The sequence below is a fragment of the Streptomyces sp. NPDC102283 genome, assembly GCF_044766265.1.
In the GTDB taxonomy this organism is placed as follows: Bacteria; Actinomycetota; Actinomycetes; order Streptomycetales; family Streptomycetaceae; genus Streptomyces.
The window spans coordinates 674709-730649 of record NZ_JBIWLQ010000001.1 but is presented as its reverse complement, the minus strand read 5'-3'; the positions used below and the strand labels follow the sequence as shown (position 1 = coordinate 730649).

54 protein-coding genes (1 of these 54 cut by a window edge) are annotated in these 55941 nt (G+C 71.7%); 18 read left to right on the top strand and 36 right to left on the bottom strand.

The window, feature by feature from the left end; translation table 11 throughout:
- Window positions 1–110: 110 nt before the first annotated feature.
- The 14 genes from ACIRJT_RS03575 to ACIRJT_RS03510 all read right to left on the bottom strand — a co-directional run bounded on the left by ACIRJT_RS03575 (window position 111) and on the right by ACIRJT_RS03510 (window position 12574).
- Window positions 111–758, bottom strand: a complete 648-nt coding sequence (locus ACIRJT_RS03575; RefSeq protein ID WP_403903895.1) for an OmpA family protein — start codon at window positions 756–758, stop codon at window positions 111–113.
- An 8-nt stretch (window positions 759–766) separates the two neighbouring features.
- Window positions 767–1384, bottom strand: a complete 618-nt coding sequence (locus ACIRJT_RS03570) for a hypothetical protein (protein ID WP_403903892.1) — start codon at window positions 1382–1384, stop codon at window positions 767–769.
- 34 nt (window positions 1385–1418) lie between these two features.
- Entirely contained in the window at window positions 1419–2036 is a 618-nt protein-coding gene (locus tag ACIRJT_RS03565) for a pilus assembly protein TadG-related protein (RefSeq protein ID WP_403903890.1), read from the bottom strand.
- A complete protein-coding gene (locus tag ACIRJT_RS03560; RefSeq protein ID WP_403903887.1) occupies window positions 2036–2266 on the bottom strand; it encodes a hypothetical protein in 231 nt (76 codons plus the stop codon). Before ACIRJT_RS03560 ends, ACIRJT_RS03565 begins: the two co-directional genes overlap by 1 nt.
- 204 nt (window positions 2267–2470) lie before the next feature.
- Window positions 2471–3505: a response regulator gene (locus ACIRJT_RS03555; protein WP_403903885.1), complete on the bottom strand. Its 1035-nt coding sequence runs from the start codon at window positions 3503–3505 to the stop codon at window positions 2471–2473.
- Window positions 3506–3531: 26 nt separating this feature from the next.
- Window positions 3532–4950, bottom strand: a complete 1419-nt coding sequence (locus tag ACIRJT_RS03550; RefSeq protein WP_403903883.1) for a sensor histidine kinase — start codon at window positions 4948–4950, stop codon at window positions 3532–3534.
- A gap of 170 nt (window positions 4951–5120) precedes the next feature.
- Entirely contained in the window at window positions 5121–6008 is an 888-nt protein-coding gene (locus tag ACIRJT_RS03545; RefSeq protein WP_403903881.1) for a DUF5936 domain-containing protein, read from the bottom strand.
- A gap of 21 nt (window positions 6009–6029) precedes the next feature.
- Window positions 6030–6974, bottom strand: a complete 945-nt coding sequence (locus ACIRJT_RS03540; RefSeq protein ID WP_403903879.1) for a type II secretion system F family protein — start codon at window positions 6972–6974, stop codon at window positions 6030–6032.
- 10 nt (window positions 6975–6984) lie between these two features.
- On the bottom strand, window positions 6985–8322 hold the full coding sequence (locus ACIRJT_RS03535; protein ID WP_003966653.1) for a CpaF family protein: 1338 nt from the start codon (window positions 8320–8322) through the stop codon (window positions 6985–6987).
- A 152-nt stretch (window positions 8323–8474) separates the two neighbouring features.
- Window positions 8475–8885, bottom strand: coding sequence for a TadE/TadG family type IV pilus assembly protein (locus ACIRJT_RS03530; protein ID WP_403903875.1), 411 nt, complete (start codon window positions 8883–8885; stop codon window positions 8475–8477).
- Window positions 8885–9355 carry a TadE family protein gene (locus tag ACIRJT_RS03525; protein WP_403903873.1) on the bottom strand — a complete coding sequence of 157 codons (471 nt, stop codon included), beginning with the start codon at window positions 9353–9355 and terminating at the stop codon, window positions 8885–8887. The genes ACIRJT_RS03530 and ACIRJT_RS03525 overlap by 1 nt, the downstream gene beginning before the upstream one ends.
- Before the next feature lie 3 nt (window positions 9356–9358).
- Entirely contained in the window at window positions 9359–10672 is a 1314-nt protein-coding gene (locus tag ACIRJT_RS03520) for a CpaE family protein (protein WP_403903871.1), read from the bottom strand.
- Between the two features lie 7 nt (window positions 10673–10679).
- Window positions 10680–11387 carry a Flp pilus assembly protein CpaB gene (gene cpaB, locus ACIRJT_RS03515; protein WP_403903868.1) on the bottom strand — a complete coding sequence of 236 codons (708 nt, stop codon included), beginning with the start codon at window positions 11385–11387 and terminating at the stop codon, window positions 10680–10682.
- A 320-nt stretch (window positions 11388–11707) separates the two neighbouring features.
- Window positions 11708–12574, bottom strand: coding sequence for a hypothetical protein (locus tag ACIRJT_RS03510; protein WP_403903866.1), 867 nt, complete (start codon window positions 12572–12574; stop codon window positions 11708–11710).
- 840 nt (window positions 12575–13414) lie between these two features.
- Here ACIRJT_RS03510 and ACIRJT_RS03505 point away from each other — a divergent pair.
- A complete protein-coding gene (locus ACIRJT_RS03505) occupies window positions 13415–15136 on the top strand; it encodes a chitinase (protein ID WP_403903863.1) in 1722 nt (573 codons plus the stop codon).
- Between the two features lie 108 nt (window positions 15137–15244).
- Here the strand turns inward: ACIRJT_RS03505 and ACIRJT_RS03500 are convergent, their stop codons facing one another.
- The 5 genes from ACIRJT_RS03500 to ACIRJT_RS03480 all read right to left on the bottom strand — a co-directional run bounded on the left by ACIRJT_RS03500 (window position 15245) and on the right by ACIRJT_RS03480 (window position 20727).
- On the bottom strand, window positions 15245–16555 hold the full coding sequence (locus ACIRJT_RS03500) for an Nramp family divalent metal transporter (protein WP_403903860.1): 1311 nt from the start codon (window positions 16553–16555) through the stop codon (window positions 15245–15247).
- 96 nt (window positions 16556–16651) lie between these two features.
- The gene (locus ACIRJT_RS03495) at window positions 16652–18127 is read right to left on the bottom strand and encodes a GntP family permease (RefSeq protein WP_403904459.1); all 1476 of its coding nucleotides are present in this window, start codon (window positions 18125–18127) and stop codon (window positions 16652–16654) included.
- A 261-nt stretch (window positions 18128–18388) separates the two neighbouring features.
- Window positions 18389–18799, bottom strand: a complete 411-nt coding sequence (locus ACIRJT_RS03490) for a RidA family protein (RefSeq protein ID WP_403903857.1) — start codon at window positions 18797–18799, stop codon at window positions 18389–18391.
- A 6-nt stretch (window positions 18800–18805) separates the two neighbouring features.
- Window positions 18806–19564 (bottom strand): IclR family transcriptional regulator, encoded by a 759-nt coding sequence (locus ACIRJT_RS03485; RefSeq protein ID WP_371625586.1) that lies wholly within the window; start codon window positions 19562–19564, stop codon window positions 18806–18808.
- Window positions 19561–20727 carry a sugar kinase gene (locus tag ACIRJT_RS03480; RefSeq protein WP_403903854.1) on the bottom strand — a complete coding sequence of 389 codons (1167 nt, stop codon included), beginning with the start codon at window positions 20725–20727 and terminating at the stop codon, window positions 19561–19563. The genes ACIRJT_RS03485 and ACIRJT_RS03480 overlap by 4 nt, the downstream gene beginning before the upstream one ends.
- 133 nt (window positions 20728–20860) lie before the next feature.
- Between ACIRJT_RS03480 and ACIRJT_RS03475 the strand changes: the two genes are divergently transcribed.
- Together ACIRJT_RS03475 and ACIRJT_RS03470 are read left to right on the top strand one after the other, a co-directional pair.
- On the top strand, window positions 20861–22198 hold the full coding sequence (locus tag ACIRJT_RS03475; RefSeq protein ID WP_403903851.1) for an alanine racemase: 1338 nt from the start codon (window positions 20861–20863) through the stop codon (window positions 22196–22198).
- A 38-nt stretch (window positions 22199–22236) separates the two neighbouring features.
- On the top strand, window positions 22237–23868 hold the full coding sequence (locus tag ACIRJT_RS03470) for an amidohydrolase family protein (RefSeq protein WP_403903849.1): 1632 nt from the start codon (window positions 22237–22239) through the stop codon (window positions 23866–23868).
- Window positions 23869–23875: 7 nt separating this feature from the next.
- On the opposite strand, the gene ACIRJT_RS03465 is transcribed toward ACIRJT_RS03470, so the two are convergent.
- A complete protein-coding gene (locus ACIRJT_RS03465; protein ID WP_403903846.1) occupies window positions 23876–24724 on the bottom strand; it encodes a siderophore-interacting protein in 849 nt (282 codons plus the stop codon).
- Window positions 24725–24809: 85 nt separating this feature from the next.
- On the opposite strand from ACIRJT_RS03465, the gene ACIRJT_RS03460 reads away from it, so the two are divergent.
- Window positions 24810–25649 (top strand): TetR/AcrR family transcriptional regulator, encoded by an 840-nt coding sequence (locus tag ACIRJT_RS03460; protein WP_403903843.1) that lies wholly within the window; start codon window positions 24810–24812, stop codon window positions 25647–25649.
- A gap of 58 nt (window positions 25650–25707) precedes the next feature.
- Here ACIRJT_RS03460 and ACIRJT_RS03455 read toward each other — a convergent pair whose 3' ends face one another.
- From ACIRJT_RS03455 to ACIRJT_RS03445, 3 genes are all read right to left on the bottom strand, one after another.
- A complete protein-coding gene (locus ACIRJT_RS03455) occupies window positions 25708–26568 on the bottom strand; it encodes a serine protease (protein ID WP_403903841.1) in 861 nt (286 codons plus the stop codon).
- 139 nt (window positions 26569–26707) lie between these two features.
- Complete coding sequence (locus tag ACIRJT_RS03450) at window positions 26708–27148, bottom strand: winged helix-turn-helix transcriptional regulator (RefSeq protein WP_403903839.1); 441 nt, start codon at window positions 27146–27148, stop codon at window positions 26708–26710.
- 165 nt (window positions 27149–27313) lie between these two features.
- Window positions 27314–27643, bottom strand: coding sequence for a hypothetical protein (locus tag ACIRJT_RS03445; protein ID WP_403903837.1), 330 nt, complete (start codon window positions 27641–27643; stop codon window positions 27314–27316).
- A gap of 161 nt (window positions 27644–27804) precedes the next feature.
- Here ACIRJT_RS03445 and ACIRJT_RS03440 point away from each other — a divergent pair, with 161 nt between their 5' ends.
- The 7 genes from ACIRJT_RS03440 to ACIRJT_RS03410 all read left to right on the top strand — a co-directional run bounded on the left by ACIRJT_RS03440 (window position 27805) and on the right by ACIRJT_RS03410 (window position 35718).
- A complete protein-coding gene (locus ACIRJT_RS03440; protein WP_403903835.1) occupies window positions 27805–28617 on the top strand; it encodes an arylamine N-acetyltransferase in 813 nt (270 codons plus the stop codon).
- A 236-nt stretch (window positions 28618–28853) separates the two neighbouring features.
- Entirely contained in the window at window positions 28854–30065 is a 1212-nt protein-coding gene (locus ACIRJT_RS03435; RefSeq protein WP_403903832.1) for a pyridoxal phosphate-dependent aminotransferase, read from the top strand.
- Window positions 30066–30167: 102 nt separating this feature from the next.
- Complete coding sequence (locus ACIRJT_RS03430) at window positions 30168–30566, top strand: hypothetical protein (RefSeq protein ID WP_403903829.1); 399 nt, start codon at window positions 30168–30170, stop codon at window positions 30564–30566.
- Window positions 30567–30686: 120 nt separating this feature from the next.
- Window positions 30687–31814, top strand: a complete 1128-nt coding sequence (locus tag ACIRJT_RS03425; RefSeq protein WP_403903827.1) for a hypothetical protein — start codon at window positions 30687–30689, stop codon at window positions 31812–31814.
- Window positions 31815–31923: 109 nt separating this feature from the next.
- Window positions 31924–33180, top strand: a complete 1257-nt coding sequence (locus ACIRJT_RS03420; protein WP_403903824.1) for a toxic anion resistance protein — start codon at window positions 31924–31926, stop codon at window positions 33178–33180.
- Between the two features lie 233 nt (window positions 33181–33413).
- Window positions 33414–35045: a substrate-binding domain-containing protein gene (locus ACIRJT_RS03415; RefSeq protein ID WP_403903822.1), complete on the top strand. Its 1632-nt coding sequence runs from the start codon at window positions 33414–33416 to the stop codon at window positions 35043–35045.
- Window positions 35032–35718, top strand: a complete 687-nt coding sequence (locus ACIRJT_RS03410; RefSeq protein WP_403903819.1) for a hypothetical protein — start codon at window positions 35032–35034, stop codon at window positions 35716–35718. The genes ACIRJT_RS03415 and ACIRJT_RS03410 overlap by 14 nt, the downstream gene beginning before the upstream one ends.
- Window positions 35719–35875: 157 nt before the next feature.
- On the opposite strand, the gene ACIRJT_RS03405 is transcribed toward ACIRJT_RS03410, so the two are convergent.
- Complete coding sequence (locus ACIRJT_RS03405; RefSeq protein ID WP_403903816.1) at window positions 35876–37726, bottom strand: phosphoenolpyruvate carboxykinase (GTP); 1851 nt, start codon at window positions 37724–37726, stop codon at window positions 35876–35878.
- Window positions 37727–37949: 223 nt separating this feature from the next.
- Here ACIRJT_RS03405 and ACIRJT_RS03400 point away from each other — a divergent pair, with 223 nt between their 5' ends.
- The gene (locus tag ACIRJT_RS03400; RefSeq protein ID WP_403903813.1) at window positions 37950–38642 is read left to right on the top strand and encodes a hemolysin III family protein; all 693 of its coding nucleotides are present in this window, start codon (window positions 37950–37952) and stop codon (window positions 38640–38642) included.
- Between the two features lie 68 nt (window positions 38643–38710).
- Here the strand turns inward: ACIRJT_RS03400 and ACIRJT_RS03395 are convergent, their stop codons facing one another.
- The gene (locus ACIRJT_RS03395) at window positions 38711–40732 is read right to left on the bottom strand and encodes a thioredoxin domain-containing protein (RefSeq protein ID WP_403903810.1); all 2022 of its coding nucleotides are present in this window, start codon (window positions 40730–40732) and stop codon (window positions 38711–38713) included.
- A 181-nt stretch (window positions 40733–40913) separates the two neighbouring features.
- Here ACIRJT_RS03395 and ACIRJT_RS03390 point away from each other — a divergent pair, with 181 nt between their 5' ends.
- Window positions 40914–41480 (top strand): Uma2 family endonuclease, encoded by a 567-nt coding sequence (locus ACIRJT_RS03390; protein WP_403903808.1) that lies wholly within the window; start codon window positions 40914–40916, stop codon window positions 41478–41480.
- 202 nt (window positions 41481–41682) lie between these two features.
- Here the strand turns inward: ACIRJT_RS03390 and ACIRJT_RS03385 are convergent, their stop codons facing one another.
- Window positions 41683–42084, bottom strand: coding sequence for a DUF4357 domain-containing protein (locus ACIRJT_RS03385; RefSeq protein WP_355883854.1), 402 nt, complete (start codon window positions 42082–42084; stop codon window positions 41683–41685).
- A 139-nt stretch (window positions 42085–42223) separates the two neighbouring features.
- Window positions 42224–42511, bottom strand: a complete 288-nt coding sequence (locus ACIRJT_RS03380) for a hypothetical protein (RefSeq protein WP_403903805.1) — start codon at window positions 42509–42511, stop codon at window positions 42224–42226.
- 178 nt (window positions 42512–42689) lie between these two features.
- Here ACIRJT_RS03380 and ACIRJT_RS03375 point away from each other — a divergent pair, with 178 nt between their 5' ends.
- Both ACIRJT_RS03375 and ACIRJT_RS03370 read left to right on the top strand, forming a co-directional pair.
- Window positions 42690–43880, top strand: a complete 1191-nt coding sequence (locus ACIRJT_RS03375; RefSeq protein ID WP_403903803.1) for a DUF4190 domain-containing protein — start codon at window positions 42690–42692, stop codon at window positions 43878–43880.
- A gap of 168 nt (window positions 43881–44048) precedes the next feature.
- Window positions 44049–47270 carry a tetratricopeptide repeat protein gene (locus tag ACIRJT_RS03370; RefSeq protein WP_403903800.1) on the top strand — a complete coding sequence of 1074 codons (3222 nt, stop codon included), beginning with the start codon at window positions 44049–44051 and terminating at the stop codon, window positions 47268–47270.
- Between the two features lie 280 nt (window positions 47271–47550).
- Here the strand turns inward: ACIRJT_RS03370 and ACIRJT_RS03365 are convergent, their stop codons facing one another.
- The gene (locus ACIRJT_RS03365; RefSeq protein WP_050360173.1) at window positions 47551–47790 is read right to left on the bottom strand and encodes a hypothetical protein; all 240 of its coding nucleotides are present in this window, start codon (window positions 47788–47790) and stop codon (window positions 47551–47553) included.
- A gap of 1 nt (window position 47791) precedes the next feature.
- Window positions 47792–48673: a mycothiol conjugate amidase Mca gene (gene mca, locus ACIRJT_RS03360; protein WP_403903798.1), complete on the bottom strand. Its 882-nt coding sequence runs from the start codon at window positions 48671–48673 to the stop codon at window positions 47792–47794.
- 227 nt (window positions 48674–48900) lie between these two features.
- Between mca and ACIRJT_RS03355 the strand changes: the two genes are divergently transcribed.
- Window positions 48901–49317, top strand: coding sequence for a DUF4307 domain-containing protein (locus tag ACIRJT_RS03355; protein ID WP_371625568.1), 417 nt, complete (start codon window positions 48901–48903; stop codon window positions 49315–49317).
- Window positions 49318–49511: 194 nt separating this feature from the next.
- The gene (gene greA, locus ACIRJT_RS03350) at window positions 49512–50009 is read left to right on the top strand and encodes a transcription elongation factor GreA (RefSeq protein WP_403903794.1); all 498 of its coding nucleotides are present in this window, start codon (window positions 49512–49514) and stop codon (window positions 50007–50009) included.
- Window positions 50010–50202: 193 nt separating this feature from the next.
- On the opposite strand, the gene ACIRJT_RS03345 is transcribed toward greA, so the two are convergent.
- The 4 genes from ACIRJT_RS03345 to ilvA form a co-directional block, all read right to left on the bottom strand.
- Window positions 50203–51018, bottom strand: a complete 816-nt coding sequence (locus ACIRJT_RS03345; protein WP_403903792.1) for a DUF899 family protein — start codon at window positions 51016–51018, stop codon at window positions 50203–50205.
- A 37-nt stretch (window positions 51019–51055) separates the two neighbouring features.
- On the bottom strand, window positions 51056–51922 hold the full coding sequence (locus tag ACIRJT_RS03340; RefSeq protein WP_403903790.1) for an ABC transporter permease: 867 nt from the start codon (window positions 51920–51922) through the stop codon (window positions 51056–51058).
- Window positions 51919–52941, bottom strand: coding sequence for an ATP-binding cassette domain-containing protein (locus ACIRJT_RS03335; protein ID WP_403903787.1), 1023 nt, complete (start codon window positions 52939–52941; stop codon window positions 51919–51921). Before ACIRJT_RS03335 ends, ACIRJT_RS03340 begins: the two co-directional genes overlap by 4 nt.
- Before the next feature lie 142 nt (window positions 52942–53083).
- The gene (gene ilvA / locus ACIRJT_RS03330) at window positions 53084–54313 is read right to left on the bottom strand and encodes a threonine ammonia-lyase (protein WP_403903784.1); all 1230 of its coding nucleotides are present in this window, start codon (window positions 54311–54313) and stop codon (window positions 53084–53086) included.
- 171 nt (window positions 54314–54484) lie between these two features.
- On the opposite strand from ilvA, the gene ACIRJT_RS03325 reads away from it, so the two are divergent.
- Window positions 54485–55015: a MarR family winged helix-turn-helix transcriptional regulator gene (locus tag ACIRJT_RS03325; RefSeq protein WP_403903781.1), complete on the top strand. Its 531-nt coding sequence runs from the start codon at window positions 54485–54487 to the stop codon at window positions 55013–55015.
- Window positions 55016–55045: 30 nt separating this feature from the next.
- Here ACIRJT_RS03325 and ACIRJT_RS03320 read toward each other — a convergent pair whose 3' ends face one another.
- The 3 genes in view from ACIRJT_RS03320 to ACIRJT_RS03310 are tightly spaced (at most 48 nt apart) and all read right to left on the bottom strand, a layout consistent with a single transcriptional unit that may run on beyond the window.
- Window positions 55046–55312 carry a DUF4235 domain-containing protein gene (locus tag ACIRJT_RS03320; RefSeq protein WP_403903778.1) on the bottom strand — a complete coding sequence of 89 codons (267 nt, stop codon included), beginning with the start codon at window positions 55310–55312 and terminating at the stop codon, window positions 55046–55048.
- Entirely contained in the window at window positions 55309–55797 is a 489-nt protein-coding gene (locus tag ACIRJT_RS03315; protein ID WP_403903775.1) for a DUF3618 domain-containing protein, read from the bottom strand. The genes ACIRJT_RS03320 and ACIRJT_RS03315 overlap by 4 nt, the downstream gene beginning before the upstream one ends.
- A 48-nt stretch (window positions 55798–55845) precedes the next feature.
- Window positions 55846–55941, bottom strand: the 3' portion of a protein-coding gene (locus tag ACIRJT_RS03310) for a hypothetical protein (RefSeq protein WP_403903772.1). 84 nt of this gene lie beyond the right edge of the window; the window shows 96 of its 180 coding nt (coding positions 85–180); its start codon lies beyond the right edge, outside the window — the gene reads right to left on this strand; the stop codon is at window positions 55846–55848.

Genomic DNA, 55941 nt, shown 5'->3' with positions numbered 1-55941 from the left:
GCACACACGCTCGCACCCGCCATCAGTGAGAGAGCGATGGCGGGTGCGGATGCGGATGCGCTGACGCGTGAGTCTCGTGAGCGCGTCACGTGTGCCTGGGGAGGGAGGGTTCAGGACCCCTCTCCGCGCGGGAAGGAGACCTCCACGCGGCGGTTCTTCTTGCGGCCCTCTTCGTTGCTGTTGCTGGCGATCGGGTACTGCTCGCCGTAGCCCCGGATCTCGTACGTGATCGTCGCGCCGAGCTCCTTCGACAGGACCCCGTGCACGGCGTCGGCGCGCTTCTTGGACAGCACGTCGCCGTGGGCCGAGGAGCCGAGGTTGTCGGTGAAGCCGAAGACGCGGACCTTGGTCGCGTTCTGCTTCTCGATCTCGTCGGCGATCGCGGCGATACGGGCGTTGGCGGCCGAGCTGAGCTTCGCGCTGTCCTTGCCGAAGAGGACTTCGGCCTGGAGCGCGAACTTGATGTCGGCGTTGCTGTCCTCGCGGCGTTCCTCACCGCCGAGGTCCTCCACGACCTGGACGATGTCGAGGACCCGGCCGGGGGCGAGGGTGCCGCCCTCCGGCATCTTCAGGTCCGGGTCGTTCGGGTCGACGGGAACGGGCGGCTCCGACGTCGCCTCCGTACCGGGCGGAACGCTCGGCCCGTCGTCGGCGTACGAGGGTGAGGCTCCGAGCAGCGTGGTACCGGCGATCAGCACGGCGACCGCGACGGCCTGGCCCATGTGGCGGGGCGCCCGGGGGCGCTTGGTGGTCTTCATGGCCGCACTCACCCAGAAATCTTCAGCGAGGTGGTGGCGAAGGTCGGGAGAGTGAAGTCGACTTCGGTCGTGCCCTGCGGCGGAGCGGGGAACTGCATGAAGATCGGCGCGGACTTGCCTGGAGCGAGGGACGAGATCGCCGTGGTGCAGAGGCAGCGGGAGTCCGTGTCCCGGAGCACGTAGTAGCGCTTCTTTCCTACCTTGTCCACGAGCGTTGCTCCGGCGACGGAGTTGGGGTTCTTGTTCACGATGTTCACCTCGGACCCGGACCACGCCGTGGTGATCCGCGCCTGGTCCCCCTCATTGGTGACCTCGCCTTGAACGGTAAGGAAACCTCCCGAGTCACGCTTGACCTCGTTGATCACCAGCACAAGCCCGCCCATTCCCCGTGCCTCCGCGAGCTTCACGTCCGGGTCCAGGTTCTCCCCCGCAGCCGTGTCCTCCTGCTGCGTCTCGCCCTTGTCCTCCGCGGAGGGACTGACCGGGGCGGACGGCGCGCTGGAGCCCTCGTTGCCGGGCTCCTCGCCTCCGTCGTCGCCACAGCCGGCGAGAGCGAGGGCCAAGGCAGCCGTCATGGAGACAGCCGCCATCGCCCTTCTGGTCGTCGTGGTCCGCCGCATGCTCATGGTCCGATTCCTCTACTCGTCGTTCGCTTCGCTGTCACTGGTCGACCAACCGCACGTCGAAGAGGGTCCTGCTCACGCTCTCCCACAGGCCGGGCCGCTCGATGTCGGCCGTCGCGATCGTGACGACATCACCGCTCAGGCACGTGAAGATGAACGCCTCCGGGTAGCCGTTACTGTCGGCGTCGATGACCTTCGGATTGGGGCAGCGGAACTCGATGAGCGCGGTGGCCTTGGCCTTGGCGACTTTGTCCTCCGAGCCGGGGAGCACCGGCGAGTCCACCGGATCACGGCCCTCGACCGCGACCGTGATCAGGTCCCGCAGATAGCCGGACGTAGGTGTGCAGGAGTTCGTGTCGGCTTCGTTGGCGTTGGCCAGCCGTTGCGCCTCGGCACAGGGCGGGGCGAAAGGCGCGATGAGGAAGGCATCCAGCGCGTTGGCGCGCAGCGAGTTGAGGAATCCGAGCCCGAAGTTGGCGCGTGCCTTCTGCGCGGCGGCCAGCGCGGCGGCGTCCGCCGCGCCCTGGGAATCATTGCGCAAGGCCGAGGCCTTGCCGACGGCGAAGAAGGCCAACGCGAGGAAGAGCAGGCCCGCCACCATCATGATGTAGATGGGGAAGGCCTGCCCTGCGTCGCCGCGTGGACGTGTACGCATCAGCCAGAGGTGATGGCAGTCACCAGTCCGGTGATGCGCTCCGAGATGTTTCCGCCGATCCCGGCTGCCGCGATCGCACCGATGATCGCCACGACCACCAGAATGATGCCCAGGTACTCGAACGCCGTCTGTCCCCGGTCCTTCGCCGCGTAGCGCTTCTGGATGCTGCTGACGGCGGTGTCGGCCCAGCCGTTGACGCGGACGGCGGTCTTCAGGGTGATGTTCGACATGGTGTTCCCCTCCGGGTTCGGCCGACCGGTTACCGGCCGACTCGCACATTCCTGCGGTGCCGCCCCCAGTACCGGCTTCCTCCCGGCCGGTGCCGTTGGCGACGTGAGAAACATAAGGGAGAACCACTGCTGCCGCAGAGGGCCCGTGGGCCCATTCCCGGGCCCAAAAGGCTTCCCCGGTATTCCCGTTGCGCGATCGCTCGGTCATGGCTGCCGCCCGGGGTTCCGGGGCGCGGTGCCGAGCCAGTGGGCGATCGCCTCGCTGCGGCTGGCACTGTGGAGCTTCGTGAAGATGCGGTTGATGTGGTTCTTGACCGTCTTCTCACTGATGAAGCAGGTGGCGGCGATCTGCTGATTACTCATTCCGGACGCAATCAGGTCCATGACCTCCACCTCCCGCGAACTCAGCTTGTACTGCTGCCTGTTGGGGGTGAGAACCGACCCCCCGGATAGAGAAGACTGTCCCACAGAAGGTTGCAGTTGCGAAAGACTTTCCGAAGTTTCGCGGGGGCGTGGCGGTACGTGCACAGGTACGGGCGCTGTAGTCAGCGCCGATCCGAGTCCTTCGGGCAGGGGGCCTCGGGGCGGGGCCGACCCCAGGCGCATGTGGGCCAGCAGGGCGTCGGCCGCCGTGGCGGTGAAGTTGGCGCGGCCGTCCTTCGTGTCGCGCACCGCCCGGACCAGTTGGTCCGCCGTGAACTCCCCGTGCACCAGGTAGCCGCCCGCGCCCAGGCGCAGCGCCTCGTGGACGATCTCGCTCTCGCGGCTGTACGTCAGCATCAGCACGGGCGCGATGCCGACCAGGTGCGGCAGGGCCGAGATGCCGTCCACGCCGGGCATCCGGACGTCGAGCAGGACCACGTCGGGGCGGTGCTGGAGCGTCTCCTCGTAGGCCTCGCGGCCGTCCGCCGCCTCCGCCACGACCTGGATGTCGGCCCGGCCCGAGAGCAGGACGCCCAGACCCGCCCGGACCACCGGGTTGTCGTCCGCGACCACCACCCGGAGCCGGGCCGGTTCGGGAGCCGCGGGGGCCGGTGGGAAGGGGGACGCGGTGGGCCCTCCGAACGCGGGGGGCGGCGCCGGTACGGCTGCGTGCTGGATCGCAGTGTGCTGGTGTCCGGGCCGGCCGGCGGGACCGGGGGCCTGGGCGAGCGGGATGTGCGTCGACGTGTGCTGGGGGGCGTGGTGGTGAGCCGGCGCCCCGTTGCGGTTCGGCGCGGGGGAGACATCGTCCGGCATGCTGCGACCTCCTCTCAGGGTCGGGGTCATGGGTGGGGGGTCGTGACGTTCTCGGGCGCGAGCGACGGCGAGAGCGGTGGTGAGAGCGGCAGTGAGGTCTGCGACGCGGCGGTGGGCGGGGAGGGCGACGGGGTGCGCTCCCCGGCTCCCGGGCTCGTCAGCGCCGCCAGGGGGAGCTCCACCCGCACCTCCGTGCCCTTCTCCGCGTTCCCCCGGCCGATCCGGATGCGGGCCCCGATGGAGGCGGCCCGCTCGACCATGCCGACGAGGCCGAAGTGGCCGGCCCGGCGGAGGGTGTCGAGCGTCGTTCCGGCGGGCAGGCCGCACCCGTCGTCGTACACGCTGAGGCGGAGCATGTCGCCCTGCACGCCCGCGAGGACGATCAGGTAGGAGGGACCGGCGTGGCGGTGGGCGTTCTCCAGGGCCTCGGAGGCGACGGCGAGGAGGTGTCGGGCGACCGCCTGCGGCACGGGCGGCACCGGTGTCCCATCGGCGAGGCGGCGGAAGGTGGCTGTGACCGGGTGGTGGTCGGTGAAGTCCTGTGCGTGGGAGGCCAGTTCCGCGAGCAGGTCGACTCCGCCTTCCAGGCCCTGTTCCCGGCGCAGGTCGGTGAGCAGTTCCCGGGATTCGGCGGCGGCCCGGCGGGCGGCGCGGGCGACCAATTCCGCCTGGAGTTTCACGGTGGGCGGGTCCATGCGGTCGGCCGAGCCCGCCAGTCCGTCGGCGGCCAGCGCCAGGCCGTGCAGGGTCTTGGCGACCGAGTCGTGCATCTCCCGGGCCAGGCGGGTGCGCTCGCCCTCCACCGCCTCGTTCACCGCCAGCCGCGCCCGGGTCTCGGTGAGCGCCTGGGTGGCCGTCCCGAAGCGCAGGAGGAGGTTGCGCAGGGTGACCCCGACCGCTCCGGCGATCACGCAGAAGCCGGGCAGGAGCAGGGCCGGCGCCCCGCCCGGCTCCAGCTTCGGGACGCTCGCGTACACGCCGAAGACGATGACCACCTGGAGCGCCGCGAAGACCGCGGCGCCGCGCCAGCCCTGGATCAGGCCCGCCAGCAGCGGGGTGCAGACGGTGACGTACGCGAGGGTCGACTCGGGGGTCGCCGTGATCAGCAGCAGCGCGCCGAAGAACACGTCGACGGCCAGGAGCCAGGGATGGCGCAGGAGCACCGGGCCGAACCGCTCCCAGTCCCGGAACAGCAGGTACGAGCCCATGAAGGTGACGAGGACCGCCGAGCCGACGAACCAGGTGGGCAGGCCTGGGGCGGTGCGGTCGATGGCGTACGGGGTCGCTATCGCGATCATTGCCAGCCGGAAGCCGAAGACCTGGCGGCACATCGCCTGGAGGGCGTTGACCTGGATGGCGAACGCCGGGCGGGCCGGGGTGCCGGTGTGGGCGCGGGTCAGCTCCGCCGTCAGTCCGGGCTGGGCTCCGCCGAGCTGGAATGCCATGTGCCTGTCACCTCCGTCTCGTTCCCCGTAACGCTCGCGCTCCGTAACGCTCGTGCTCCGTAACGCTCCTGCTCCGTATGGCCGGCCGATCGCTTCAGCAGGCGTTCCGGAACGTAGGAGTTCCGTCCCCATCCGGCCCGTCGTTCATGTCATCCCGCCCGCCGTTCATGTCATCCGCCCGTGAGGGACGTGAGGTCGACGTCGGCTCCGTACACGAATCCGACGGTGAGGAGGAGCAGCGTGCCCGGGAGGAGGAACGTGGTCACCGCGAACGTGGCCTTCGGGATCGCCCTCGCCGCCTTGCGGCGGGCGTTCTGGGCGTCGGTGCGGCGCATGTCGTTGGCGATCTGGATGAGCGTCTCGACGATCGGAGCGCCCAGCTCCTCGCCCTGCTGGAGCGTCGTGACGAACATGGCGACCTGTTCGGAGTCGTTGCGTCTGCGCAGTTCCTCGAAGGCCTGGCGGCGGCTGACGCCCATGTCCATCTGCCGGAGTGTGATGCGCAGTTCGTCCGACCAGGGGCCTTCGTACTTCTCCGCGACCCGGTCCAGCGCCTGCCGGAAGCCGAGTCCGGCCGAGACGACGACGGCCAGGACGTCCAGGAAGTCGGGCAGGGTCCGCTCGATGTGTTCGCGGCGCACCCGGATCGCCGACCAGATCCCGGCCTCCACCCAGAACAGGCCGAAGGCGACCATCAGGAGGGCCAGGAAAAGCTGGCCGCGCAGGAGCATCGAGAACGCGCCGAGGACGCCCAGCGCGCCGTAGACCGCGCGGCGGGCCGCGTAGCGGTCGAGGGTGAGGCCACCGGGGTTGCCCGCCAGGTCGATCTGGCGGCGCTTCTTGCTGACGGCCTTGGGGCCCATCATCCGCAGCACCATGGGGGCCCAGCGGATGCCGAGGCGGTCGATGCCGGAGCCGACCGCGCTGGTGCGGGAGGCCCCGGACTCCAGGGCGACGGCCAGGTCGCTGGGGAGTTTGGCGTCGGCCCGGTACATCCGGATGCCGTGGATGGCCCCGTAGACGGCGAGGCCGACGACCAGGGCTAGCAGCAGGTCCATGGCGGTTCTTCTTCCAGCTCGTCAGACGTCGATACGGGACAGGCGGCGGATGACCATGAAGCCGATGGCGTATAGAGCGATGGCCACGACCACCGCCGCCTGGCCGAAGAACGCCCCCGTCATCCGGTCCAGCGCGCCGGGCATGACCGAGTTCATCAGCAGCATCGCGCCGATTCCGAAGAGGGGCACCGCGTAGGCGGTCACGGTGACCTGGGAGAGCTGGGTCTTGACCTCGCGGCGGGTCTCCTTGCGCTCCTCCAAGGTCTCGGTGAGGTTGCGCAGCGAGCTGACGACCGTACCGCCGGCCCGGTTGGAGAGGACCAACGTGGTGACCAGGACGACGAGTTCGCGGGACGGCAGGCGGTCGGTCAGCTCGCTGAGCGCGTCCTCCAGCGGCTCGCCGACGGCCAGCCGCCTGGCGACCCGGGCCAGCTCCTCGCCGGCCGGGTCCTCCAGTTCCTCGGCCGCCATCGACAGCGAGGTGCGCAGGGCCAGGCCCGCCTGGGTGGCGTTGGCGAGGATCCGGGAGAGCTCGGGGAGCTGGTTGATGAAGCGCTCGGTGCGCTTGACCCGCTGCCAGTTGAGGAACGCGTTGGTGCCCCAGAGGCCGATCAGGGCGGCGACCGGGCCGAAGAAGGCGGCGAGGATGGAGGAGGCGATCATCCAGAGCCCCGCCATCGCGACGAGCGCGTAGACGAAGAACTCGCCGGGCGTGATGTCCATGCCGGTCGCCGCGAGCTTCAGCTCCAGTTTCCGGCCGAGCGCGGTGGCGCGCAGTCTGCGGTCGAACCCCTTGAAGCGGCGGGGGCGGCCCGTCTCCGGGATCTGCCCGACGTGGGAGAGCCGGTCGACGAGGGCGTCGCGGTCGGCCTTGCCGCCGGAGTAGGCGTGCAGGCCGATCACGCCGAGTACGCAGGCCAGCAGCGTGACACCGATGGTGACCAGGGGGAGGTTGACGTTGTCCATGGCTCGGTACCTAGTTGGCCTCTCGGGTGGCGAGCTGTTCGGCGGACTGGGCGACGCCGAACGCCTGCGGGATGGGCTGACTGGCCAGGTAGAGGCGCTCGGCGAGCTTCCGGGGCAGCGGGAGGTACTGGAAGTCGCCGTAGATGCGGCCGTCGGGGGCCATCGGCTGTGCGTTGAACCGCGCGACCGTGACGATGCGGTACGGGTCGCGGCCGTGCGAGTCCAGGACGGCGATCTCGGTGATCTTCCTGGTGCCGTCGGCGTGCCGGGTGAGCTGGACGATCACGTCGACGGCACTGTTGATCTGGTCGTGCAGCGCCTCGAAGGGGATCTCGACCTCCGACATCGAGGCGAGGGTCTGCAGACGCATCAGCGCGTCCTCGGCGCTGTTGGCGTGGACGGTGGCCAGCGAACCGTCGTGACCGGTGGACATCGCCTGGAGCATGTCGAGGGACTCGCCGCCTCGGACCTCACCGACCACGATGCGGTCGGGGCGCATACGCAGCGAGTTGCGGACCAGGTCGCGGATGGTGATCTGGCCCTTGCCCTCGACGTTCGCCGGGCGGGTCTCCAGCCGGATGACGTGGCTCTGCTGGAGCTGGAGCTCGGCGGAGTCCTCGATGGTGACGATGCGCTCGATGTTCGGGATCAGTCCGGACAGCGCGTTGAGGAGGGTCGTCTTGCCGGTGCCGGTGGCCCCCGAGACGATGATGTTGAGCTTCGCCTGCACCAGTCCGGCGAGCAGCACCAGCATCTGTTCGTCCAGCGAACCGAAGCCGATCATCTCCTGGAGCGTGAAGGAGCGCGGGAAGCGCCGGATGGTGAGCGTCGCGCCGGTCAGCGAGAGCGGCGGGATGATCACGTTGACACGTTCGCCGCTGGGCAGGCGGGCGTCGACCATCGGGTTGGACTCGTCGACGCGGCGGTTGACGGTCGACACGATGCGCTCGATGGTCTGCATCAGCTGTTCGTGGGAGCCGAAGCGCATCGGGAGCTGTTCGACCCTGCCGTTGCGCTCGACGAAGATCTGGTCGGGGCCGTTGACCATGATCTCGGTGATGGACGCGTCCTCCAGGAGCGGTTCCAGGATGCCGAGTCCGAGCGCCTCGTCGACGACGCGGCGGATCAGCTGCGAGCGTTCGACGGTGGAGAGGACCGGGCCCTCGCGGCTGATGATGTGGCCGAGAACGCGCTCCAGCCGGGCCCGCCGGTCGGCGGCGGCCAGCGAGGACATCTCCGCGAGGTCGATCTCCTCCAGCAGCTTGGCCCGGTAGGTGGCCACCATGTGGCCGTCCTCCCGTGCCCCGCCCTGTTCCTCAGGAGCGGTCATGCGTGCCCGCAGGCTCATCGGCGTAGCTCTCCTCGGTGTTCGCGGACGGTGCTGGTCCGGCAGGTCCGGTCCGGCCGGGTCAGGACCGGGGCCGGAGGTGGGGGTGGGGCGGGAGTGGGGGTGGGGGCGGGAGTGGAAGTCGGGGGTGCGAGAAGGAGTGGCGGTGGGGGTCAGAAACGGATCCGGGACTTCTCGTTGGGCATGGTCGTGCTCCGCTCCGCCCACCAGTCGTCCAGTCCCGGCACCACGGAGGGCACCTTGACCCGGACCGTGACCGTGATGTCCCGTCCGCCGCTCGTGCGGTAGCGGAATCCGCCCTTCTCCACCCAGTCGCTCACGGCGTCGCGGGCGTTGGAACGGCCGCTCCCCCGGGCGTCCACGCTGGCTTCCGTACGGGCTCCGGCGCGCGCGGCCGTGCCCGCCTGGCTGGCGGCGTACGCGGCCAGGCCCAGCTGGATCGCCGCCATCGCGACGAGGAGCAGCAGAGGGAGGAAGCCGAGGTACTCCATGGCGACCTGGCCCCGGTCGCCCCTCGCGCGTGCGGGACGGGTGCGCTCGTCATGCGGACGCGTCGTCGTCATCACTGGTCCTCCATCGGCGACCCGGCCGTGCCCTTGATCTTGGTGTCGAGGTCGAACAGGCCCGGCACCAGCACCGGGACCTTCAGCTCCACCGTGGCCTCGTACAGGCGGCTGCCACCGCGGCACTTGACGACAACACCCTCAGTCCAGGCGTCGGGCAGATCCTTCAGCGCGCCCTCCCGGCAGGCGAGTCCGGGCGCGAACTCCGCCCCGCTGCCCTTGCGCGCGCCCACGTCCGCCGCGTTGCCCGCGAGGCTGAAGGTGTAGCCGATCAGGGCGCACTCCCAGAGCACGAGCATGATCAGGATGATGAAGGGGGTCATGCCGAGGAACTCGATCGCGGTCTGACCGCGGTCCCGGTCCCGTCTCCGGTTCCCGGTCCCGTTGCCGTACCCGGTCCCGTGCCGGCGCTCACGTAGGGCGGTGATCCGCCCCCGTATGCCGCTCCGTGCCGTCCTTGTGGTGGTCATCGCTCAACGTGTCCCCTCGGAGTCTCCGGGCCCGCGGCCGGAGCCGTCGCGCCGGCGGCGCGGGCGTCCGATCGAGCCCCGGTCGTTCTTGAAGGCGCCGCCGTTCCTCTTGACCAGGGCACCACCGCTCTTCTTCGCCGTCGCGCTCTCCTTGACGATGCCCAGCTCTCCGGCCAGACCCCAGAGCGCCTGCTTGACCGTGCTCTTGGCGTCCAGCTCGTGCAGGCGTCCGGAGTCGATGGACGCCTGGAGCTCCTTGAAGTTCGCGGGGACCGCCGCCGAGGCGACCCGGGTGCCGGTGATCTTCTGGATCAGCGGCGGCTGGATCTCGGTGTTGCGGGTGAAGCGGTTGACGAGGGTGATCGTCTCCTCGGCCTTGCGGATCTGGAGCCGTTCCCACATCCGTACGATGCGTTTCGCGCCGCGCACCGCGACCACGTCCGGGGTCGTGACCAGCAGGGCCACGTCCGCCATCTCGATGGCCGCGGCGTTGGCCCCGTTCATCTGGCCGCCGCAGTCGATGACGACGATCTCGTAGCGGGTGCGGAGCGCGCTGACGATCTGGCGGGCCGAGCGGTCGCTGACCTCCTCCCCGCGTTCGCCCTCGCCGGGGGCGAGGAGCAGGGCGAGGCCGGTGGAGTGGGAGAACACCGCGTCGGACAGCACCCGGGGCGAGATGTCGGTGATCAGGGCGAGGTCGACCAGGGAGCGGCGGAACTGGACGTCGAGGAACGAGGCGATGTCCCCGGTCTGGAGGTCCATGTCCACCAGGGCCACCGTGTTGCCGGACGCCTGCGCGGCCAGGGCGAGCTGGATGGCGGTGACGGTCGCGCCGACGCCGCCCTTCGCGCCGGTGACCGTGACCACCGTGCCGCCGGGGCCGGTGAAGACGTCGTTCGCGGAGGTGAGGTGGCGGCGTACGCCGGAGGACCACTGGGCGGCCGCCTGGACGCGGTTGGCCAGTTCCTCGTAGCTCAGCGGCAGAGTGACGAGGCCGCGCGCCCCGGAGTCCATCGCGTCGGCGAAGAGGCTCGGGCTGGCGTCCGCGGTGATCATGACGACGCCCACGGACGGGAAGCGCATCGACACCTCCCGGACCAGCTCCAGGGCCGGCACCGGGCCGATCCGCTCGTGGACCAGCACCACCTCGGGCAGTTCGTCGATCGCCTCGCCCGCGAGGCGGGCCAGGGTGTCGATGAGCTGGGTCGAGTCGCCGACCGGGGTCGCGGGTTCGGCGTCGGGCAGTTGGCTGAGCAGGGTGGTGACGGAGCGGGCCGCGTCGAGGTCACCGACGGCGGGGAGGATTCTGGTGGTCATCCCATCCTCACTTGTCCTTGTCGAGCGTGTAGGTGCGGTCCCCCGGGCGGATGGTGCCGTCGCTGCCCGGGGCGACGAGCGCGAGGCGCACGTGCTCCGCGAAGGACTCGGCGTAGGCGACGCGCTGGGTGTCCAGCGTGTTCAGGGCGAAGGTGATCGGCACGGCCTCGGTCGCCCGGGTGCCCCGGTCGTCCGCGCTGGGGTCGAGCGCGGTCAGCTCGCCGACGTCCAGCACCTTGGCGTTGGAGACGATGACCTTGGACTGGGCCGCGGCGCCCTGCTGCTCACCGGCGAACGTGGCGTAGATGTTGACCGTCGCGCCGGGGGTGATCTTGCCCGCGACGCCGGTGGAGGCGTCGATCATGATGGCGATCTCCTGCTCACCGGCCCGGAGTTCGGGCTTGCGGACCATCATGTCCGACTGGAGCAGCGAGCCTTTGCGGAGCTGGGTGACCGCGATCTTCGACTGGACCTCTTGCAGGTCGGTCACGGCGTTCCTCGAGAGCCAGCGTTCGGGCATCTCGATCTTCTCGAACTGACCGCTGTTCAGGGCGGTATACGGAGCCACGTCGGTCTTCAGCTGGTACGCCGTCACCTCGGGGCCGACCTTCGATTTGACGTCGCTGATCACCGAGAGCACGCCGGCGAAGGCCGCGAAGGCACACAGGACCGACAGGAGCAGGAGTATCACGCCGCGGCGCTGGCGGGAGTTCATGGTCCGGACAACCTCGTTCGAATCGGATGCGTGGGACGGACGGCGGACAGGGAGAGCCGTGCGGTGGAGCGGTTACGCGCATACATCTGCGGAGAAGCGGTGGAACGGTGGACCGGTGGTGAAGTGGAGCGGTGGTGAAGTGGAGCGGTTACGCGCTTACATCTGCGGTGGCGCGCTGCCGCGGGCCGACGGGAGCGGGGACTACGGGGACGGTCTCGTGCGGGGACTGCGGGGACTGCGGGGACTGCGGGGACTGCGGGTACTGCGGGGGCTGCGGGCAGGAACCGGGAGGAGCGGTCCTGCGGGGAGGGGCGGTCGCGCTAGGGGCCGGGCGATTCGGCGGCCCCGTGGTGGAGGACACCGGTGGGGAGCATGTGGTTCTCCGAAGCCGCGAGGGGAGCGGAACAGAATGCGCAGCGGTCGCCGATGAGTTCCATGGCGCACCAGTGGCACTTTTCCCGGCGTACGGAGGAGACCAGCTGGTAGAGCATGGAGAGGTCCGGGAGGTGGGCGGCGAACTCCACCAGCTTTCCCGTGCCCCACCAGCGCGGCGAGTCGGACGGGACCGTGGCATCGTGAATGGCCTGGACCTTCCAGGCGGGCGCGAGGGTCTCCTGTACCCAGTCCGACTGCAGATTCCCTTTGGCGACCAGAAGATGCGTGCCGAAGTCCGGTCCCGCAGGCGGTTCGACGGTCGGACCCACCTTCAGCAGCTGCGACTCGGGGCCGGCGAGCACGACGAACTGTGATCCGGGGACCCAGGACGTGGCGTGGCTCTTGAGGCTGACCGGGACCCGGTCGAGGCGGGCGACGGAGTTGAGGAGGGCGCCCGCGTAGATGTAGTGCGAGAGCAGCCGGGCGGCGGAGGCGACCACCCCGGGGCTGAAGTCGCAGAGGGACAACTGCCGGAGCTGGCGCACCAGTACGGCGAGGCCGAGGGGAGGGAGGTCCACCTTGACCAGGGCGATCCGGTCGCTCTCCAGCACCGAGCGGATCGAGTGCAGGCGACGTTCGTGCTCGGGCCGGATACTCGCGGGATAGAGGGCGATCACATACCCGTGCTGCTCCAGCAGCAGGTGCATGTCGCCGATCGCCAGCTCCAGCACCTGGGCCTCGGGGGCCTGGAGCAGAGCGGCGGTCGGTGTCTGCTGGTCGATGGGCGGCAGCACCAGGTCTGCGCTCGTCACTGCTATTGCGGTCGGCACGCTCTTCCCCGTTTCGGCTCCGGTCGACGTGGGGACGTCGGCCGCAATCGCTCCTGCTCCGTGCTCCTGACCCAGCACTTTAGCCACGTCTCACCAGGCAGAGAACAGTTATCGGAGACCAGTACGGCATCATGCGAACACCGTTCCTACGGGTCCCCGGTGCTAAACGGGACGAAATCGATTCCGCCCAACTCGGTTACCGCTGCGGAGCGTTACCGAAGCCTGCGTCCGGTCTTCGATCATGTATCCATTCGCGCACGTCAGACGAGATTCCGGGGCGTCGGCCTCCTTTTCGTAAGGGCGTTTCCGTGACCGTTCGAAGAACTACCGCAAGATCACCCGTGCGGGGGGCGATGTACGGTCGCGGAGTCGCCCCCGGCGGAAAAAACCCCGGTCCGGCACCCTCCACGAACCCTCGGGCGCCCCGTCGAAGGGGCGGCCGCGCGGCCCCGCACCGAGCCTCGCGGAAGGCTTTTCACCGCCAAAGGTCTTGACAACTTGATTGGTCTGGACCAGTTTTATGCGCCAAGCGGTGGCCACCGCTCCCGGCAGGACACCCCGTGTTCGCCGTCCCCGGTTCAGCACCCCTTGCCCCACTGCCGCACGACACCCCCGCTTCACCCCTGATCCACCGTGCTTCACCCTGATGCGCGGCGCTTCACCCCCGACCCACCGCGCTTCACCCCGCTTCATCCGCTTCACCGTGATGCACCGTCACGGCCCCCCGCTCCGCCCGGCCCACCCCGTGCAGCCCCGGCCCGTCGTCCGTACGGCACTCCTGCACGACCCCCGCCAGGCCACCAACTCCCCACGGAGGAACCAGTGGAACGCTCCGCAGGCAGCAGTCGCAGAAGGCGTCGCTCCCGTCCCGTGCTCGGCGGCACCATGGCCGTCATCGCGGCCGCGGCCCTGACCGTCACCGGCCTCGTCAGCACCGCCCAGGCAGCCGACGTCAACAACGCCAAGAACGCGGGCTTCGAGTCGGGCCTGGCCAACTGGACCTGCGCCGGGAACAGCGGCGCCGTCGTCTCCTCCCCCGTGCACGGCGGTACGTCCGCGCTGAAGGCCACGCCGGCCGGCCAGGACAACGCCAAGTGTTCGCAGGCCGTCAAGGTCAAGCCCAACTCGACGTACGCGCTCAGCTCCTGGGTGCAGGGCGGCTACGCCTACCTCGGCGTGAGCGGCACCGGAACCACCGACGTCTCCACCTGGACGCCGGGCTCGACCACCTGGACCAAGCTGTCCACCAGCTTCAAGACCGGCGCGAACACCACCTCGGTGACCGTCTACACCCACGGCTGGTACGGCCAGGCCGCCTACCTCGCCGACGACTTCGAGGTGACCGGCCCCGACGGCGGTGGCGGCGAGGAGCCCGGACCGGTCATCCCGGCGGCTCCCGCGGGCCTCGCGGCGGGCGCCACGACCACGTCCTCCGTCGCCCTGTCCTGGAACGCGGTCTCCGGCGCCACGGGCTACAAGGTGTACCGGGACGGCGTGCAGGCCACCACCTCCACCGGAACCTCGGCGACCGTCACGGGCCTCACGGCCGACACCGCCTACCAGTTCTCGGTGAGCGCCACCAACGCGGCCGGCGAGTCGGTCAAGTCGGCCGCCGTCAGCGCCCGTACGGCCAAGAACGGCACCGGCCCGGTGACCAGCGTGCCCAAGCACGCGGTGACCGGCTACTGGCAGAACTTCAACAACGGCGCGGCCGTCCAGAAGCTCAGCGACGTCCCGGCCGACTACGACATCATCGCGGTCTCCTTCGCGGACGCCACGGCGACCCAGGGCGCGGTCACCTTCAACCTGGACACCGCCGGGCTGAACGGCTACACCGACGCCCAGTTCCGTTCGGACATCAAGGCCAAGCAGGCCGCCGGCAAGAACGTCATCATCTCGATCGGCGGTGAGCTGGGCACGGTCCGCGTCGACAGCGACGCCTCCGCCACCGCGTTCTCCAACTCGGTGTACGCGCTGATGCAGGACTACGGCTTCAACGGGGTCGACATCGACCTGGAGAACGGCCTCAACGCCACCTACATGACGAAGGCGCTGCGCCAGCTGTCGGCGAAGGCGGGCCCCGGCCTGGTCCTCACGATGGCTCCGCAGACCATCGACATGCAGTCGACGTCGGGCGAGTACTTCAAGACGGCGCTCAACGTCAAGGACATCCTGACCGTCGTCAACATGCAGTACTACAACAGCGGTTCGATGCTCGGCTGTGACGGCAAGGTCTACTCGCAGGGCTCGGTGGACTTCCTCACCGCGCTCGCCTGCATCCAGCTGGAGGGCGGCCTCGACCCGTCCCAGGTCGGCATCGGCGTCCCCGCCTCCACCCGCGGCGCGGGCAGCGGCTACGTCGCCCCGTCGATCGTGAACGCGGCGCTGGACTGCCTCGCCAAGGGCACCAACTGCGGTTCGTTCAAGCCGTCCAAGACCTACCCGTCGCTGCGCGGCGCGATGACCTGGTCGACGAACTGGGACGCGACGGCCGGCTTCGCCTGGTCGAAGGCGGTCGGCCCGCACGTCCGCAGCCTGCCGTAACGACACCGCACCACCCCGGAACCTGCAGCGCCGCCGCTCCCCCGGCGGCGCTGCGGCGTTACGTCGGCGAGCACCCGGTCACCGGCCGTCGCCGCCCCCGTCACCCGGTCACCAGGGCAGATCGCGCACCTGCTGGACGCACAGCACGACGAACAGCAGCCCGGACAGGGCGAGCATCCCGTTGCTGACCCATCCGTTGCGCCATTCCCCGGGCGTGCGGGATGAGTTGAGCAGCCAGAGCAGGGTCAGGGCGAGGAACGGCATGAAGAACGCCCCGAGCACCCCGTAGGCGATGACCAGGCCGAAGGGCTCGTCCAGCCAGAGCAGCGTCATCGGCGGGAAGGTCAGCCACAGGAGGTACGCGCGGAACGGCAGCGACCGCTGGCGGCGCTCGGCGACGTCCGGCCCCTCGTGCTCCTCGGTCTTCGCCGCACCGGCCGCCGGAGCCCGGAACCGCTCCACGAAGTCGGCGAACATCAGGCTGACCCCGTGCCAGACGCCGATCAGCGACGAGAACGACGTGGCGAAGAAGCCCACCAGGAAGAGTTTGGCGGTGCCCGCGCCGAAGCGGTCCTCCAGGACCTTGCCCAGGTCGATCAGACCCCGGTCGCCGGAGGTGAGGGCGACCTGGGAGGCGTGCAGCAGCTCGGCGCCGACGATGAGCATCGCCACGACGAAGACGCCGGTGGTGATGTAGGCGACCCGGTTGTCGAGCCGCATCACCTTCATCCAGGAGGAGTTGCTCCAGCCCTTGGCGTTGACCCAGTAGCCGTACGCGGCCATGGTGATCGTGCCGCCGACGCCGCCGATCAGCCCGAGGGTGTAGAGGAGCGAGCCGTCCGGGAGCACGGGCAGCAGCCCGGCGAACGAGGCCCCGACGTCCGGCACGACGCGGGCGGCCACGTACACGACCACCACGAACATGATGCCGATCAGGACCGTCATGACCTTCTCGAAGACGGCGTACCGGTTGAACCAGACGAAGGCCAGCCCGATCAGTCCGGTGACGATCGCCCAGAACTTCAGCCCGGGGCCGTCGGGGAACAGCGCCACGATGGGCAGGGCGCTGGAGGACATGGCCGTCGCCCCGTAGATGAAGCCCCAGAGCACCACGTAGACAGCGAAGTACACCGTGGTCCAGGGGCCCAGGCTGCGCCAGCCGTCGAAGAGCGTGCGGCCGGTCGCCAGATGCCAGCGGCCGGCCGCCTCGGCGAGCGAGATCTTGACGACGCAGCCGATCACCGCAGCCCACATCAGGGTGTATCCGAACTTGCTGCCCGCGATGAGCGTCGCGACCAGGTCTCCGGCCCCGACCCCGGTCGCCGCGACGACGATGCCGGGGCCGATGTACTTCCAGCTGGACTTACGTGGTCGGGAGGCCGGCTCCCCTGTCCCTGTGGTTGCGCTTGTCTCCGCCATGCCGATCAAGGAAGCGCAATCGGCGGGGCAGCACAAGGGGTGCACACGGAACCGGCACACACGGGGACGTTCCCCGTTCCCGTGTGTGCCGGTTCGCTAGATCACCAGGCTGAGCAGCGCCGCGACGACGAAGCCCGCGACCGAGAGCACCGTCTCCAGGACGGTCCAGGACTTCAGGGTGTCGCGCTCGCTGATGCCGAAGTACTTCGACACCATCCAGAAGCCGCCGTCGTTCACGTGCGAGGCGAAGATCGAGCCCGCCGAGATCGCCATGATGATCAGCGCGAGGTGGGCCTGGGACAGGTCCTGGCCCTCGACCAGCGGGACCACGATCCCGGCCGTCGTGACGATCGCGACGGTGGCCGAGCCCTGGGCGACGCGCAGGACGACCGAGATCAGCCACGCGAGCAGGATGACCGGCAGGCCCACGTCGTTGAAGGTGTCCGCCAGCGCGTCGGCGATGCCGCTGCCCTTGAGGACGGCGCCGAAGATACCGCCCGCGCCGACCACCAGCAGGATGTTGCCGACGGGCTTGAGCGAGGACGTGGAGACCGATTCCAGGGACTTGCGGGACCAGCCGCGCCGGATGCCCAGCAGGTAGTACGCGAGGAACAGGGCGATCGTCAGGGCGACGAACGGGTTGCCGAAGAACTCGATCACCGAGCGGAGCGTGGAGGGGTCCAGGGCGATGGAGGAGAAGGTAGCGGCGAGGATCAGGATCAGCGGGGTGCCGATGATCGCGAGGACCGTGCCGAGCGGGACCGGCTTCTCGTGCGGGGTGACCCCGGCGGCGCGCTGTTCGGCGGCGACGGCGGCCTTGGCCTCCTCGGCGGCCTCCACCATGTCCTGCGGGACGTCGACGAAGATCCGCTTCCCGATCCAGGCGGCGTACGCCCAGGCGGCGATGACCGACGGGATGCCGACGACCACGCCCATCAGGATGACCCAGCCGAGCGAGACGTTGAAGAGTCCGGCGGCGGCCACCGGCCCCGGGTGCGGCGGCAGGAAGGCGTGGGTCATGGACAGGCCCGCCAGCAGCGGCATCGCGTAGAGCAGGATCGATTTTCCGGAGCGCTTGGCCGCGGCGTACACAATCGGCGCGAGGACGAAGATGCCGACGTCGAAGAAGACCGGGATCCCGAAGACGAGGCCTGTCATACCCATGGCGAGCGGGGCGCGCTTCTCGCCGAAGGCGTTCAGCAGGCGGGTGCTCAACACCTCTGCCCCGCCGGACACTTCGAGGATCGCGCCGAGCATGGTGCCGAGCCCGATGATGATCGCCACATGGCCGAGGATGCCGCCCATGCCGGACTCGATGACCGAGACGGCGGCGGACTTCTGCACGGTGCCGAAGAGTTCGGTGACCGAGAGCCCGGCACCGAGGCCGACGGCTATGGAGACCGCGAGCAGCGCGACGAACGGCTGGAGCCTGATCTTGATGATCAGGAAGAGCAGGAGGGCGATCCCGAGGGCGGCGACGGTCAGCAGACCGGCGGTGCCGTCGATCAGGAGGAGCAGGCCACCGGTGCGCGGTGGTGCCTCGACCGGCGGTGGGGTGGCGGCGAGCAGCATGGGGACTCCGGTGGTGCTGGAGGGCAGGGGGGAGCGCGGCACGGCGCCCCCGGGGGGCGGGGCGCCGTGCCGTACGGCGTGCTGGAGCGGTCCTGCGGGTGGGGCGAGGCGATCAGCGGGGGCCTGCGATCAGGGGGACGGGACCGACGGGCTGCGGGCCGGAGCCGGCGAACCGGGGGCGGCGTGCCGGGGGCGGCGTGCCGGGGTCGTCGGCCGGCCGGGGAAGTCGGCTCGGCCGGGGTGGTCGGCGGGCCCGGGTGGTCAGCCGATCACCGCGAGGGCGTCGATCTCGATGAGCAGCCCCTTGGGCAGGCCGACGTAGACCGTCGTCCGGGCCGAGGGGGCCTCCTTGAGGTTCTGCTCGGCGAAGTACGTGTTGTAGATCTCGTTCATCTCCGCGAAGTGGTCCACGTCCGTGAGGTAGACGCGCATCATCATCACGTCGTCCCAGCTCGCGCCGCCCTCCTCCAGGATCGCCTTGACGTTGGCGAAGGTCTGGAGGGTCTGCTCGCGGAGCGTGGGACCGGCGGGCGTCGGGGCCTGGCCCGCCACGGCGGGGAGGAAGCCGACCTGGCCGGCGACCTGGAGGATGTTCCCCTTCCTCACGCCGTGCGAGAACTTCGCGGGCGGCGTGGTGTGGGTGGAGGGAGTGAGGGCGGTCTTCTCGGTCATGGCTGATCAGGCTTTCTTGGGTCGGGTGGTGCCGGAGTACTCCCGGCTGATGGTCTCGGCGGTGCGCCGGACCAGCGGGAGCAGGGTAAGGAGTTCCTCGGCCGTGACGACCACATTGGGCGCGGACACCGACATGGCCGCGACGACCCGCCCGTCCGCGCCGCGAATGGGGGCGCCGATGCAGTTGATGGACTCCTCGTGACCACCGAGGTCGGTGGCCCATCCCTGTTCGCGGACGACGGAGAGCTCCTTGAGGAAGGCTCCCGCGTTGGGCGTCGAACGGGACGTGTACATGGGGTAGTCGAGCTTCTCGGCGATGACGCGCCGCTCGGGCTCGGTGAGGTCGGCCAGCAGCAGCTTGGCCACGGCCGCGACGGTGATCGCCACGGGCTTGCCGATCCGTGAGTACATCCGGACCGGGTAGCGGCTCTCGACCTTGTCGATATAGAGGACTTCCTGCTCCTCGTACACGGCGAGGTGGACGGTGTGCCCGCACCGGTCGTTCAGCGCGACCAGGTGGGAGTGGGCGATCTCGCGTACGTCGAGGTTCTCGACGGCCTCCTGCGCGAGCGCGAAGAGCCGGGCGCCGAGGCGGTAGCGCTGGTCCTCCTGGCGGTAGACGAGGCCGTGCTCGTGGAGCGTACGCAGCAGGCGCAGCGCCGTGGACTTGTGGACGCCGAGCCGCTCGGCGACCTGCCCGAGGTCGGCGGGTCCCTGGGCGAGCAGCGGCAGGATGCTGAGTGCCCGGTCGACGGTCTGGCTCATGGTGTGCGTACCTCCTCGGGGGCCCGGTCGGCTGCGGTCCAGCCGGGGCCGAGACGAAGTCTCCCCCAGGCGTCGTCGTCGAGGGCCGCGAGGCGGTCGGCGTGGTCGCGGGCGGGCGGGTCGGTGAGATCGCCGGGGACGGTGAGGACGGCGGCGGCCATGAGGTGCCCGTGCCTGACCCGCTCCCGCACGGGCAGCCCGCGCAGGGTGGCGGAGAGGAACCCGGCGGCGAACGCGTCCCCGGCCCCGACGGCGGCCACGACGTCGACGCGCAGGGCGGGAACGAGGGTGACGGTGTCGGCGGCGGGCTCAGCCCCTCCGGGGGCGCTCTCAGCCCCTCCGGCGTTCGAGGAGCGGGGTCCGGCGGCGCTCTCAGCCCCTCCGGCGTTCGAGGAGCGGGGTCCGGGGCGGGACCCCGAGGCGAACACCGTCGCGCCCGCGCTCCCCCGCTTCACGACCACCACGGCCGGCTCCGGCAGCGCCGCCCGGATCGCCTCGGCGCCGACGATCCCCCACGCCTCCTCCGCCTCGTCCTCCCCCACGAACACCAGGTCGCAGCGGCGGGCCAGCTCCAGCAGCACGGACGCGTCCGCGTCGCCGCCCCGCCACAGGTGCGGCCGGTGGTTCACGTCGAACGACACCAACGGGCGCCCCGGCCGCGCGGCCGTAAGGTCCCGCAGCAGCGCCAGGCAGTCGGCGGACAGTGCGGCGGTGATCCCGGACAGGTGCAGGACACGGCCCGCGAGGAGGTCCTCGTACGGCACGTTGTCCGGGGACATCGCGGAGGCGGCGGACCCGGCCCGGTAGTAGGCGACCTCGTGGGTGCCGGCCCCCCGGTCCGTGGCCGTACGGAAGTAGATGCCGGTCGGGCGCACCGGATCGCGGCGGACGGCCGAGGTGTCGACCCCGTACGACGCGATCGTCTCGACGAGGTGGTCGCCGAAGCCGTCCGCGCCGACCCGGCCGACCCAGGCCGCCCGGTGCCCGGCGGCGGCGAGCGCGCAGGCCACGTTGGACTCGGCGCCGCCGATCCCGCGCCCGAAGGAGGGCACGTCGGCGAGGCGGCCGGGCTGCGAGGGCAGGAACGTCACCATGGACTCGCCGAGACAGACGACATCGGTGGTCGTGGCGGCGTCGGCCGTCCCTGCTGCGGGTCCGGACACTGAGGGCTCCTCGCTGATCGGCGTGCGGGCCGGTGGTCACCATTGACCGGGCATCGGCTCGGATGTTAGACAGCGTTGAGCGATATACGCAATGGGTGTTGCATATGTTGCAACGAACTTCGAGGAGCTCCCCTTGGCAGCCGAACGCCCCACCGGCCACACCGCCGCCCCCGCCCCTTCCGTCCCCGGCGCCTCCCCCGCGTCCCTGGCGTCCGGCCTCGCCGACGAACGCGTCGACCACCGCTTCAAGGCCCTGCCGCCGGACGCGGAGGGCCTGACCGTCGGGGCCCTGGCCGCCGAGCGGCGCAACCTCTTCACCGGCGGGTTCACCACCCCCGTCCTCGCCCTCTCCGCCGAGTCCGTGGCCCACAACCTCGACCTCCTGGAGACGTACGCCGAGCGCCACGGCCTCGCGTTCGCCCCGCACGGCAAGACGTCCATGTCCCCGCAGCTCTTCGTGGACCAGCTGGAGCGCGGCGCGTGGGGCATCACCGCCGCCGTGCCGCACCAGGCGCGGGTCTACCGGGCGTACGGCATCGGGCGGATCTTCCTCGCCAACGAGCTGGTCGACACCGTCGCCCTGCGCTGGCTGGCCGGCGAGATGACGGCCGACCCGGAGTTCCGCTTCGTCTGTTACGTCGACTCCGTGCGCGGCGTCGAGCTGATGCAGGCGGCCCTGGGCGCGGCGGGCGCCACCCGCCCGGTCGACGTGGTCGTGGAGCTGGGCGCGGGCGAGGGCGCCCGCACCGGGGCCCGCACGGAGGCCGACTGCGCGGCGGTGGCCGACGCGGTGGCGGCGGCCGGTTCGCTGCGGCTGGTGGGCGTCGCCGGATACGAGGGCGAGGTGCCGGACGCCGACCCGGAGCGGGTACGGGAGTGGCTGCGGCGGCTCGTCGCCCTCGCGGCCGACTTCGACGCGGCCGGCCGGTTCTCCGGCGCCGAGGAGATCGTCGTCAGCGCGGGCGGCAGCGCCTGGTTCGACGCGGTCGCGGACGTCTTCGCCCAGATCCCCGAACTGAGCGTCCCGGTGCTGAAGTTGCTCCGCTCCGGGGCGTACGTCTCGCACGACGACGGGCACTACAGGCACCTCACCCCGTTCAACCGCGTCCCCGAGGAGGGTGCGCTGGAGCCCGCCTTCCGCCTCTGGGCGCAGGTCGTCTCCCGCCCCTCCGGCGAGCAGGCGTTCCTGAACGCGGGCAAGCGGGACGCGGCCTACGACCTCGACCTGCCCGAGGCGCAGGTGGTCCGCTCCGGCCGGGACGGCTCGGTCCGGCCCGCCGCCGGGGTCACCGTCACCGGCCTCTCCGACCAGCACACCTGGGTGCGCACCGAGGCGGGCGCGGAGCTGGAGGTGGGCGACTGGGTCGGCATGGGCCTCTCGCACCCCTGCACCAGTTTCGACAAGTGGCAGCTGATCCCGCTGGTCACGGCGGACGGCACGGTCACCGACTACATCCGCACGTTCTTCTAGAGCCCGCAGGCACCACCACCCGATCGGAAAGGCGACCCATGGACCTGGTCCTGCGTGACGCGCTCGTCGTCGACGGCACCGGCGCGCCCTCCTACCGCGCCGACGTGGCCCTCGACGGCGGCCGCATAGCCGAGATCCACCCCGAGGGCTCCCCCGGCCCCCGCCCCACCGCCACCCGGACCGTGGACGCGGACGGCCTCGCGCTCGCCCCCGGCTTCATCGACATGCACGCCCACAGCGACCTGGCGCTGCTGCGCGACCCCGACCACGGCGCGAAGGCCGCGCAGGGCGTCACCCTCGAAGTGCTGGGCCAGGACGGGCTGTCCTACGCCCCGGCCGACGACCGCACCCTCGCCGAGGTGCGGCGCTCCATCACCGGCTGGAACGGCGACGGGAGCGACATCGACTTCGACTGGCGCACCGTGGGCGGCTATCTGGACCGGCTCGACCGGAACTTCGGCGGCCAGGGCATCGCGGTCAACGCCGCCTACCTCATCCCGCAGGGCACGGTCCGGATGTACGCGGTGGGCTGGGACGACCGGCCCGCCACCGCCGCCGAGCTGGCCCGGATGAGGGAGCTGGTGGACCAGGGCATGCGGGAAGGCGCGGTCGGTATGTCGTCCGGGCTGACCTACACGCCCGGGATATACGCGGACGACGCCGAACTCACCGAGCTGTGCCGGGTGGTGGCCCGCCACGGCGGCTACTACTGCCCGCACCACCGCAGTTACGGGGCCGGCGCGCTGGAGGCGTACGAGGAGATGGTCCAGCTGACCCGGAACGCCGGGTGCGCGCTCCATCTCGCCCACGCCACGATGAACTTCGGCGTGAACAAGGGCAGGGCGCCGGACCTCCTCGCCCTGCTCGACGGGGCGCTCGCCGCCGGGGCCGACATCTCGCTCGACACCTACCCGTACACCCCGGGCTGCACCACGTTGGTGGCCATGCTGCCGAGTTGGGTGAGCGAGGGCGGGCCGGACGCGATCCTCGCCCGGCTCGCGGACGCGGAGAGCGCGGAGAGGATCCGGCACCACCTGGAGGAGCTGGGCTCGGACGGCTGCCACGGCGTGCCGATCGAGTGGGACACCATCGAGATCTCGGGCGTCGGCGCACCGCACCTGGCCGAGTACGTGGGCCGCACGGTGGCGGAGTCGGCGGCACTGCGGGGCGAGGAGCCCTGGGTGACCGCCCGACGGCTGCTCGCCGAGGACCGGCTCGGGACGACGATCCTCCAGCACGTGGGCCACGAGGAGAACGTCCAGCAGATCATGCGGCACCCGGTGCACACCGGAGGCAGCGACGGGATCCTCCAGGGCGACAAGCCGCACCCCCGGGCATACGGCACGTTCCCGCAGTATCTCGGCCGGTACGTGAGGGAGTTGGGCATCCTCTCGCTGGAGGAGTGCGTCGCCCACCTGTCCTCGCGCCCGGCCGCCCGGCTGCGCCTCGCGGACCGGGGCCTGGTGCGCGAGGGGTACCGCGCGGACCTGGTGCTGTTCGACCCGGAGACCGTGGCGGCGGGCTCCACGTTCGAGGAGCCGCGCGTGCTGCCGGTCGGCATCCCGCACGTGCTGATCGACGGCCGGTTCGTCATCGAGGACGGCAGGCGCACCTCGGTGCTGGCGGGCCGGGCGGTCCGCGGAGCGGGTGCCGGGGCCGGGGCCGCCTGAAGGCTGTCTACGAACCTTCCGCAGCGCGTTCCGCCGCCCAGGCGAGGTCCTCCTTCGTGGGGGCGTCGTCCTGGGTGAGGGCGCGCCGCCAGTAGCCGCTGAACTCGACGGCCGACCTGGGCAGTCGGCACTCCTCCACCAGGTGACGGCGGAGCGCCCGGACGGCGGAGGCCTCGCCCGCCACCCAGGCCGCGTCCACCCCGTCGAGGACCGGTCCGGCCTCCCGCACCGCCGCCACCAGCGAGCCGCCCCGGTCCCGGTGCACCCAGCGGACCTCGGACCCGCCGGCGGCGGCCGGCAGCTCCCGCACCTCCGCCGCCTGTGCCACTTCGGCGAACACCACGGCCCCGGTCCCGGCGGGCAGCGCCTCCAGCACCGTGGCGATCGCCGGGAGCGCCGTCTCGTCCCCGGCCAGGAGCATCCGCCGCGCGGCGGGCAGCGGCCGGGCGTAGAGGGAGGACGGGCCGACCATGCCGAGGACGTCGCCGACCCGGGCCGCCGCACCCCAGCGGGAGGCGGGGCCGCCGTCGCCGTGCAGGACGAAGTCCACGGCCATCTCGTTGCGTTCGCGGTCGTAGGAACGGACGGTGAAGCTGCGCATCCAGGGCCGCTCCGCCTCCGGGATCGCGAGGAACGCCTCGTACCAGCGCATGCCGTACGGGTCGTCGGCCTCCTGCTCCGGCAGCCGGGGCCCGGTCTGCCCGGGGCGCGGCAGGCAGAGCTTCAGCTGCTGGTCGGGCCGGTCCTCCAGGAGGCCGGGCAGTTCGTCGGCGGTGAAGCGGACCCTCGCCGTCCGGGGGGTGATCCGCTCGACGTCCGTGACCCTCACACAGGTGACCGGCAGTGCCTGACTCATCGTGCCCGACCTCTCTCCCACGCTGATAACTTACGGCGTAATGGATTACCCGCCGGACGTTACTTTACGCCGTAAGGAGTTTCAAGTGGTGGTCTTCGCCGGGCAGGGCGACCCGCGCCGTTCCCTCTCCCTCCTGTGGCGCGCGGACACCCCGCCCCCCACGCGCGGCGGCCCCGGCCCCAAGCCCCGGCTGAGCGTCGACGCGATCGTGACGGCCGCTGTGGCACTCGCCGACGAGGAGGGGATGGGGGCCCTGTCGATGCGCGCGGTCGGCGACCGGCTCGGGCGCACGGCGATGGCGCTCTACACCTACGTCCCCGGCAAGAGCGAGCTGCTGGACCTGATGTACGACGCCGTCCACGCCGAACTCCCCGCCGCCCGGCCGGAGCCGGCGGACTGGCGGGCGGCGCTCACCGCCTGGGCCCGGGAGGTCCTGGAGTTCTACGTCCGGCACCCCTGGGTGCTCCAGGTCTCCCAGGTGCGGCCGGTGCTGGGGCCGCACGAGTACGCCGGCCTGGACACGCTGGTCGTCCTGTTGCGGGCGACCGGTCTTGAGGCGGGGGCGCTGCGGCGGCTGGTGGGGACCCTGTTCCCGTACCTACGGGGCTCGGCTCAGGCGGTGGCCGATGCCCGGCTGGCCGCGACGGCGACCGGGAGTTCCGACGAGGAGTGGTGGGCGGCGCGCTCGGCGGCCCTGATGGAGCTGGTCCCCGACTTCGCGGAGCGCTTCCCCGCCGTGAGCCGACTGGAGGCGGACGGACCGGTCGAGCCGTACCCGGGCACGGGAAAGGGTGCGGAAGAAGCCACGGAGGAGGGCGTGGAGGCGATGTCGTATCCGGAGCGGGAGGCCCGTGAGACGTTCCGGGTGGGACTCGGGGTGCTGCTGGACGGGATCGAGGCGGCGCGCGCCCGACGGCCCCGATAGAGGCCGGGACCGCCCGGCGCGCGCCGGAATCACCGTTGGCTACCGCTTCGGCTGACGGCTACGGCTTGGGCAGCGCGCAGCCCTCACGGGTGAGGTCGATCGCGCTGCCGGCTCCGATGCACGGGACCATGTCGTACGTCTGCTGGGCGTAGTTGATGCCCTCGCGGACGGTCACCTCGCCGCTCTCGTCGACCTCGCACGGGTTGTTGTCCGTGCACTCCTGGCCGCTCTCGTTGCCGGTGTTGTTGACGGCGACCACCTTGCCGGTGGCGTCGTCGATCACCGGCGAGCCGGACGTACCGCCGATGGTCCGGCACTCCGGGGTGTAGCGGACCGAGTCCTTCCAGGTCCACCGGCCCTCCTTGAGCTGGTGGACGAAGCCGTCGATGTCGCAGCTGTAGGTGCGCTTCCAGTAGCCGGAGGCCACCGTGATGGCGGTGCCCGCCGTCGGGCGGGCGGTCGCCAGCTCCAGCGCCCGGATGCCGTAGCCGTCCTCGATCTGCTGGTAGGTGCTGGTGAGTTCGTAGAGCGAGAGATCGGTGTCGGTCATGGTGCCGTACGCGATCTTGCTCGCCCTCAGGGTGCCGATTCCGCTGCCCGAGGCGTTGAGCAGGGTGAACGTCCGGGAGGACGGCTGGTCGACCACGACCTCGCCGGGGCCCGGGAACCCGGACTCCAGGCAGTGCCCGTTGGAGAGCACGAGGGCGGGGTCGGTGGGGGCGGCGTCGGGACTGCGGACGACGGAGCCCGAGCAGTTGCTGAGTGCGACGGTCCCGGCGAAGGTCACGGCCTTCGCGGCGGGGCCGGCCTGGGGCGCGGCTTCCTGTACCTGCGGTGCGGGCGCGGCTGCGGCGACGGGCGCGGCACCCACTCCCAGGAGCAGGGCAGCGAGAAGCGCACCGGCGAGAGGCTTGTTCATGTGGGGGGTCCCCTCCAGTGATGCCAGAGGCCGGAGATCTTCCGGCTTTTGACATGCGCATGTTCGCGCAGATGTCGGGCCATCACAAGGGGTCCCCTCACCAGGGGGCGGCTCCGGCCGCGACCACGCCTGCCCTGCCTCAGCCCCACCACGGCCTCGGGAGCCGACTCACCGACTGCCCCGGCACCAGCCTCGATTCCGACGCCGCTCCGACTCCGACAGCGGCTTCGACACCGCCACCGCCCTCCCCCTCACCGCGATAGATGTGGTCACGCCCCCACTGCCCCAGCGGCCCCAGCGCGGCGTTGAGCGAGAGGCCCAGAGGGGTGAGCGAATACTCCACGCGCGGCGGCACCTCGGCGTACACCTCGCGGTGCACGATGCCGTCGTCCTCCAACTCCCTGAGATGCGAGCTGAGCACCTTCTCGGTCACCCCGGGCACGGCCCGGCGCAACTCGCCGAAGCGGTGGGTCCGCTCGTTGAGCGCCCACAGGATGAGCACCTTCCACTTGCCGCCGATCACGTCCATCGCCGCGTCGATCCCGCAGACGAAAGCCCCCGGCTTCCGTACGATCCGCATCGTCCGCCCTCCCCCACCTGGTTCCCGACCGCGAGGCAACCACCCACCCCCTGGTAGGCACTTGTCGCCCCCGGCGTCTTCGGCCAGCCTAAGCGGCACGTACGACGACAACGCCGCATCGCGCCCGCCCTGCCCGGCACACCGGGCGTCCGGGACCGCTCCGCCTCAGGCTTCCGCCGCCTCGGCCTCCTTCGCGTAGGTCACCGCCTGGAGCAGCGTCAGACCGGGCTCGGCGCGGCGCAGGATCTTGATGGCGGCCACGGAGTCCGCCGGCCCCTCGTGGCCGGCGGCGGCGAGCCGCTGCCGCACCCACCGGCCGCGCAGCTCCGCGTCCGGGCGCGCGGCGGAGCCCTCGGCCAGGGCGAGGGCGCGCTCCAGACCGGGGCGCTCGGTATCCGTGGCGGTCTCCAGCGCGCGCCGGAGCCCGGCGACGACATCGGGGGCGTCGCGGACGACGAGTACGGCGAGGGGCTGGGGCTTTTGGAACATGCTCATGTGATCACCGCTACCCGCCCCGGCCCGGCTCTCACCGGAGTTGAGCCAAGATCTGAGCCGCCTCGTCCCCCGGTATCGGTCCCGGGACCGAGGCCGTCCGGTCGCGCGCGTCGGTCCGCAGCCGGAGGCGCGCCCGCACCCCGACTGCGTACGGTCGGTGTATGACTCTTGACCTCGACGCGTACCTCGCCCGCATCGGCTGGACCGGAAAGCCCCGCCCCACACTGGAGGTGCTGCGGTCCCTGCACCGCGCCCACCTGACCGGCATCCCGTTCGAGAACCTGGAAGCCGTCCTCGGCTCCGCCCCGTCGCTGGCGATCGGCGACCTGGAGGCGAAGCTCGTGCACGGTGGGCGCGGCGGGTACTGCTACGAGCACAACACCCTCTTCTCCACCGCGCTGCGGCAGATCGGCTTCTCCGTGACGCCGCTGACGGCCCGGGTGGTCCTGGGCGCCGCACCGGGCGACATCCGGCCCCGTACGCACATGCTGACGCGGGTGGACGTGGCGGGCGAGCCGCACCCGTATCTGGCGGACGTCGGATTCGGGACGGTCGGAGCCCTGCTGGAGCCGATCGAGCTGGTGGAGGACGCCGAGCTGCTCGACGCACCGCGCCACCACCGCCTGGTCCACGCACCGCACCACGGCCCGCTGCCCCTGTGGGAGCTCCAGGCGGAGAAGGGTGGGGCGTGGGAGCCGCAGTACGCGTTCACCCTGGACCCGAACGAGAAGCCCGACTACGAAGTGATCAACTGGTTCATCGCGACGCACCCGCGCTCACCGTTCCGGCAGGCGGTGTACGCGATGCGCACCCGGATCGGCTCCCACCTCGCGCTGTCCGGGCTCGACCTGGTGGAGACGGCCGACGACGGCACGATCCGGGAACGGCGGCTGAAGGACGGCGACGAGGCGCTGCGCGTCCTGGCGGACGACTTCGACATCCGGCTCCCGGAGGGCACCCGGCTCCCGGAGTGACGGAAGCCGGGCGAAGGAGGAAGGAGGACGGGGCCCCGCGTGGCGCATCTCACCCGTTCCGGCCGCCCACGCCCCCTTTCCAAGCCGCGACGCCGCCCCGACCGGGCGATCCCACGGTCCGGGGCGGCGGCGGGCATGGCGATGGAAGACGGGACGGGGCGGGCGGGCACCCCGGAGGGAGTACGCCGGGAGCAATCCCCGCGCACCTCGCGAAACGCCGCCGTAAGCTCGCGGACATGCAGGTCATCCAGTCCACGAAGCTCTCCAACGTCTGTTACGAGATCCGGGGTCCCGTGCTGGAGGAGGCGATGCGGCTGGAAGCGGCCGGTCAGCGCATCCTCAAGCTGAACACGGGCAACCCCGCCGCCTTCGGGTTCGAGTGCCCGCCGGAGATCCTCGAGGACATCCTGCGCAACGTCGCGGGCGCGCACGGTTACGGCGACGCGAAGGGCCTGCTGTCCGCGCGCCGTGCGGTGATGCAGCACTACCAGACCAAGGGCATCGAACTCGACGTCGAGGACATCTACCTGGGCAACGGCGTCTCCGAGCTGATCCAGATGTCGATGCAGGCGCTGCTGGACGACGGCGACGAGGTGCTCGTACCGGCTCCCGACTATCCGCTGTGGACCGCCTCGGTCTCGCTGGCGGGCGGGACGGCCGTGCACTACCGGTGCGACGAGCAGGCCGACTGGATGCCGGACCTCGCGGACGTCGAGCGGCGGATCACCGACCGCACCAAGGCCCTGGTGATCATCAACCCGAACAACCCGACCGGCGCGGTGTACGACGACGAGATGCTGCGCGGCCTCACCGAGATCGCCCGGCGGCACAACCTGATCGTCTGCTCCGACGAGATCTACGACCGGATCCTCTACGACGGCGCGACCCACACCCCGACGGCGGCGCTGGCCCCGGACCTCATGGTGCTGACCTTCAACGGGCTCTCCAAGAACTACCGGGTGGCCGGCTACCGCTCCGGCTGGATGGCCGTCTGCGGACCGAAGGCGCACGCCACCTCGTACATCGAGGGGCTGACGATCCTCGCCAACATGCGGCTCTGCGCCAACATGCCCTCGCAGCACGCGGTGGCCACCGCGCTCGGCGGGAGGCAGTCGATCCAGGACCTGGTGCTGCCCGGCGGCCGGATCCTGGAGCAGCGGGACGCGGCGTACGACCTGCTGACCTCGATCCCCGGGGTGACCTGCGTGAAGCCGAAGGGGGCCCTGTACCTCTTCCCCCGGCTCGACCCCAAGGTCTACAAGATCAAGGACGACCGGCAGATGGTGCTGGACCTGCTGCGGGCCGAGAAGATCATGGTCGTGCAGGGCACCGGATTCAACTGGCCCGAGCCCGACCACTTCCGGATCGTCACGCTGCCGACGGTCGAGGACCTGACCGACGCGGTGACCCGGATCGGCACCTTCCTGGACGGCTACGGGCAGCCCTAGCCGGTTACGGACGGCCGTAGGGCCGTCACCCTTCCGGATTGGGCACAACTTTAGACTGATTCCAATGTAGGATGGTTCCATCGCGCCATCGGGAGGCCATCCATGTACGAGCCGATCCGCAGCCCCTCGGTCCACACCCCGGCCGACGAGGCGGACTTTCCGCACCGCAGCCGGGAGGAGGAGCTGGACATCCAGCTCGCCGGGCACCTGGCCGCCCTCCTCGCGGTCACCGACGAGCTGGGTCTCACCGCGGCGGGCGACCGTATCGCCGAGCAGGTGGCCCGGCTGCGCGGCGCCCCGCCCGCCCGGCACGCCGGCCTGACCGACGCCGCCCCCGCGGACCTCCACCGCCGCGCCCACGCCCTCGCGGGCCGCGCCCTGCTGGTGGCCGCGTCCCGCGCCGACACGACCGCCGCCATCCTCTCCGCCGAACAGATGGACGCCCACACGGCGGCCCTCGCCGACCCCGCCCTCTCCGGGCACCTGGTCGGCGCCCACTGACGGCCCCGGCCCGCGTGCCGTCGAGGCCGCGCGGGCCGGGTGCCATGCCCCTTCCCCACCAGGGCCGTTGCGTTCCGGTATGGCCCCTTCATCTGCCGTCCACCCAACTCGGCCCGGAATGTGGGTTTCCGCGAGCACGCTGCGCGGGTGAGACGCATCGTGGGAATCGTCCTGGCGGTCGTGCTGATCGCCGGTGTGGCAGCCGCCGTCGCCCTGGGCCGCGACAGCGGGGACAGCGGCACGGCCGCGAAGACCGTACGCGGAGTGATCGGTTCGGAGAAGGCCGAGTTCTTCGCCGACCCCGACACCGTGAAGGCCCTCGCGGCCAAGGGGTTCAGCGTCCGGACGGAGACCTCCGGGTCCTGGGCGATGGACCGACTGCCCCTGAAGGGCCACGACTTCGCCTTCCCCGGCTCCAAGGCCCCGGCCGATGAGCTGCGCCGGGGGTCCGAGGCCCAGGGCGGACCGTTGCGGCCGTTCTACTCGCCGCTCGTCGTGGTCGCCCACCGCAACGCGGCCGAGGTCCTCGCGGGCAACGGACTGGCCCGGCTGCGGGCCCGGGGCGGATCGAAGTTCACCACGCAGGGGACGCTGCTCATGGCCCCCTACCTGGCGGCGGCCGAGGACGACCGGACCTGGCAGCAGCTCAAGGGCGCCTCCGGGCACGCCGAGTTGAGCGGCACGGTGTTCATCACGAGCACCGACCCCGCCACCTCCAACTCCGGCGCCCTCTACCTCGCAGCCGCCTCCTACGTCGCCGACGGCGGCCGGGTCGCCACGGACGCGACGGCCGTGGAGCGCACCGCGCCCCTGATGCGCAAGCTCGTCCAGGTGCAGGGCGCACAGCAGACGAGCAGTGACGCGCCGTTCCGCGACTTCATCAGCGGCGTGGGCAACCCCCTCGTCCTGGTCTACGAGTCACAGGTGGCCTCCCTCCTGATGAGCAGTCAGCGACAGGAGATCGGCGACCTCGTCGTGCTCTACCCGGACACCACGGTGTCCAGCGACCACACGCTCGTACCGCTGACCGACCACGGCCGTGAGCTCGGCGAGCTGCTGTCCACCGACCCCGGGCTGCGGAAGCTGGCGGTACGGCACGGCTTCCGGCCCCAGGGTGCGGCGGCCGAGTTCATCGCCGCGACCGCCGACCACACCGCCTACCTCGACCAGCGGCTGACCGGCGTACGCCAGGCGCCCGTGCCCCCCGCGGAGGTGCTGCGCTCGATGGCACGGCGGGCCCGCGGCTGACGACGCCCCGGCCCGCACTCAGCCCTGTTCGTTCCCACGGCCCCAAAGGCCGGGCCTGTTCCCGGCATCGGCACCCGGACCCGCACGCGCAGCACAGGAGACCGCCACCATGCCCCAGGACGCCGGACCACCCCGAAGCGCCGCGCCCCAGGACCCTCGTCGGCCGTACGACCCACCGACCACGCCGCTCGCCCCGCCCACGCCGCTCGTCCTCACCCCGCCCGCGCCCGTCGCCCCCGTCCGCGCCGAGCAGGCGGCAGGGCTCGTCCCGGTCGCGGAGGCCGTGCGCGCCGACCTGGTCCGGCGCGCCGAGGAGTACGTCGAGGGCCTCGCCGGGCTCGACGCCCGCTCCCCCGGATTCGGCGCCCGGGTGGGCGAGATCGCCGCGCTCGGGCAGGGCGACATCCGGGGCGCCGCCCAGCAGTCCAACCGGATGCTGGACCGCACCGTCCGCGCGCTCGCCTCCGGCGAGGGCGGCGCCCCGGCCCGGGTGGGGTCCTCGCTGGTCGAGCTGCGCCGCACGGTGGAGGACCTCGATCCGCGCGACACCCCGGGGCGCGGGGCCCGTCGGCTGCTGTCCCGGCTGCCGGGCGGGCGCCGGCTGCGCGACCACGTCGCGAAGTACGCCTCCGCCAAGGGCACGCTCGACCGGATCGTCGGCTCGCTCCGCAGCGGCCAGGACGAACTGCGCCGGGACAACGCCGCGTTGCACACCGAGCGCAACCGTCTCTGGGACTCCATGGGCAAGCTGCAGGAGTACGCGGTGCTCACCGAGGCCCTCGACGGCGTCGTGGAGCGGCGGATCGCGGAGGCCGAGGCGGCGGGCGATCCGGTACGGGCGGACGCGCTGCGGGCCGACGTCCTCTTCCCCGTGCGGCAGAAGCACCAGGACCTGCTGACCCAGATAGCGGTCTGCGCCCAGGGGTACCTGGCGATGGACGTCGTACGGCGCAACAACGACGAGCTGATCAAGGGCGTCGACCGGGCGGCCACCACCACCGTGTCGGCGCTGCGGATCGCGGTGATGCTGTCCTCGGCGCTGGAGAACCAGCGCCGGGTGACCGAGCAGGTGCAGGTACTGCGCTCGACCACCGAGGACCTGATCCGGGGCAACGCGGAGATGCTCGCCACGCAGAGCGGGGAGATCCAGCGCATCGCGGCCGACCCCGCGGTCGGCGTCGAGACCCTGCGCACCGCGTTCGGGCAGATCTACGCGACGCTCGACGCCATCGACACGTACAAGGCGCGGGCGACCGGGGCCATGGCCGCCACCGTGGAATCGCTGACCGCCGAACTCCAGCAGGCCGGGGCCCGGTTGGAGCGCAGTCGGGCCGCCGACCCCACCCCGGAAGGGGGCCGCTCATGAGAAGCCGCCCGAAGGCGTGTCACGAGAGTCCCGCCTGCCCGGCGACGCCTGGCACTTCCCCAAGCTCTCGGCTTCGCTCGAGCAGGGGAGGCCCCATCCCTCGCCGCGTCGTCGGGATCACCCCGATACAGCCGGTGTCGGGGCGACCCTCCGGCGCACGATCGCACGCACCGGACGCCGCGGAGCCCGCCCTCCGGGCGGACGGCGCTGCTTTCGCAACACCCCCTGGGCGCGTGAACCGGCCCCGGCCCGACGCCCGCGCGACGCCCGGCCGGCTCCGGCGCGCGTTCCTCCCGCTGCTGGCCGCGGCCCTGATCGCCCCGCTCGCCGCCTGCACGACGGACCGGGACGACGGGCGGGACACCGGCCGGGGCGGCGACGACGGACGGCCGCGCACGGGCACCGTCCGGGTGCTGGCATCCAGCGAACTCAGCGACATGGAACCTCTGTTGGAGAAGGCACGCGAGGCGACCGGGATCACCGTGCGGCCCACCTGGGCGGGCACGCTGGACGCCGTGGAGCGCCTGGCGTCCGGGAAGGCGGACGGGGCGTTCGACGCGGTGTGGCTGTCCTCCAACGACTATCTGCGCCTCGACCCGGAGGCCGCCCGCCGGATCGCCTCCGAGACCCCGCTGATGGCCTCCCCGGTCGCCCTCGGGGTGCGGCCCGCAGCGGTGCGGCGGCTCGGCTGGGATGCCGGGACGGTCAGCTGGGCGCAGGTCCACCGGGCGGTCGCGGCCGGGGACCTGACGTACGGGATGACCGACCCGAGCCGCTCCAACTCCGGTTTCGCCGCACTGATCTCGGTGGCGTCCGGGCTCTCCGGCGCGCAGGCCGCGCTCACCGACACGGACGTCCGCGCGGCCGGGCCGAAGCTGAAGGAGTTCTTCGCCGGGCAGCGGCTGACCTCCGGCTCCTCGGGCTGGCTGGCCTCCGCGTACGCCCGCCGCTCCACGGTGGACGCGCTGATCAACTACGAGTCGGTGCTGCTGTCGCTGAACCGGGACACCGGCGCCGGGCTGACGGTGATCCGCCCCCGCGACGGGGTGGTGACCGCCGACTACCCGCTGAGCGCCCTCGCCGGGGCCACGCCCGACGCCCGGGACGCCGTGCGCTCCCTGACCGAGCACTTCCGGTCCACCGGGGTGCAGCGGGAGATCACCGCGCTGACCCTGCGCCGGCCGGTCGTCGCCGCCGCGCGCCCCGCCGATCCGCTCTCCCCCGAGCAGCGCCGCGAACTGCCCTTCCCCGGTACGCGTCTCGTCGCGGACGGGCTGCTGGCCTCGTACGAGCACCGGCTGAGGCGGCCGTCGCGGACCGTGTACGTGCTGGACACCTCCGGGTCGATGGAGGGCGGGCGGCTGGCACAGCTGAAGTCCGCGCTGAACGGGCTGACGGGCCGCTTCCGGGAGCGCGAACAGGTCACGCTGCTGCCGTTCGGGTCCACCGTCAAACAGGTCCGCACGCACACCGTCGACCCGGCGGACCCGAAGGCGGGCCCCGCGGCGATCCGGGCGGACACCGCGGCGCTGACGGCCGAGGGGGACACCGCGATCTACTCGTCGCTCGCCGCGGCCTACGACCACCTCGGCCCGGACACCGAGTCGGCGTTCACCTCCGTCGTGCTGATGACGGACGGCGAGAACACGGCGGGCCGGTCGGCGGCGGAGTTCGCGGCGTTCTACCGGGCGCTGCCCGCCGCCCGGCAGGTCACCCCGGTCTTCCCGATCGTGTTCGGCGACTCCGACCGCTCGGAGCTGGACTCGATCGCCGCCCTGACCGGCGGCCGGCTCTTCGACGGGACGAAGGAGGAGGGTCCCGGTTCGCTGGACGGGGCGTTCGAGGAGATCCGTGGCTACCAGTAGGAGCCGGAGCGGGGGAAGATCCGTGGCGGCCCGGGTGGCCGGCTATCTGGAGTCGGCCCGGAATCTGACCGGCGGCGCCGCGGCCCTCGGCGGTCTCGCCCTCACCTTCGCCGGGTTCGCCGGGGCGTACTGGCCGGTGGTGGTCGGCGGGCTGTACGGGGCGGGCGCGCTGCTCGCCCCGCCGCCCCGGCCGCCCGCCCCCGCGTTCGAGGACCCGTCGTCCCGGCTGGACGAGCTGCGGGCGGACCTGGTGACCCTGCGGGCGTATCTGGACCGGGTGGATCTGCCGGCGGCCGCGACGGAACGGCTCACCGATCTGACCGGCCTGCTGGACGGGCTGCTGGCCCCCGGCTGGGCCTCGGAGGCGCTGGCGGACGATCCGGAGGGCGTGCACGTGGTGGCGCGGGCGGTGCGCCGGGACGTTCCGGAGTCCGTCGACGCGTATCTGCGGACCCGGTGGTGGACCCGGCTCGCGCCGGGCGCGCGGGCTCCGGAGGAGGAGCTGGAGCGGCAGGTGGCGCTGCTGCACGGGGAGGCGCAGGAGTTGGTGGACGGGTTGCGGGAGGCGGAGGAGCTGCGCCAGCGGTCCCACACGAAGTACCTGGAGGACCGGGGTGGGGGCGGCCTGCGGCGCACGCCTCCCGCGGAGAGGGAGCGGCCCCCGGAACCATGAGGGGGTTCCGGGGGCCGGGAGGGTGTCCTTGGTCGGGGACGAGCCCTCCGGGGCTGTCGGCGAGGACGGGCCCCGTACCGCGGCGGGTCGTTCGGCCCCACAGGTCAGGGCGGATGTCCGACGGACCCGGCCGCGGGGTTCGGCGGGAGCGCGGGGCTCAGCCCAGGCGCTTCACCAGCGCGTGGTACTCGTCCCACAGCTCCTTGGGCGTGTGGTCGCCGAAGGTGTTGAGGTGCTCGGGGACCAGGGCGGCCTCCTCGCGCCAGACCTCCTTGTCGACGGTGAGGAGGAAGTCGAGGTCGGCCTCGGAGAGGTCCAGGCCCTCGGTGTCGAGCGCGCCCTTGGCCGGCAGGATGCCGATCGGGGACTCGACGCCCTCGCCCTTGCCCTCCAGGCGCTCCACGATCCACTTCAGGACGCGGCTGTTCTCGCCGAAGCCGGGCCACACGAACTTGCCCGCGTCGTTCTTGCGGAACCAGTTGACGTAGTAGATCTTCGGGAGCTTCGACTGGTCGGCCTTGTCGGCGCCCACCTTGACCCAGTGGTTCATGTAGTCGCCCATGTTGTAGCCGCAGAACGGCAGCATGGCGAACGGGTCGCGGCGCAGCTCGCCGACCTTGCCCTCGGCGGCGGCGGTCTTCTCGGAGGCGACGTTGGCTCCGAGGAAGACGCCGTGCTGCCAGTCGAAGGACTCGGTGACCAGCGGGACGGCGGAGGCGCGGCGGCCGCCGAAGAGGATCGCGGAGATTGGCACGCCCTTGGGGTCCTCCCACTCGGGCGCGATGGTCGGGCACTGTCCGGCGGGGACGGTGAAGCGTGCGTTGGGGTGGGCTGCGGGCGTGCCGGACTCGGGGGTCCAGTCGTTGCCCTTCCAGTCGGTGAGGTGCGCGGGCGCCTCGTCGGTCATGCCCTCCCACCAGACGTCGCCGTCGTCGGTGAGTGCCACGTTGGTGAAGACGGAGTTGCCCCACATGGTCTTCATGGCGTTGGCGTTGGTGTGCTCGCCGGTGCCGGGCGCGACGCCGAAGAAGCCGGCCTCGGGGTTGATCGCGTAGAGGCGGCCGTCCTCGCCGAAGCGCATCCAGGCGATGTCGTCGCCGATGGTCTCCACGGTCCAGCCGGGGATCGTCGGCTCCAGCATGGCGAGGTTGGTCTTGCCGCAGGCCGAGGGGAACGCGGCCGCGACGTACTTCGACTCGCCGCGCGGCGGCGTGAGCTTGAGGATGAGCATGTGCTCGGCGAGCCAGCCCTCGTCGCGGGCCATGACGGACGCGATGCGCAGCGCGTAGCACTTCTTGCCGAGCAGGGCGTTGCCGCCGTAGCCGGAGCCGTACGACCAGATCTCGCGGTCCTCGGGGAAGTGCGAGATGTACTTGGTGGTGTTGCAGGGCCACGGGACGTCCTCCTGGCCCTCCTCCAGGGGAGCACCCAGGGTGTGGACGGCCTTCACGAAGAAGCCGTCGGTGCCCAGCTCGTCCAGGACGGCCCGGCCCATGCGGGTCATGGTGCGCATGGAGACGGCGACGTACGCGGAGTCGGTGATCTCGACGCCGATCGCGGAGAGCGGCGAGCCGACGGGCCCCATGCAGAAGGGCACGACGTACATGGTGCGGCCGCGCATGGACCCACGGAACACACCGTCCACACCGGTGAAGCTGTTTCCCTCTTCCCCGGTGAAGATGGCCCGCATCTCGGCGGGGTCCTTCCAGTGATTGGTCGGACCCGCGTCCTTCTCCTCCTTGGAGCAGATGAACGTACGGTCCTCGACGCGGGCGACATCGCTCGGGTCGGACGCGGCGTAGTACGAGTTCGGCCGCTTGATCTCGTCCAGCTTGGTGAACGTGCCCTTGGCCACGAGCTCCCCGCACAGGCGCTCGTACTCGGCCTCGGAGCCGTCGCACCAGACCACCCGGTCCGGCTGGGTGATCGCTGCGATCTCGTCGACCCAGGAGACCAGCTCCTGGTGGTGGGTGGGGACAGTGAGGGGAGCCGCGATGTCGCGCGCCACGATCGCTCCTAGTTGAGGGTGTCAGTTGTCTTAAGGCCCCGTGGGGGCTGCGACCCGGATGCTTCGTACCCTTCGAATTCCCCTGGCGCTCATCCGGTGCCGACTGCACTCATTTGATCATCCGACCGTTCCGCCCATATGTCCAGGGGGGCTCACACGTGAGCATCGCCACTCATTTGCGCCCCAAATCCTCTACTTACGGTGGCGTAGGTAGCATGCGGATATGACTGACGCCGCCGCTAGCGCCGCGACCCCGGGCCCCGTCGTACTCGACCCCGTCCCCGTCAAACCGCGCATGCGCGGCTGGCTGCACGCCGGAATGTTCCCGGCGGTGCTGATCGCCGGAATCACCCTGATCGCCCTGACCGACAGCACGATGGGCCGGATCGCCTGCGGCGTCTACATCCTCAGCGCCTGTCTGCTGTTCGGCGTCAGCGCGGTCTACCACCGCGGCACGTGGGGGCCGCGCGGTGAGGCGGTGCTCCGCCGCCTGGACCACGCGAACATCTTCCTGATCATCGCGGGCACCTACACGCCGCTGACGCTGCTCCTGCTCCCCGAGTCCACCGCCCGGCCCCTGCTGTGGGCCGTCTGGGCGGCCGCGGCGGCGGGGATCGCCTTCCGGGTGTTCTGGGTCGGCGCGCCGCGCTGGCTCTACACCCCGTGCTACATCGCGATGGGCTGGGCGGCGGTCTTCTTCCTGCCCGACTTCATGCGGACCGGCGGCATCGCGGTCCTGGTCCTCGTCGTGGTCGGCGGGCTGCTGTACAGCGCGGGCGGCGTGATCTACGGGATCAAGAAGCCGAACCCGTCGCCGCGCTGGTTCGGCTTCCACGAGGTCTTCCACTCGCTGACGCTGGCGGCCTTCATCGCGCACTACGTGGGCATCTCGCTGGTGGCCTACCAGCACGGGTGATCGTCCAGGCGTTACGCACGAGGGGCCGGCCGCACGAGACGACCGGCCCCTCACCCCTGTGCGGGCCCTCACCCGCCGAGCTTGGCCGCCAGTTCACCCGCGTCCGTCGTCGGCGCGTCGCACACGAAGTGCCGGCAGACGTACCCGGTCGGCTCCCCGCCCACCGGCGGCCGGTCCACCAGCAGCGGGAACTCCGCCCCTGCCCCCGGCCCCTCCCCCACGGCGACCACCGCGCCCGGGGCCCGCCCCAGCAGCGCCGTACGGTGCAGCTCCCCGCCGACCGGCCCGGCGACGGCGACCTCGCGGGGCCCGTCCAGCAGCGCCTCGGCCACCGCGAGGCCCCAGCCGACGAACCGGGGCACGCGCGGCCCCAGCGCCTTCACCACGCCGAGCGCCCCTTCGGCGGCCGTCCGGTGCGCCTCCGACCCGGTGTACGCGGCGTACGAGAGCAGCGCACCCGCCGCCGCGGTCCACCCGGACGGGGTGGCGCTGTCCGTCGGATCCTGGGGCCGGCGGATCAGCTGCTCGGCGTCATGAGCGGTGTCGTACAGCTGCCCGCCCTCGCCGGTGAACTGCTCCAGCACGATGTCCAGCAGGAACCCGGCGAACTCCAGCCAGGCCCCCTCCCCGGTCACCGCCGCCAGCGCGAGGAAGCCCTCGGCGACATCGCCGTAGTCCTCCAGCACCCCGGCGTTCCCACCGGCGCGCCCGTCCATGGACGTGCGGGTCAGCCGGGCCACCTCGCCCAGGTGCACCCGGACCAGCAGATCGGCGGCCTCGGTGGCCCGCTCCACCAGGTCGGGCCGGTCGAAGTAGGCGCCGGTCTCGGCGAGCGCGGCGATGGCGAGCCCGTTCCAGGCCGCGACCACCTTGTCGTCCCGCCCCGGACGCGGCCGCTCCGCGCGCGCCGCCAGCAGCCGGGCCCGTACGTCCGCGACCCGGGCGGCGTCCACGGGCCCCGCGCCCTCCGTCAGCCGGAGCACGGAGGACCCCTCCTCGAACGTCCCCTCCTCCGTCACCCCGAAGTACGCGGCGGCGAAGGCGGCGTCGTCCTCGCCCAGCACCTCACGCAGTTGGCCGGGCGTCCACACGTAGAAGGCGCCCTCCACGTGCTTGCCGTCGGCGTCCTCGCTGTCCGCGTCAAGCGCGGAGGCGAAGCCGCCCTCGGCGGTCCGCAGCTCCCGCACCATGAAGTCGGCGGTCTCCAGGGCGATCCGCCGGGCCTCGTCCGACCCGGTGGTACGCCACAGATGGGCGTACACCCGGCACAGCAGCGCATTGTCGTACAGCATCTTCTCGAAGTGCGGCACCACCCACTCCCGGTCCACGGAGTAGCGCGCGAAGCCTCCGCCGAGCTGGTCGTAGATACCGCCCCGGGCCATCGCCGAACAGGTGTCGGCGGCCATCTGGAGCGCCCCCTCGGACCCCGTGCGGGCGTAGTGCCGCAGCAGGAACTCCACCGCCATGGACGGCGGGAACTTGGGCGCGCCCCCGAACCCGCCGTGCTGCTCGTCGTACTCCCGGGTCAGCCCGAGCAGCGCCTGCGCGGTCTCCTGCTCCCCCGGCACCCCGTCACCGCCGTGCACCAGCGAACGCCCCGCCAGATCCGCGACGATCCGCCCGGCGACCTCGGCGACCTCCTCGCGCCGGTCGGTCCAGGCGGCCACCACGCCTTCCAGCACCTGTTGGAAGGAGGGCGAGCCGTGCCGTGCCTCGGGCGGGAAGTAGGTCCCGAAGTAGAAGGGTTCGGCGTCCGGCGTGAGGAAGACGGTCATCGGCCACCCGCCGTGCCCGGTCGCCGCCTGGACGGCCTCCATGTAGACGGCGTCGACGTCGGGCCGCTCCTCCCGGTCGACCTTCACGGGCACGAAGTGCGCGTTGAGGTAGGCGGCGACGGTCTCGTCCTCGAACGACTCGTGGGCCATCACATGGCACCAGTGGCAGCTGGCGTACCCGACGCTGAGCAGCACGGGCACATCCCGCTTCCGCGCCTCCTCGAACGCCTCGGGCGACCAGGGCCACCAGTCGACGGGATTGTCGGCGTGCTGGAGGAGGTACGGGGAGGTCGTCTGCGCAAGTCGGTTGGCCATGGCCCCAATCCTCGCGCACCGTCCTCCGCGACACCCGCGCGCCACGGGCGGGGGCGTGAACGGGCAGGTGGCGGGAGCGGTGACCCCGCACCCTTCCGAAGTCGGGCGCCCCCGCCTCACAGGACAGTAGGCTGAGCTCAGCAGCGCTGGAACTGTGGAAGCACCTCGAAGGAGGCACCCCATGACCGCCGAGATGGTGGCTCCCGCGTGGATGCATACCCAGATCAGCGCGGAGCAGTACGAATCCTGGTCCGAGGAGCAGTGTGCGGGCATCGAGATCGTGGACGGAATGGTCGTCGTGAGCCCGAGCGCCTCCAAGCGGCACAACCGGCTGGCCCGGATCCTGGCCAATGCCCTGGACACCGCCGCCGGCCCGGACTGGAACGCCGACACCGACTTCGACGTCCGCCTCCAGGACGTTCCCCTGACCAACCGCCGCCCGGACGTCATCGTCTACCGGGCGGAGACCATCGACCTCACACCCACCCGCCCCGAGCACGTCCTCCTGGTCGTCGAGGTCGTATCGCCCGGTTCGGAGACCACGGACCGGATCGTGAAGGTCGACCAGTACGCCAAGGCCGGCATCCCCTTCTACTGGCGGATCGAGCAGGCTGCCACCGGCGTCCCGATCATCTACACCTACGTCCTCGACCCTGCCACCAAGGCTTACAGGGACGGCGAGATGTTCACCGGTACGGTGAAGGCCACCGCGCCTTTCTCCGTCACGGTCGATCTCGGGGTCATGTGACGTCACTCTGCTCACGGCATGCAGCGGGAGAACCGACGAAACGACGCATCGTGATCGGCGGCTATCTCGGGAGCGGGTTCAGAGGCATCGAGCACGCTGCCGACACACAGCCGGCGGGAGCCGTGAAGTCCGGGGCAGGCCGGTAGACGGCGCCGACAACCGGAGGCGCTCCGGGCGGAAAGCTTGCCCGGGTGCCTCTCGGTCACTCGGCATCCAGCTCCTGTCGCAGCTGATCCAGCGTGGAACCTTCGGGCGTCCGCCACAGGGTCCAGCCGTTGATGACGTTGCCGGTCACGGCCTCCGCGGCCTTCGACGGCGAGGGAAAGGGGGAGGAGTGCCCGTCGACGACGAGCTGACCTTCGGCAGTGACGACGGCACGGCCCAACCTGTTGGCGCGACGCTGACGGAACGTGAGCACCGTCCCCGGTTCGAGCAGGCCGGCGCGCATCAGCCCGGCCAAGGGTCCCTGGGGAATCACCGGAGCGGCCTGCGCAGAGGCAGCTCCTTCACCGAGAGACAAGGTGACGTGAATGGTGTCGTCACCGCTCGCGCTCACGAGTCGGGCGATGACGGCGGGGTCGAAGTGGATACTCAGCGTGGCCATGTGCACTGACGTAGGCGGCCTCCTCTAGCGGGACGCCTTGCTTTCGCTTCGACGTTAAGCAGTACAAGCGACTTGATTCAACTTCGATTATGAGCACCTAAGGAGAAGTTTTGGAGGTGCTGGACGCGGTCCGGGCGCCCTACCTCACCAGGAAGCTGTTCAGCGCCCTGCTGCGGATGTCCCGCGTCGTTGCCAACTGGTCCAGCAGCCGCCGCTCATGGGCGTCGAAGCTCGCCATGGCTTCGCCGATGGACCGCTGGGTGTCGAGATCGGGAAGGGCGACGGGGAGCGCCCCGAGCACACCGAGCGAGATGGTCCGCAGCGCCAAGCTCCCCGTCGAATGCGTGTCGAGCCACTCCCGAGCTTCGGGGCTGCGCAGGAACGCCGCCAAGTAACGGGAGTCGACGGTGTCGGGAGGGCTGATCACGAAGCAGAGGCTCGCGCACCGTCCTTCGCCACACCCGCGCGCCACGGGCGGGGGCGTGAACGGGCAGGTGGGAGGGGTGGGCGGGCGCAGGCGCGCAGGTGTGCGGTGCTACCGTTCCGGCACCCCGGCCCCACACGGACTCCTGCGCTGCGCTCACCAGACGAAAGGGCACAGGACCATGACCGTGCCGCCGCCTTCCTCGCTGCCCTCCGGACCCTCCGGACCTTCCGGGCCCTCCGCGCCGTCCTCTCCGCCCTCCGGGCCTCCTGCTCCCGCTCCTCCGGCAGGCCCGTACGGCCCCGGGGGCGCCGGGGCCCCGCGGCCTCCGCTCAGCGGCCTCGCCGTCGGCTCGCTCGTGCTGTCGTCGCTCGTCTGCCTCGCGCCGCTGGGACTGGTCCTCGGCATCGTCGCGCTGGTGCGGATCCCCCGCACCGGCCGGCGCGGCAAGGGGCTCGCGATTGCCGGGACGGGCGTGGGCGGGGTGTTGGTCGTGCTGACCGCCCTGCTGCTGGTGATCGGTGGGGCGCGGTTCACCGTGTGGACGGAGGAGGGCGAGAGCCTCTTCGGCCCCCGGGAGCCGAAGGCGGGAACGCTGTTCGACCTGAAGGCCGGGGACTGCTTCGCGCCGGCGGGCGGGCTGTTCTCCGCACAGGAGGGCGAGGACCTGCGGATGACGGACCCGTCCGTCGAGATCGTGCCCTGCGACGGGCCTCATCCGGCCCAGGTGTACGGAACGTTCCGGCTGAAGGGCGACCACGCCATCTCCGACCCCGCCGCCATCGTCGCGCAGGCCTTCGAGGGCTGCGCGCCTCTGCTCCACGACTTCGCACCGGACACCTGGACCCTGCCGGCCGTCGAGTTCTCCTTCTACTACCCGGAGTCGGTCAGCGGGACCGGCGGGGACCGGACCGTGCGGTGCTGGCTGGGTGCGGAGGCCGGTCTGCCGGAGGCTTCGCTGCGGCAGGACCCCGGCACCTGGGACGCCGGTCAACTGGCCTATCTGAAGGCGATGCGGCCCTCGGACGAGGCCTGGTCGAGTGTTCCCGAGCAGGTGGACACCGATCTGGCCGCGGCCACCGCGTGGGCCGAGCGGATGGCGGAAGGCGGGGCCGAGTCGGCGAAGCTGCTGCGCGCGGTCGACGGCCTCCCGGCGCGGGCACGCGGCCCGGTCATCGCGCTCGCGAACCGGCTCGACGCCCTGTCCGGCATCCACCGGTCCGCGTCGAGGGCCGCCACCCGGGCGGAGTTCGACCAGCGCTGGGCCGTCGACGGCGACGAGGACGCGTCCGGCGAGGAGTGGGAGGCCCGACTCGTCCTGGGGCTGCCGGTGGAGGACGAGGAGGAGGACGGCGGGGAGCAGCAGGGGTGAGGTGTCCGCCCAGGTGTCCGCCCACACCTTGACCCTCCCCTTGCCCGGCGCCCCTCGCGCCGGAGCGCGCCACGCAGGACACTTGACCCCGACGCTTGGTATCTGACGCTTGGTATCCGACGTTCCGGAGCCCGAGGTCCGGAGCGCGGCATTCGGAGGGGGACACATATGCGGGACAGCCATCGGGCGGAAGCCGAGAGGCTGTTGGTGCGCGCCGTGGAGGAGGAGACGCGGCGCACCGGCGGACGGACCGATGCCGGTGCGCTGATGTCGCGGGCGCGGGCCGCGCTCGACACCATGGCCGCCAGCGCGGGCGAGGAGTACGCCGCGTACACGCAGGCACTGGACTCGGTCGCGGCGTCGGAGCGGCCGCTCTCGGAGCGGTTCAGCAGAGCGACGCTCGGAACGCCCATGCTGGTTACGGGAGTTGCCGCGGCCGCCGCGTTCGGCGCGGATCTCGCGCTCGGCGCGAACACCGGCCTGGCCCTCGGCGCGGGCGCGGTCGTCGCGGTGGCCGGCACGGCGACGACCGTGGCGAAGGCGACCGCCTCGCACTGGCCCGCCGCACACCGCCGCGCCGGGGCGGCCGGGCAGCCCGGCGGGGCGGAGCAGTTGCGGCTCCAGTGGCTGACCGCCCTGGAGGTACGGGGCATCCGTCCGTATCTGGACCAGCAGCGCATGCTGACGCCCGCCGCGCGCGCCCCGAAGAAGCAGACCGCCCCGGTGGGGCGCCAGTTGCGCGGCGGGGACCGCAGCGCGGCGGCCCGCACCCGGGTGGTGCTGGAGCAGTCCTTCGGGCATCTCCCGAAGTCGGAGGGGCCGTTCACCGGGCGGCGGGCCGAGCTGGCGCAGATCGCCCAGTGGGTGCACGCGGCCCGCGCCTCCACGCGGACCCGGCCGACGGTCGTCGTGCTGCACGGTGAGCCGGGGGCGGGGCGTACGGCGCTCGCGGTGCGGGCCGCCCACGCACTCAAGGACCAGTTCCGTGGTGCGTGCGTGGTCGATCTGCGCGGCCAGGTCGCCGGGGAGAGCCCGCTGCCGACCCGGGACGCGTTGCTGCACCTGTTGAACCGGCTGGGCGCGCCGCGCGAACAGTTGCTGTTCCGGGAAGGCGCTTCGGCCGGGCAGCAGGTGCGGCGGCTCGGCGAGCTGTACCACCAGCACCTCACGGGGACGCCGGTCACGATCGTGCTCGACGACGCGACGGACGCCGGGCAGGTCCGCACCCTGGTTCCGGAGCGCTCGGACAGTCTGGTGATCGTCACCGCCCGGGAGCCGTTGGAGCTGCCCGAGGACCTCCCGGCCTGGGTGCACCATCTGCCGGTCGGCCCGCTGGACGCGGCGGGCGCGGAGGAGCTGCTGCGCGAGGTCGCCGAGGAAGAGGAGGCCGGGCCCTACGACTACCCGTCCACGGACGCCGTCGTGGAGCTGTGCGGCGGGCTGCCGCTGGCGCTGCGGGTGGCGGGTTCCGCGCTGGGGGCGCGCAGTCGGCACACGCTGGCGGAGGACCTGGGGGCGTACGGGCCCGTGGACCCGGTGGAGCGGGCCCTGTGGCTGCGCTACACCGATCAGGGCGAGCAGGCCCGGCGGCTGCTGCGGCGGCTCGCGCTGGCGGGCCGGGCGAGCCTGGGTGCGGCAGCGGCGGCCTCACTCCTCGCGGCGGACGAGCAGGAGGCGGAGCGGCTGCTGACCGTGCTGGCACGGGCCGGGCTGCTCACCCGCGTACGGGGGTCGCGCTACCGGCTGCACGACCTGGTGCGGGCCTTCGCGCTGGCCCGGCTGCTGGACGAGGAGGAGCCGGCCGAGCGGACGGCGGCCCAGGAGCGGCTGCTGACGAACTACGCGGAGCTGGCCGACGCGGTGATCCGGATGGTCGACGGGAAGATGTCGACGCGGGCCGGGCAGTTCGGCTCGCACGGCTTCGGTTCGCTGGACTCGGCGCTGCGCTGGCTGGACGACGAGTCGAGCTTCATCACGGCGGCGCTGCGGCACGCGGAGGGCGTCGACCAGGGCACGGTGCTGCATCTGCTGGGCGCCCTGTGCGACTACTGCCTGCTGCGCGGCGACCTGTACCGCCTGGGCGAGATCAGCGAGCTGACGCAGGCCGTGGACCAGGGCCTGTTGGAGCGCTCGGTGCAGTGGCGTACGGGTATCGCGGCCCGGCAGCTCGGCGAGCTGGACAAGGCCCGCACCACGCTGTCCTCCGTCGTCGGGCTCTACCACGAGGCGCAGAACGACGCGGGCGAGGCGCTGGCGCTGTGCTCGCTCGGCATCACCCTGCACCACCAGGGCAATCTGACGGAGGCGGCGGCCCGGCTCGGCGAGGCGCTGGCGCTCCAGTCGTCCGAGGCGCAGGCCGAGGACCGGGCCTGGAGCCTGCACGCCCTGGCGGCCGTGGAGCGCGACCGGGGCGATCTGGCGAAGGCGTTGTCGCTGCTGGACGACGCGCTGCGACTGCACCGGGAGGGCGAGTCGCTGCACGGTGAGGCCTGGACGCAGTTCCAGCTGGGGCAGGTGCGGCTGCGGACGGGCGAGGTCGCCCCGGCCGAGGAGGCGCTGAGCACGGCCCTGGAGCTGTACGGGCGCACCCGCGACGGACGCGGCGAGGCGTGGGCGATCACCCAGCTTGCCCGGGCCCGGCTGGTGGACGGCGATCCGGCGGCCGCGCTGGAGCAGTTGCGGGACGCCCTGGCCCGGCACCGGGACAACGAGGACGCGCGCGGCGAGGCGTGGACCCTGTTCTATCTGGGCCAGGCCCTGGAGGAGGACGGGGACACCGATCAGGCGGTGCGTGAGCTGGAGCGGTCCCGCACGATGTTCTCGCGGATGCGGGACGTGTACGGGCTGGCGTGCGCCCGGCACCATTCGGGCCGGGTGACCCGGGACCAGCGGGCCGCGCAGACGGGCAACCTGCGCAATTCCGGGTTCGCCCGGCAGTTGCTGATGGACGCGCGGGCCGACTTCCGGCGGATCAAGGTGCCGTACGGGGAGGCGTGGGCGTGCGTGGAGCTGGCACTGATCGACGCGGGCAACGGGCGGGCGCCGCTGGCGCTGGAGCTGTGCGGTGAGGCGGCGGAGCTGTTCGCCTCGTACGGGGACGCGCGGGGCGGCGACTGGGCCCGGTTCCTGCGCTGCACGCTGCTGCCGTACGCCTCGCCCGGGGGCAGCGAGGTGGGCACGGTGGTGGCGCAGCAGGAGCTGGCCGAGCTGATGGAGGCCCGCCACACGGCGCGGGACGGCAAGCTGGAGCAGTCGGCGGCGGCGTTCGCGGTGGCCCTGGAGCGGGGCGTGGACCTGGAGGACGGCTGGCAGGCGTGGCGGCTCGGGCTCACCCCGACCCGCGCCGCCGGCCAGATCATGGGCGTCGCGGCGGAGCCGGCCCGGCCGTGACGACACGCCCGTCAGCCCGTCACGACGCGGACGTGACCGGGCGGGCGTGACCGGGCGGGCATGACCGGGCGGGCATGACCGGGCGTACGCGAACGGGGCGCGCGTTGGCCGGGGCGGGCGTACGCGAACGAGGCGTGACCGCGCGGGGCGCGCGCGAACGGGCGTCGCCGCGCCGGCATGCGCGAACGGGCCTCGGAGACCGTCGCCCGTTCGGTCACGGGCTGACGGGCGTCCGGCACCGGGGCCGGACGCCCTTCCCGTACGCGCGGCTCGGCGCGGGTTACTTCCGGGGTGCGGCCGCCCCGTCGGCGACGGGCTCGGCCGCCACCGCGTCCGGGTCGGGGGCTTCCTCGAAGTTCACCCGGCCCATGTGGCGGTTCATCGACTTCATCAGGGCCCACACGCCGACGGCGAGCGCCGCGAAGACGAGGAAGCCGAGGACGCCGGGGGTGACCTTGTTCTTGTCGAGCTCTTCGGCGGCGAGCGGGACGAGGTGCGTCAGTGCCTGGGTCGCGTACATATCAGGCATTGTCGCGGATGCCCGCGAAGAGGTCGCTCTCGGGGAGGGAGGTATCGACCAGAGACTTCGCCAGCTCGTACTCCTCGGTGGGCCACACCTCGCGCTGGATGTCCATCGGAACCCGGAACCAGCCGCCCTCGGGGTCGATCTGCGTGGCGTGTGCGATGAGCGCCTTGTCGCGGATCTCGTAGAACTCGTCGCAGGGAACGTGCGTGGTCAGCGTGCGTTCCACGCGCTCGAACTCCTCCCAGCGCTCCAGCCACTCGCCGTACGGGGACTCCAGGCCCCGGGCGAGGAGCGCCTCGTGCAGGGCGACGGTGCGCGGCCGGTTGAAGCCCTGGTTGTAGTAGAGCTTCTTCGGCTCCCAGACGGGGCCGAACTCGTCCTGCGGGAACCGCTCCGCGTCGGCCGCGCCGTCGAACGCGATCATCGAGATCGTGTGCGTCATGATGTGGTCGGGGTGCGGGTAGCCGCCGTTCTCGTCGTACGTGGTGATGACCTGCGGCCGGAACGCGCGGATCTTCGCCACCAGGCGCCCCGCGGCGACCTCGGGGTCCTCCAGGGCGAAGCAGCCCTCGGGCAGCGGCGGCAGCGGGTCGCCCTCGGGCAGCCCCGAGTCGACGAAGCCGAGCCACTCCTGCTGGACGCCCAGGATCTCCCGGGCCTCGTCCATCTCCTTCTTGCGCACCTCGTGGATGTTCTTCTCGATGTACGCGTCGCCCTGGAGCTTCGGGTTGAGGATAGAGCCGCGCTCGCCTCCCGTGCAGGTCACGACCAGCACGTCCACCCCCTCGGACACGTACTTGGCCATGGTGGCCGCGCCCTTGCTCGACTCGTCGTCGGGGTGGGCGTGAACGGCCATCAGCCGCAGCTGCTCAGTCAAAGCTCGATCCTCAGTCATGGGTCGCTCTGGTCGACCATGGGTCGGTCAGGTCGATCCGGGTCGCTGTCGAAGTCGGTCCGGGTCGTCGGTCCGGGTCTCTGTCTCAAGAGGCGCCGCGCCCGCGCGGCATCGGTGTGGGGCGCGGTCGGGTGACGGGCGGGCGGCTTCTATAGTGACTGAACGAGGGGCCGGAAAATTCCTCGATGCCCGGTCCGGAGGGAACGATCATGACGACGGTTCGCGAGGCCCTGCCCGAGGGGCGCTACGGCCGGACCGAGGATCAGCGTGCGGACCGCAAGCTGAAGATCGTCGGATCGGTCCTGGGCGTCGCCCTGCTCGGCGTGATCGGGTGGATCGGCTTCGACTACGTGGGCGGCCAGGGCATCAGCGCCGAGATGATCAAGTTCAAGGTCGTCTCCGACACGCGGGCCGATGTCCACCTGGAGGTCCGCAAGGACCGCGAGGGCCACGGCTACTGCCTGGTGCGGGCGCTCAGCGAGGACGGCTCCGAGGTGGGCCGCAAGGAGGTCCGTTTCGACCGGGCCGAGGACCGGATCGACGAGGTCGTGACCGTGGTGACCCGGTCCAGGGCGACCGCGGTCGAGCCGATGGGCTGCACCGCCGACGACGGCCCGCAGGGCTGATCCCTGCCGCACCCCCTGTGACCTGCGACGATACGGATCGCATCGACCGGGTGAGGGGTGTGACGGTTTACCTTCTCCCCCTTTTCCTGCGGAATTGTTAGGCTCGTGGTTTCGCCCACCCGCAGAGGCACATGCTTCTGGGTAGGGCGATGCTTTGTATTCCCAGCACTTCCCAGCACCGACGAGGAGCACCTGTGACCCAGACCAGCGAAAACGTCACCTGGCTCACGCAGGAGGCGCACAACCAGCTCAAGGCGGAGCTGGCACGCCTCACTGGTCCCGCGCGCACGGAGATCGCCGTCAAGATCGCGGCGGCCCGTGAAGAGGGTGACCTCCGGGAGAACGGCGGGTACCACGCGGCCAAGGAGGAGCAGGGCAAGATGGAGCTGCGGGTGCGCCAGCTGACCCAGCTCCTGGAGCACGCGAAGGTCGGCGAGGCGCCGGCCGACGACGGCGTGGTCGAGCCCGGCATGGTCGTCACGATCGCCTTCGACGGCGATGAGAGCGACACGCTGACCTTCCTGCTCGCCTCCCGCGAATACGCCAGCACGGAGATCGAGACGTACTCCCCGCAGTCCCCGCTCGGCCTCGGTGTGAACGGCAAGCGGACGGGCGAGGACGCGGACTACGAGCTGCCGAACGGCAAGACGGCCTCGGTGAAGATCCTGGCGGCGAAGCCCTACGCAGGCTGATACGGCCGCATCACGACGGTACGACGCACGGGAGCCCCGGCCATGAGCGGCCGGGGCTCCCGTGCGTCGTGTGCGTTCGCGTACGCCGTGTGCGCCGTACGCCCGGAACCCCCGGTGCGTCGCGTGTGCGCCGTACGCCCGGGGGCTCCCGTGCGTCGCCGCCCGCGCGCCCGGGCCGTTCCCGCGGGCCGGGTCAGGAGCAGTCGCCGGTGCGGCCGAGGGTCTTCTCGGGTGTCGCGCCGGGGCGGGTCCACTGCGGGGTGGGGCGGCTGGCCGGGCCCCAGCTCGCGGTCCCGTCCGCGTCGGTGCGCCAGTACCAGCAGGCCTGGCCTCCCTCACCCGGGTATCCCGCGCGGACGCTGCCGATCGCCGGCCGGCCCTCGGGCCGGTCCTCCCAGGCCTCGCCGCGGCCGAAGGGCGTCAGGTCGAGCAGACCGAAGGAGCCGTTGGCCGACTCGATTCCGCGGCCGGTCGTGGAGTAGGTGAGGAACACGCGCCCGCCGTCGCGCAGGAAGCAGGCGAGGTGTCCCATCTCGCCGCCGATCGGTGCCTCCAGGCCCCGCACCGAGTACCAGGGCTGGGTGTAGCCCATGAACGCGGTGTAGGCGGCCACCTCGTCCCAGGACCCCGTGGTCAGGACGGCGTACGAGACGCCCCGGGCGTTGAGGTAGACGGCGTCCCTCATGTGCCAGACCGCGTCGGTGCAGCCCTCGCACTGGCCCTGGTGCGGTGCGCCGTCGTACCACATGTGCTGGTAGACGACGAGCTCCCGGCGGCCCCGGAAGAGGTCCAGGAACGGGACCGGGCCCTCGGCCCCGACGACCTCGACCGTCCCGTCGACCTCCACCATCGGCAGTCGGCGGCGGGCCGCGGCGAGCGCGTCGCCCTGGCGGGTGTGGGCCTTCTCGCGGAGCAGGAGCTCGTCCCGGGCGGCCTGCCAGGTGTCACGGTCGACGACGGGCGGGGCGCCGGGCAGCTCGGCGGCCGGGTCGTCCGGTGCGGTGGTCATGGTGTCCTCCGTGGTGTCGCGTGTCGCGTGCCCGGCTTCAGGCGGAGGCCGAGCGGTACTTGCGGACGGCGAGCGTGCGGAAGACCACGATGATCAGCACGGACCAGATGAGCGAGGCCCAGACGGGGTGCTCCATCGGCCAGGCCCCCGTCACGGACTTCGGCACCCCGGCGATCGTGTTGCCGAACAGCTCGCGCGCCGCCTGGACCGTGGCGCTGAACGGGTTCCACTCGGCCACGTACTGGAGGAACTTCGGCATACCGTTGACGGGCACGAAGGCGTTCGAGATGAACGTCAGCGGAAACAGCCAGATCAGGCCGCCCGAGGTCGCCGCCTCCGGGGTGCGCACCGAGAGCCCGATCAGGGCGCCGATCCAGGTGAAGGCGTACCCGAGCAGCAGGAGCAGGGCGAAGCCCGCGAGCACCTTGCCGATGTTCTCGTGTGTGCGCCACCCGACGATCAGGGCGACGATCGCCAGCACGGCCAGCGTGATGGCCGTCTGGACCAGGTCCGCGAGCGTGCGACCGGTGAGTACGGCGCCACGCGCCATCGGCAGCGACCGGAACCGGTCGATGAGCCCCTTGTGCATGTCGTCGGCGATGCCCGCGCCCGCGCCGGCCGTGGCGAACGTGACCGTCTGCGCGAAGATGCCGGCCATCAGGAACTCCGTGTAGGCCGCCTTGCTGACGCCGGCCCCCGGAATGGCGATCGAGCCGCCGAAGACGTACGTGAACAGGACCACGAACATGACCGGTTGAATGACCCCAAAAAGGATCATTTCGGGAATTCTGGTCATGCGAATCAAATTCCGCTTGGCGACGACGAGAGAGTCCTTCACAGACTGCGTGACGCCTCCGGCGGGGCGGGGAGCCAACGAGGGGGCGTCCTTGGCGATCGCGCTCACTGGGTGTCCTCCTTGCCCCTGAAGTCGCGGAAACGTTCCGCTTCCGCTCCGTCGGCCTCCTCGTCCCCGTTCTCGTGGACCTCGGCCGCATGGCCGGTGAGGGAGAGGAAGACGTCGTCCAGGGTGGGCCTGCGCAGGGCGATGTCGTCGATCTCCACGCCCTGCGCGTCCAGGTCGCGGATGATCTCGGCCAGCAGCTTGGCCCCGCCGCTGACGGGGACGGTCAGCTTGCGGGAGAGCCGGGCGACGGAGACCTCGCCCTTGCCGAGGGCGGTCAGCACGGACCGGGCGGGCTCGATCTCGTCCGGGCGGTGCACGACGACCTCGACGCGCTCGCCGCCGGTGCGGGCCTTGAGCTCGTCGGAGGTCCCGCGGGCGATGACCTTGCCGTGGTCGATGACGCAGATGTCGTGGGCGAGGCGGTCGGCCTCTTCCAGATACTGCGTGGTCAGCAGCAGGGTCGTGCCGCCCGCCACCAGGTCCTCGATCACGTCCCAGAGCTGCTGCCGGTTGCGCGGGTCGAGGCCGGTCGTCGGCTCGTCCATGAACATCACGGGCGGCGAGACGACGAGCGCCGCCGCGAGGTCGAGGCGCCGCCGCATACCGCCGGAGTACGTCTTCGCGGTGCGGTCGGCGGCGTCGCCGAGGTTGAACCGGTCCAGCAGGACGCCCGCCCGGGCCTTCGCGTCCCGGGCGCTCAACTGGTAGAGCTGCCCGACCATCTGGAGGTTCTCCCGGCCGGTCAGATACTCGTCGACCGCGGCGAACTGGCCGGAGAGCCCGATCGAGCGGCGTACCTCGTTGGGCTTCTTCAGCACGTCGATCCCGGCCACGAACGCCGTGCCGCTGTCCGGGCGCAGCAGCGTGGTCAGCACCCGTACGGCGGTGGTCTTGCCCGCGCCGTTGGGCCCGAGCAGTCCGAGGACCGTGCCCTCGGGGACGTCGAGGTCGACGCCGTCGAGGGCTCGTACGTCGCCGAAGGTCTTCACCAGACCTTCGGCATGGATCGCACCTGGCATCGAGGGGCTCCCCCGTCACTCGCGGATCGTGTCGCCGGTGGCGGCCTTCCGGTCCGATCCTAGGATCGGTGCGCCGAAGCCGCCCGGTGAACGGGCACATCCCGGGTGCCCTGCGCGCGACGGGCCCACCCGGGCGGACTCCTCAGCCCATCACCCGGAAGCCCGCCGCCCGCAGCGCCGCCTCGACCTCAGCGCAGTGCTGCGGCCCCTTCGTCTCCAGGTGCAGGTCGACCTCCGCCTCGGTCAGGCCGAGGCGCGGGTCGGTGCGCACATGGCTGATGTCGAGGACGTTGGCGTCGGCCACGGTCAGCGCGGCCAGGAGGGCGGCCAGCGCCCCCGGGCGGTCGGTGAGGCGCAGCCGCAGGCTCAGGTAGCGGCCCGCGGCGGACATCCCGTGCCGCAGGATGCGCTGCATCAGGAGCGGGTCGACGTTGCCGCCGGACAGCACGGCCACCACCGGCCCGCGGAACGCCTTCGGGTCGCTGAGCAGCGCCGCCACCGGGCTGGCCCCGGCCGGCTCGACGACCAGCTTGGCCCGCTCCAGGCAGAGCAGCAGCGCGCTGGACAGCTCGTCCTCGGTGACCGTGCGGACCTCGTCCACCAACTCCTCGATCAGCCGGTACGGTACGTCGCCGGGCCGGCCCACCTTGATGCCGTCGGCCATCGTGGCCGGGGAGTCCAGCGAGACGGGGTGCCCGGCGGCCAGGGAGGGCGGGTAGCAGGCGGCGCCCTCGGCCTGGACGCCGACGATGCGGACGTCGGGGCGCAGGGCCTTCACCGCGACGGCGACGCCCGCGGCGAAGCCGCCGCCGCCGATGCCGAGGACGATCGTGCGGACCTCGGGGCACTGCTCCAGGATCTCCAGCCCGACGGTGCCCTGGCCCGCGATGATGTCGGGATGGTCGAAGGGGTGGATGAAGACCGCGCCGGTCTCCTCCGCGTACCGCTGGGCGGCGGCGAGGGTCTCGTCGACGACCTGGCCGTGCAGCCGCACCTCGGCCCCGTACTCCCGGGTCGCGGCGACCTTGGGCAGCGGAGCCCCGACGGGCATGAAGACCGTGGAGCGCACGCCGAGCAGGGACGAGGCCAGCGCGACGCCCTGGGCGTGGTTACCGGCACTGGCGGCGACCACCCCGGCCGCCCGTTCCACCGGGGTGAGGCCGGAGATCCTGACGTAGGCGCCGCGCAGTTTGAAGGAGCCGGTGCGCTGGAGGTTCTCGCACTTGAGGTGGACCGGGGCGCCGACCAGCTCGGTCAGATGGCGGCTGCCCTCCAGTGCGGTCACCCGCGCCACCCCGGACAGCATCTTCTGCGCGCCCCGGACGTCGTCGAGGATCAGGGCCGGGTGGCGGGCGGTCGCGCGGAAGCTCATGTCCGCAAGTCTCGCAGCTCCGGCCGTGCGCGGCAGGCTCGTCTCATGGCGGCCCGCGGTGGTGGGCCTGCGGTGGTGTCCGCAGGTTTGTGCGGCACTGGTACGCGTTGCCCCGGGGCCGCGTACTCTGTCCCCCACCCATCCGACACCGCACGAAGAGAGCCCCCGGCCATGCCCCCTCAGGACATGACGACTGCTGCGTCTCCTTCCGGGGGCGCCGTCCCCGAACACCCGGGCCCCGACCGCCTGCTGGACTCCCTCCAGCACCAGGTGGCGGTCTTCGCCCGCCGTGCCGAGCAGACCCGCCTCGGCGGTGTCGGCCAGGTCCGCAACTCGATGGACCGGGCGGCGTACCTGCTGCTGAACCGGCTGGACCGGGAAGGTCCGATGGGCGTCAAGGCGCTGGCGGCCGGGATGGGCATCGACTCCTCGACGGTGACACGGCAGGTCGCGCCGCTCGTCGACACCGGTCTGGTGAAACGGACTTCGCATCCGGAGGACGGCCGGGCCGTGGTGCTCCAGCTCTCGCCGCGCGGTCAGGCCCGGCTGGAAGAGGTCCGGGCCTCGCGGCGCGAGCTGATGTCCCAGGTGACGGACGGCTGGTCGCGGGAGGAGCGGGACACGTTCTGCGCCCTGCTCACCCGTTTCAACGGGTCGTTGGCCGCCCGGCAGGCCGCGTACCAGCCGCCGCAGTCCGACTGACGGGGCGCGGGCGGCGGCCGGCCCCGGGGGTCACGTCGGCCAGGTGCCCGTGACCCGCCTGGTCACCTGGGCGCCCGAGCGTTCGACGGCGGCCTTGACCACGGAGAAGATCGCCCCCTGTACGGCGGCGGCGAGGAGGATCTGCCGCCACGGGCGGCCCTCGTCGAGAGCGTCAGGCGCGTCGCCCTTGCCCTCGATGAGTTTCCACGTCCGCTTGAAGGCGGCGCCGGCGATCATCCCGCTGACAGCACCCAGGACCAGGCCGACCGGCTTGTAGGCGGTCTTGGACGCCTTCATCGGTTGCGTCCGCGGCTACGGCGTACCAGCAGGAAGGCGACCAGCAGGGCGCTGCCCGCGAGGAGCGGGGCGCGGTTGGCACGGACAGCCGTGGCGGCCCGCTCCGCCCTCTCCCTCAGAGGATCGGGAGTCTTCACCGCCGCGTACTGGCCGGCGCGCACCGTACGCTCCCGCAGCTGCGCGGTGACCCGCGCGGTCTCTTCCAGCACGGCGTCGGGTGTCCTCTCCTTCACCCGCTGCGCGGCCTGCTCCGTCAGGTGGCGCACACGGCCGGATGCCGTCCCGGCCTTCCCGGCGGCCCGCTCCTTCGCCGAGGCGACCTTGTCCTTGGCCTGCCCCTTGAGGTCCTCGGCCTGCCCCTTGAGGTCGGCCTTCGCCGCGAGCGCCTCGACGGTCTGCCCGAGCTTGTCGCGCGTTCGCTCCACCTGCTCGCGCAGTTCCTCAGGGGTGGGCGTGCCCGTGTTGTGCTGCGATGCGTCGTTCATAGGTGTGCCTTCTTCCTCGGGGCCGGGGCCGTGGTGCCTGCGGGTAGCTCAGCGCCTGCGCGAGCCGCCGATCCGGCTTCCGGCACCCACGCCCGCGACGTGCAGGGCGAGGAGCACGAGGCCGAGCAGCATCACATTGCCCGA

Excerpts from the sequence above, each read along its gene's own strand:
- ACIRJT_RS03575 (WP_403903895.1), bottom strand. The coding sequence starts at position 758 with ATGAAGACCACCAAGCGCCCCCGGGCGCCCCGCCACATGGGCCAGGCC.
- ACIRJT_RS03570 (WP_403903892.1), bottom strand. The coding sequence starts at position 1,384 with ATGAGCATGCGGCGGACCACGACGACCAGAAGGGCGATGGCGGCTGTC.
- ACIRJT_RS03565 (WP_403903890.1), bottom strand. The coding sequence starts at position 2,036 with ATGCGTACACGTCCACGCGGCGACGCAGGGCAGGCCTTCCCCATCTAC.
- ACIRJT_RS03560 (WP_403903887.1), bottom strand. The coding sequence starts at position 2,266 with ATGTCGAACATCACCCTGAAGACCGCCGTCCGCGTCAACGGCTGGGCC.
- ACIRJT_RS03555 (WP_403903885.1), bottom strand. The coding sequence starts at position 3,505 with ATGCCGGACGATGTCTCCCCCGCGCCGAACCGCAACGGGGCGCCGGCT.
- ACIRJT_RS03550 (WP_403903883.1), bottom strand. The coding sequence starts at position 4,950 with ATGGCATTCCAGCTCGGCGGAGCCCAGCCCGGACTGACGGCGGAGCTG.
- ACIRJT_RS03545 (WP_403903881.1), bottom strand. The coding sequence starts at position 6,008 with ATGGACCTGCTGCTAGCCCTGGTCGTCGGCCTCGCCGTCTACGGGGCC.
- ACIRJT_RS03540 (WP_403903879.1), bottom strand. The coding sequence starts at position 6,974 with ATGGACAACGTCAACCTCCCCCTGGTCACCATCGGTGTCACGCTGCTG.
- ACIRJT_RS03535 (WP_003966653.1), bottom strand. The coding sequence starts at position 8,322 with ATGAGCCTGCGGGCACGCATGACCGCTCCTGAGGAACAGGGCGGGGCA.
- ACIRJT_RS03530 (WP_403903875.1), bottom strand. The coding sequence starts at position 8,885 with ATGACGACGACGCGTCCGCATGACGAGCGCACCCGTCCCGCACGCGCG.
- ACIRJT_RS03525 (WP_403903873.1), bottom strand. The coding sequence starts at position 9,355 with ATGACCACCACAAGGACGGCACGGAGCGGCATACGGGGGCGGATCACC.
- ACIRJT_RS03520 (WP_403903871.1), bottom strand. The coding sequence starts at position 10,672 with ATGACCACCAGAATCCTCCCCGCCGTCGGTGACCTCGACGCGGCCCGC.
- cpaB (WP_403903868.1), bottom strand. The coding sequence starts at position 11,387 with ATGAACTCCCGCCAGCGCCGCGGCGTGATACTCCTGCTCCTGTCGGTC.
- ACIRJT_RS03500 (WP_403903860.1), bottom strand. The coding sequence starts at position 16,555 with ATGGCGGAGACAAGCGCAACCACAGGGACAGGGGAGCCGGCCTCCCGA.
- ACIRJT_RS03495 (WP_403904459.1), bottom strand. The coding sequence starts at position 18,127 with ATGCTGCTCGCCGCCACCCCACCGCCGGTCGAGGCACCACCGCGCACC.
- ACIRJT_RS03490 (WP_403903857.1), bottom strand. The coding sequence starts at position 18,799 with ATGACCGAGAAGACCGCCCTCACTCCCTCCACCCACACCACGCCGCCC.
- ACIRJT_RS03485 (WP_371625586.1), bottom strand. The coding sequence starts at position 19,564 with ATGAGCCAGACCGTCGACCGGGCACTCAGCATCCTGCCGCTGCTCGCC.
- ACIRJT_RS03470 (WP_403903849.1), top strand. The coding sequence starts at position 22,237 with ATGGACCTGGTCCTGCGTGACGCGCTCGTCGTCGACGGCACCGGCGCG.
- ACIRJT_RS03465 (WP_403903846.1), bottom strand. The coding sequence starts at position 24,724 with ATGAGTCAGGCACTGCCGGTCACCTGTGTGAGGGTCACGGACGTCGAG.
- ACIRJT_RS03455 (WP_403903841.1), bottom strand. The coding sequence starts at position 26,568 with ATGAACAAGCCTCTCGCCGGTGCGCTTCTCGCTGCCCTGCTCCTGGGA.
- ACIRJT_RS03450 (WP_403903839.1), bottom strand. The coding sequence starts at position 27,148 with ATGCGGATCGTACGGAAGCCGGGGGCTTTCGTCTGCGGGATCGACGCG.
- ACIRJT_RS03445 (WP_403903837.1), bottom strand. The coding sequence starts at position 27,643 with ATGAGCATGTTCCAAAAGCCCCAGCCCCTCGCCGTACTCGTCGTCCGC.
- ACIRJT_RS03440 (WP_403903835.1), top strand. The coding sequence starts at position 27,805 with ATGACTCTTGACCTCGACGCGTACCTCGCCCGCATCGGCTGGACCGGA.
- ACIRJT_RS03435 (WP_403903832.1), top strand. The coding sequence starts at position 28,854 with ATGCAGGTCATCCAGTCCACGAAGCTCTCCAACGTCTGTTACGAGATC.
- ACIRJT_RS03430 (WP_403903829.1), top strand. The coding sequence starts at position 30,168 with ATGTACGAGCCGATCCGCAGCCCCTCGGTCCACACCCCGGCCGACGAG.
- ACIRJT_RS03420 (WP_403903824.1), top strand. The coding sequence starts at position 31,924 with ATGCCCCAGGACGCCGGACCACCCCGAAGCGCCGCGCCCCAGGACCCT.
- ACIRJT_RS03400 (WP_403903813.1), top strand. The coding sequence starts at position 37,950 with ATGACTGACGCCGCCGCTAGCGCCGCGACCCCGGGCCCCGTCGTACTC.
- ACIRJT_RS03395 (WP_403903810.1), bottom strand. The coding sequence starts at position 40,732 with ATGGCCAACCGACTTGCGCAGACGACCTCCCCGTACCTCCTCCAGCAC.
- ACIRJT_RS03390 (WP_403903808.1), top strand. The coding sequence starts at position 40,914 with ATGACCGCCGAGATGGTGGCTCCCGCGTGGATGCATACCCAGATCAGC.
- ACIRJT_RS03385 (WP_355883854.1), bottom strand. The coding sequence starts at position 42,084 with ATGGCCACGCTGAGTATCCACTTCGACCCCGCCGTCATCGCCCGACTC.
- ACIRJT_RS03375 (WP_403903803.1), top strand. The coding sequence starts at position 42,690 with ATGACCGTGCCGCCGCCTTCCTCGCTGCCCTCCGGACCCTCCGGACCT.
- ACIRJT_RS03370 (WP_403903800.1), top strand. The coding sequence starts at position 44,049 with ATGCGGGACAGCCATCGGGCGGAAGCCGAGAGGCTGTTGGTGCGCGCC.
- ACIRJT_RS03365 (WP_050360173.1), bottom strand. The coding sequence starts at position 47,790 with ATGTACGCGACCCAGGCACTGACGCACCTCGTCCCGCTCGCCGCCGAA.
- ACIRJT_RS03355 (WP_371625568.1), top strand. The coding sequence starts at position 48,901 with ATGACGACGGTTCGCGAGGCCCTGCCCGAGGGGCGCTACGGCCGGACC.
- ACIRJT_RS03345 (WP_403903792.1), bottom strand. The coding sequence starts at position 51,018 with ATGACCACCGCACCGGACGACCCGGCCGCCGAGCTGCCCGGCGCCCCG.
- ACIRJT_RS03335 (WP_403903787.1), bottom strand. The coding sequence starts at position 52,941 with ATGCCAGGTGCGATCCATGCCGAAGGTCTGGTGAAGACCTTCGGCGAC.
- ilvA (WP_403903784.1), bottom strand. The coding sequence starts at position 54,313 with ATGAGCTTCCGCGCGACCGCCCGCCACCCGGCCCTGATCCTCGACGAC.
- ACIRJT_RS03325 (WP_403903781.1), top strand. The coding sequence starts at position 54,485 with ATGCCCCCTCAGGACATGACGACTGCTGCGTCTCCTTCCGGGGGCGCC.
- ACIRJT_RS03320 (WP_403903778.1), bottom strand. The coding sequence starts at position 55,312 with ATGAAGGCGTCCAAGACCGCCTACAAGCCGGTCGGCCTGGTCCTGGGT.
- ACIRJT_RS03315 (WP_403903775.1), bottom strand. The coding sequence starts at position 55,797 with ATGAACGACGCATCGCAGCACAACACGGGCACGCCCACCCCTGAGGAA.